The 56,474-nt window shown below is 65.5% G+C and carries 52 protein-coding genes (2 of these 52 only partly in view); 23 read left to right on the top strand and 29 right to left on the bottom strand.

Annotated features, from left to right (window positions below; genetic code table 11):
- From J5251_RS06080 to J5251_RS06065, 4 genes are all read left to right on the top strand, one after another.
- Positions 1 to 32, top strand: partial view of a CynX/NimT family MFS transporter gene (locus tag J5251_RS06080; protein ID WP_432264420.1) — the 3' portion only. 1,132 nt of this gene lie to the left of the window's left edge; the window shows 32 of its 1,164 coding nt (coding positions 1,133–1,164); its start codon lies beyond the left edge, outside the window; its stop codon occupies positions 30 to 32.
- A 134-nt stretch (positions 33 to 166) separates the two neighbouring features.
- The gene (locus J5251_RS06075; protein WP_244250814.1) at positions 167 to 1,582 is read left to right on the top strand and encodes an MFS transporter; all 1,416 of its coding nucleotides are present in this window, start codon (positions 167 to 169) and stop codon (positions 1,580 to 1,582) included.
- A 183-nt stretch (positions 1,583 to 1,765) separates the two neighbouring features.
- A complete protein-coding gene (locus tag J5251_RS06070) occupies positions 1,766 to 2,545 on the top strand; it encodes a VOC family protein (RefSeq protein WP_208575510.1) in 780 nt (259 codons plus the stop codon).
- A gap of 228 nt (positions 2,546 to 2,773) precedes the next feature.
- Positions 2,774 to 4,144, top strand: coding sequence for an FAD-binding oxidoreductase (locus tag J5251_RS06065; protein WP_208575509.1), 1,371 nt, complete (start codon positions 2,774 to 2,776; stop codon positions 4,142 to 4,144).
- Positions 4,145 to 4,220: 76 nt separating this feature from the next.
- Here J5251_RS06065 and J5251_RS06060 read toward each other — a convergent pair whose 3' ends face one another.
- On the bottom strand, positions 4,221 to 5,384 hold the full coding sequence (locus J5251_RS06060; RefSeq protein WP_208575508.1) for a cytochrome P450: 1,164 nt from the start codon (positions 5,382 to 5,384) through the stop codon (positions 4,221 to 4,223).
- A 162-nt stretch (positions 5,385 to 5,546) separates the two neighbouring features.
- Complete coding sequence (locus tag J5251_RS06055; protein WP_208575507.1) at positions 5,547 to 6,194, bottom strand: DNA alkylation repair protein; 648 nt, start codon at positions 6,192 to 6,194, stop codon at positions 5,547 to 5,549.
- 79 nt (positions 6,195 to 6,273) lie between these two features.
- Here J5251_RS06055 and J5251_RS06050 point away from each other — a divergent pair, with 79 nt between their 5' ends.
- Entirely contained in the window at positions 6,274 to 7,029 is a 756-nt protein-coding gene (locus J5251_RS06050; RefSeq protein ID WP_208575506.1) for a DUF429 domain-containing protein, read from the top strand.
- An 88-nt stretch (positions 7,030 to 7,117) separates the two neighbouring features.
- Here J5251_RS06050 and J5251_RS06045 read toward each other — a convergent pair whose 3' ends face one another.
- The 3 genes from J5251_RS06045 to J5251_RS06035 are packed head-to-tail and all read right to left on the bottom strand — an operon-like array spanning position 7,118 to position 10,072.
- Positions 7,118 to 7,444 carry a 2Fe-2S iron-sulfur cluster-binding protein gene (locus tag J5251_RS06045; RefSeq protein ID WP_208575505.1) on the bottom strand — a complete coding sequence of 109 codons (327 nt, stop codon included), beginning with the start codon at positions 7,442 to 7,444 and terminating at the stop codon, positions 7,118 to 7,120.
- Between the two features lie 18 nt (positions 7,445 to 7,462).
- Positions 7,463 to 8,845 (bottom strand): MFS transporter, encoded by a 1,383-nt coding sequence (locus J5251_RS06040; RefSeq protein WP_208575504.1) that lies wholly within the window; start codon positions 8,843 to 8,845, stop codon positions 7,463 to 7,465.
- A 27-nt stretch (positions 8,846 to 8,872) separates the two neighbouring features.
- On the bottom strand, positions 8,873 to 10,072 hold the full coding sequence (locus J5251_RS06035; protein WP_208575503.1) for a cytochrome P450: 1,200 nt from the start codon (positions 10,070 to 10,072) through the stop codon (positions 8,873 to 8,875).
- A 99-nt stretch (positions 10,073 to 10,171) separates the two neighbouring features.
- Here J5251_RS06035 and J5251_RS06030 point away from each other — a divergent pair, with 99 nt between their 5' ends.
- Together J5251_RS06030 and J5251_RS06025 are read left to right on the top strand one after the other, a co-directional pair.
- The gene (locus J5251_RS06030) at positions 10,172 to 10,930 is read left to right on the top strand and encodes an IclR family transcriptional regulator (RefSeq protein WP_208575502.1); all 759 of its coding nucleotides are present in this window, start codon (positions 10,172 to 10,174) and stop codon (positions 10,928 to 10,930) included.
- A 56-nt stretch (positions 10,931 to 10,986) separates the two neighbouring features.
- Complete coding sequence (locus J5251_RS06025) at positions 10,987 to 11,565, top strand: dihydrofolate reductase family protein (protein WP_208575501.1); 579 nt, start codon at positions 10,987 to 10,989, stop codon at positions 11,563 to 11,565.
- Positions 11,566 to 11,624: 59 nt separating this feature from the next.
- On the opposite strand, the gene J5251_RS06020 is transcribed toward J5251_RS06025, so the two are convergent.
- A complete protein-coding gene (locus tag J5251_RS06020; protein WP_208575500.1) occupies positions 11,625 to 13,544 on the bottom strand; it encodes an FAD-binding monooxygenase in 1,920 nt (639 codons plus the stop codon).
- Between the two features lie 293 nt (positions 13,545 to 13,837).
- On the opposite strand from J5251_RS06020, the gene J5251_RS06015 reads away from it, so the two are divergent.
- Complete coding sequence (locus J5251_RS06015) at positions 13,838 to 15,739, top strand: FAD-binding monooxygenase (RefSeq protein ID WP_208575499.1); 1,902 nt, start codon at positions 13,838 to 13,840, stop codon at positions 15,737 to 15,739.
- A gap of 92 nt (positions 15,740 to 15,831) precedes the next feature.
- Here the strand turns inward: J5251_RS06015 and J5251_RS06010 are convergent, their stop codons facing one another.
- The 3 genes from J5251_RS06010 to J5251_RS06000 are packed head-to-tail and all read right to left on the bottom strand — an operon-like array spanning position 15,832 to position 19,255.
- Positions 15,832 to 16,791, bottom strand: coding sequence for a ribokinase (locus J5251_RS06010; RefSeq protein WP_208575498.1), 960 nt, complete (start codon positions 16,789 to 16,791; stop codon positions 15,832 to 15,834).
- Entirely contained in the window at positions 16,788 to 18,212 is a 1,425-nt protein-coding gene (locus tag J5251_RS06005) for an MFS transporter (protein ID WP_208575497.1), read from the bottom strand. Before J5251_RS06005 ends, J5251_RS06010 begins: the two co-directional genes overlap by 4 nt.
- Positions 18,209 to 19,255, bottom strand: coding sequence for a nucleoside hydrolase (locus tag J5251_RS06000; protein WP_208575496.1), 1,047 nt, complete (start codon positions 19,253 to 19,255; stop codon positions 18,209 to 18,211). The genes J5251_RS06005 and J5251_RS06000 overlap by 4 nt, the downstream gene beginning before the upstream one ends.
- A gap of 229 nt (positions 19,256 to 19,484) precedes the next feature.
- Here J5251_RS06000 and J5251_RS05995 point away from each other — a divergent pair, with 229 nt between their 5' ends.
- Complete coding sequence (locus J5251_RS05995) at positions 19,485 to 20,477, top strand: LacI family DNA-binding transcriptional regulator (RefSeq protein WP_208576060.1); 993 nt, start codon at positions 19,485 to 19,487, stop codon at positions 20,475 to 20,477.
- 39 nt (positions 20,478 to 20,516) lie between these two features.
- Here J5251_RS05995 and J5251_RS05990 read toward each other — a convergent pair whose 3' ends face one another.
- From J5251_RS05990 to J5251_RS05975, 4 genes are all read right to left on the bottom strand, one after another.
- Positions 20,517 to 21,188: a DNA alkylation repair protein gene (locus tag J5251_RS05990; protein WP_208575495.1), complete on the bottom strand. Its 672-nt coding sequence runs from the start codon at positions 21,186 to 21,188 to the stop codon at positions 20,517 to 20,519.
- Between the two features lie 86 nt (positions 21,189 to 21,274).
- Positions 21,275 to 22,159 carry a DNA-formamidopyrimidine glycosylase family protein gene (locus J5251_RS05985; RefSeq protein WP_208575494.1) on the bottom strand — a complete coding sequence of 295 codons (885 nt, stop codon included), beginning with the start codon at positions 22,157 to 22,159 and terminating at the stop codon, positions 21,275 to 21,277.
- Positions 22,160 to 22,168: 9 nt separating this feature from the next.
- Complete coding sequence (locus J5251_RS05980) at positions 22,169 to 22,618, bottom strand: SRPBCC family protein (RefSeq protein ID WP_208575493.1); 450 nt, start codon at positions 22,616 to 22,618, stop codon at positions 22,169 to 22,171.
- A gap of 98 nt (positions 22,619 to 22,716) precedes the next feature.
- A complete protein-coding gene (locus tag J5251_RS05975; protein WP_208575492.1) occupies positions 22,717 to 22,923 on the bottom strand; it encodes a hypothetical protein in 207 nt (68 codons plus the stop codon).
- A gap of 281 nt (positions 22,924 to 23,204) precedes the next feature.
- On the opposite strand from J5251_RS05975, the gene J5251_RS05970 reads away from it, so the two are divergent.
- Entirely contained in the window at positions 23,205 to 23,777 is a 573-nt protein-coding gene (locus J5251_RS05970; protein ID WP_208575491.1) for an MOSC domain-containing protein, read from the top strand.
- Between the two features lie 25 nt (positions 23,778 to 23,802).
- Here the strand turns inward: J5251_RS05970 and J5251_RS05965 are convergent, their stop codons facing one another.
- Positions 23,803 to 24,561: an SDR family NAD(P)-dependent oxidoreductase gene (locus J5251_RS05965; RefSeq protein ID WP_208575490.1), complete on the bottom strand. Its 759-nt coding sequence runs from the start codon at positions 24,559 to 24,561 to the stop codon at positions 23,803 to 23,805.
- Between the two features lie 185 nt (positions 24,562 to 24,746).
- Between J5251_RS05965 and J5251_RS05960 the strand changes: the two genes are divergently transcribed.
- Entirely contained in the window at positions 24,747 to 25,580 is an 834-nt protein-coding gene (locus J5251_RS05960) for an SDR family NAD(P)-dependent oxidoreductase (protein ID WP_208575489.1), read from the top strand.
- Positions 25,581 to 25,640: 60 nt separating this feature from the next.
- Here J5251_RS05960 and J5251_RS05955 read toward each other — a convergent pair whose 3' ends face one another.
- Together J5251_RS05955 and J5251_RS05950 are read right to left on the bottom strand one after the other, a co-directional pair.
- Positions 25,641 to 26,045 (bottom strand): VOC family protein, encoded by a 405-nt coding sequence (locus J5251_RS05955; protein WP_208575488.1) that lies wholly within the window; start codon positions 26,043 to 26,045, stop codon positions 25,641 to 25,643.
- Positions 26,046 to 26,054: 9 nt separating this feature from the next.
- Entirely contained in the window at positions 26,055 to 26,495 is a 441-nt protein-coding gene (locus J5251_RS05950; RefSeq protein WP_208575487.1) for a helix-turn-helix transcriptional regulator, read from the bottom strand.
- 186 nt (positions 26,496 to 26,681) lie between these two features.
- Here J5251_RS05950 and J5251_RS05945 point away from each other — a divergent pair, with 186 nt between their 5' ends.
- Positions 26,682 to 27,890: an MFS transporter gene (locus J5251_RS05945; protein WP_208576059.1), complete on the top strand. Its 1,209-nt coding sequence runs from the start codon at positions 26,682 to 26,684 to the stop codon at positions 27,888 to 27,890.
- Between the two features lie 68 nt (positions 27,891 to 27,958).
- Here J5251_RS05945 and J5251_RS05940 read toward each other — a convergent pair whose 3' ends face one another.
- From J5251_RS05940 to J5251_RS05915, 6 genes are read right to left on the bottom strand one after another with little or no spacing between them, the layout of a single operon-like run.
- Positions 27,959 to 29,182: an acyl-CoA dehydrogenase family protein gene (locus tag J5251_RS05940; RefSeq protein ID WP_208575486.1), complete on the bottom strand. Its 1,224-nt coding sequence runs from the start codon at positions 29,180 to 29,182 to the stop codon at positions 27,959 to 27,961.
- Positions 29,183 to 29,203: 21 nt separating this feature from the next.
- Complete coding sequence (locus tag J5251_RS05935; protein WP_208575485.1) at positions 29,204 to 30,640, bottom strand: LLM class flavin-dependent oxidoreductase; 1,437 nt, start codon at positions 30,638 to 30,640, stop codon at positions 29,204 to 29,206.
- A 2-nt stretch (positions 30,641 to 30,642) separates the two neighbouring features.
- Positions 30,643 to 31,737: an ABC transporter permease gene (locus tag J5251_RS05930; protein ID WP_208575484.1), complete on the bottom strand. Its 1,095-nt coding sequence runs from the start codon at positions 31,735 to 31,737 to the stop codon at positions 30,643 to 30,645.
- A complete protein-coding gene (locus J5251_RS05925) occupies positions 31,734 to 32,741 on the bottom strand; it encodes an ABC transporter permease (RefSeq protein WP_208575483.1) in 1,008 nt (335 codons plus the stop codon). Before J5251_RS05925 ends, J5251_RS05930 begins: the two co-directional genes overlap by 4 nt.
- On the bottom strand, positions 32,738 to 34,273 hold the full coding sequence (locus J5251_RS05920; RefSeq protein ID WP_208575482.1) for a sugar ABC transporter ATP-binding protein: 1,536 nt from the start codon (positions 34,271 to 34,273) through the stop codon (positions 32,738 to 32,740). The genes J5251_RS05925 and J5251_RS05920 overlap by 4 nt, the downstream gene beginning before the upstream one ends.
- Positions 34,257 to 35,363, bottom strand: coding sequence for a substrate-binding domain-containing protein (locus tag J5251_RS05915; RefSeq protein WP_208575481.1), 1,107 nt, complete (start codon positions 35,361 to 35,363; stop codon positions 34,257 to 34,259). The genes J5251_RS05920 and J5251_RS05915 overlap by 17 nt, the downstream gene beginning before the upstream one ends.
- 416 nt (positions 35,364 to 35,779) lie before the next feature.
- On the opposite strand from J5251_RS05915, the gene J5251_RS05910 reads away from it, so the two are divergent.
- Positions 35,780 to 36,367, top strand: coding sequence for a sunset domain-containing protein (locus J5251_RS05910; RefSeq protein WP_208575480.1), 588 nt, complete (start codon positions 35,780 to 35,782; stop codon positions 36,365 to 36,367).
- 83 nt (positions 36,368 to 36,450) lie between these two features.
- On the opposite strand, the gene J5251_RS05905 is transcribed toward J5251_RS05910, so the two are convergent.
- Positions 36,451 to 38,145 carry a ribonuclease J gene (locus J5251_RS05905; protein ID WP_431188533.1) on the bottom strand — a complete coding sequence of 565 codons (1,695 nt, stop codon included), beginning with the start codon at positions 38,143 to 38,145 and terminating at the stop codon, positions 36,451 to 36,453.
- 690 nt (positions 38,146 to 38,835) lie between these two features.
- On the opposite strand from J5251_RS05905, the gene J5251_RS05900 reads away from it, so the two are divergent.
- The 5 genes from J5251_RS05900 to J5251_RS05880 all read left to right on the top strand — a co-directional run bounded on the left by J5251_RS05900 (position 38,836) and on the right by J5251_RS05880 (position 41,696).
- Positions 38,836 to 39,108 carry a hypothetical protein gene (locus tag J5251_RS05900; protein WP_139004043.1) on the top strand — a complete coding sequence of 91 codons (273 nt, stop codon included), beginning with the start codon at positions 38,836 to 38,838 and terminating at the stop codon, positions 39,106 to 39,108.
- A 23-nt stretch (positions 39,109 to 39,131) separates the two neighbouring features.
- Positions 39,132 to 39,788 carry a dihydrofolate reductase family protein gene (locus J5251_RS05895; RefSeq protein WP_139004042.1) on the top strand — a complete coding sequence of 219 codons (657 nt, stop codon included), beginning with the start codon at positions 39,132 to 39,134 and terminating at the stop codon, positions 39,786 to 39,788.
- A gap of 81 nt (positions 39,789 to 39,869) precedes the next feature.
- A complete protein-coding gene (locus J5251_RS05890; RefSeq protein ID WP_139004041.1) occupies positions 39,870 to 40,142 on the top strand; it encodes a hypothetical protein in 273 nt (90 codons plus the stop codon).
- Positions 40,143 to 40,390: 248 nt separating this feature from the next.
- Positions 40,391 to 40,696: an ArsR/SmtB family transcription factor gene (locus J5251_RS05885; RefSeq protein ID WP_208575479.1), complete on the top strand. Its 306-nt coding sequence runs from the start codon at positions 40,391 to 40,393 to the stop codon at positions 40,694 to 40,696.
- Between the two features lie 19 nt (positions 40,697 to 40,715).
- Positions 40,716 to 41,696, top strand: a complete 981-nt coding sequence (locus tag J5251_RS05880; protein ID WP_208575478.1) for a TIGR03086 family metal-binding protein — start codon at positions 40,716 to 40,718, stop codon at positions 41,694 to 41,696.
- Positions 41,697 to 41,871: 175 nt separating this feature from the next.
- Here J5251_RS05880 and fdhA read toward each other — a convergent pair whose 3' ends face one another.
- A complete protein-coding gene (gene fdhA / locus J5251_RS05875) occupies positions 41,872 to 43,086 on the bottom strand; it encodes a formaldehyde dehydrogenase, glutathione-independent (protein WP_139004038.1) in 1,215 nt (404 codons plus the stop codon).
- A gap of 88 nt (positions 43,087 to 43,174) precedes the next feature.
- Positions 43,175 to 43,960: an MIP/aquaporin family protein gene (locus J5251_RS05870; protein WP_208575477.1), complete on the bottom strand. Its 786-nt coding sequence runs from the start codon at positions 43,958 to 43,960 to the stop codon at positions 43,175 to 43,177.
- A 259-nt stretch (positions 43,961 to 44,219) separates the two neighbouring features.
- Here J5251_RS05870 and J5251_RS05865 point away from each other — a divergent pair, with 259 nt between their 5' ends.
- Entirely contained in the window at positions 44,220 to 44,588 is a 369-nt protein-coding gene (locus J5251_RS05865) for a VOC family protein (protein WP_240792933.1), read from the top strand.
- Between the two features lie 104 nt (positions 44,589 to 44,692).
- Here the strand turns inward: J5251_RS05865 and J5251_RS05860 are convergent, their stop codons facing one another.
- The gene (locus J5251_RS05860) at positions 44,693 to 44,881 is read right to left on the bottom strand and encodes a hypothetical protein (protein ID WP_208575476.1); all 189 of its coding nucleotides are present in this window, start codon (positions 44,879 to 44,881) and stop codon (positions 44,693 to 44,695) included.
- A 104-nt stretch (positions 44,882 to 44,985) separates the two neighbouring features.
- On the opposite strand from J5251_RS05860, the gene J5251_RS05855 reads away from it, so the two are divergent.
- From J5251_RS05855 to J5251_RS05840, 4 genes are all read left to right on the top strand, one after another.
- A complete protein-coding gene (locus J5251_RS05855; protein WP_139004035.1) occupies positions 44,986 to 45,570 on the top strand; it encodes a TetR/AcrR family transcriptional regulator in 585 nt (194 codons plus the stop codon).
- A 511-nt stretch (positions 45,571 to 46,081) separates the two neighbouring features.
- On the top strand, positions 46,082 to 48,289 hold the full coding sequence (gene betT / locus J5251_RS05850; RefSeq protein WP_208575475.1) for a choline BCCT transporter BetT: 2,208 nt from the start codon (positions 46,082 to 46,084) through the stop codon (positions 48,287 to 48,289).
- Positions 48,286 to 49,782: an aldehyde dehydrogenase family protein gene (locus J5251_RS05845; RefSeq protein ID WP_208575474.1), complete on the top strand. Its 1,497-nt coding sequence runs from the start codon at positions 48,286 to 48,288 to the stop codon at positions 49,780 to 49,782. Before betT ends, J5251_RS05845 begins: the two co-directional genes overlap by 4 nt.
- Positions 49,783 to 51,423 carry a GMC family oxidoreductase gene (locus J5251_RS05840; RefSeq protein WP_208575473.1) on the top strand — a complete coding sequence of 547 codons (1,641 nt, stop codon included), beginning with the start codon at positions 49,783 to 49,785 and terminating at the stop codon, positions 51,421 to 51,423.
- A gap of 29 nt (positions 51,424 to 51,452) precedes the next feature.
- Here the strand turns inward: J5251_RS05840 and J5251_RS05835 are convergent, their stop codons facing one another.
- The 3 genes from J5251_RS05835 to J5251_RS05825 all read right to left on the bottom strand — a co-directional run.
- The gene (locus tag J5251_RS05835; RefSeq protein ID WP_208575472.1) at positions 51,453 to 52,436 is read right to left on the bottom strand and encodes a formylglycine-generating enzyme family protein; all 984 of its coding nucleotides are present in this window, start codon (positions 52,434 to 52,436) and stop codon (positions 51,453 to 51,455) included.
- 123 nt (positions 52,437 to 52,559) lie between these two features.
- A complete protein-coding gene (locus tag J5251_RS05830) occupies positions 52,560 to 54,887 on the bottom strand; it encodes an arylsulfatase (RefSeq protein ID WP_208575471.1) in 2,328 nt (775 codons plus the stop codon).
- A 42-nt stretch (positions 54,888 to 54,929) separates the two neighbouring features.
- A protein-coding gene (locus tag J5251_RS05825; RefSeq protein WP_208575470.1) for an amidohydrolase crosses the window boundary here: on the bottom strand, positions 54,930 to 56,474 show its 3' portion. Its footprint extends 123 nt past the window's final position; 1,545 of the gene's 1,668 nt are visible here — the last part of the coding sequence; the start codon falls outside the window, past its right edge; its stop codon occupies positions 54,930 to 54,932.

The following is a 56,474-nucleotide window of genomic DNA, read 5'->3' as shown; positions in this document are numbered from 1 at the left end:
GCCTCAGTAAGTCCCGCACCGCCGGCGCCTGAGCCCAAGACAAGCTCCCAAAAAAAGACTTTCCATCCAACGGAAAGCGACAATGTTAGCCCTGTCACACTTGCCTAAAGTCGGGGAAACGCCGCTGCGAAGGATGCAACGGCCCTCTCCTATCGATTGGCATACCGTGTCTGCACCTACTCTTCCCGACCTGGCCCCGGGCTCCGCGAGTGCCCGCGATCCCCGCCATTGGTCCAGCACAAAGCGCAACCGCTACGGCTGGTTCATCACCGTCAGCTTGCTCTTCCTCATGATGCTCAGCTGGGCCGACAAGGCTGTCCTCGGTATCGCCGCCGTTCCACTGATGAAAGATCTGGGCATCACCCCGGAGCAGTTCGGCCTGGTCGGCAGCGCCATGTTCCTGACCTTCGGCATCGCGCAGCTTGTCGCCGCCCCGATCGCCAACAAGGTCTCCAGCAAGTGGATCCTGCTGGTCCTGTGCCTGTTGTGGTCCATCGCGCAGGCACCGATCCTCCTGTTCGCTTCCCTGCCCGCGCTGTGGGCCAGCCGCCTGCTGCTGGGTGCCGGCGAAGGCCCGCTGGCACCCGTGCTGATGCACGGCATCTATAAGTGGTTCCCGGAGAAGAAGGGCGCTACCCCGGCCGCCCTCGCCTCTTCCGGCGTCACTCTCGGCATCGTGGCCTTCGCCCCGGTCCTGGCCTGGGTCATCGGTCAGTTCGGCTGGCAGACCGCCTTCGCGCTGCTGGCGATTGTTGGCTTGGTCTGGGCCGTTTTCTGGGTCATCGCAGGGAAGGAAGGTCCCTACACCAGCCGGCAGGCCGAGCAGGAAATCGACGGAATAGCTGCCGACGAAGAGCCTGTAATGGAAGAACGCAAGGTGCCCTACTTGCGTACCATCCTCTCCCCCAGCTGGGTTTTCGCGGTCCTCGCTTCCTTCTTCGGCTACTGGACCTTCACCCTGGCTATGTCCTGGGGACCGGCCTACTTTCAGAACGTCCTGGGCTTCACCGGCCAGCAGTCCGGCACCATGATCGCCCTGCCTGCAGCCTGGGGCGCCATCGCCACCGTCGGGCTCAGCGCCCTGACCCAGCGCCTGCACATTAAAGGTGTTCCGACGCAGAAGGCCCGCGGCTGGGTGCTCGGCGGCTCTGCTGCCTTCGCCGGTGCCTGCCTGGTTGCCGCAACGCTGACCGACTCTCCCGTGCTGTCCATCGCCCTCATGGTCTTCGGTTTCGGCACAGCCCCGGCGCTTTTCGCCATCACCTACCTGGTGGTCGCCGAACTGACCACTATCGCGCAGCGCGGCGCCAACCTGTCCATCGCCAACGCAGTCCTGACCACCGGCGGCGTCTTCGCACCAGCAGTCTCCGGTTTCCTGATCGGCGGCGCCGGCACTCCCGCTGATGGTTACAAGGCAGCCTTCGCCCTTGCCGGCGGGCTCATGCTCGCCTTCGGGATCCTGGCCCTGCTGTTCGTCAACCAGCAGCGCGACCGCCGGCGGCTTGGCCTGGACGCCACTCACCCGCTGGCTTCTGCGTATCCTGTCGAGGCCGACACCCCGAGAGCGGCTGTCAACGCCTGACAAGGTCCTACTCACAATGGCGCGGAGTGACGTGCCGGACTGCCAGTCCGGCACGTCACTCCGTTAGTCGGCCCGTCGGGGCGCATACTCGCGCGAACCATCGCTAGCATCCATTGCCGCTTGTCAGCGTCGCGCATAGACTCCACCTGTTGCCATCTCCACACCATCGATAGGAGAACCGCTATGCCCAAGCCCGATATCACCCTCGGAGCGCCGTGCTGGATCGACCTGATGACCTCGGAGCCGGAAAAGGCCAAAAATTTCTACACCGAACTCTTCGGCTGGACCTATGAGACCGGTGATGAGGAAAAGTACGGCGGCTACATCACGGCCTTCAAGAACGGCCAGTCCGTCGCCGGCCTGATGAAGAACGACGGTCAGTCCGGCTACCCGGATGTCTGGACAACCTACCTGCGCGTGGACAACGTCGACGCCACCACCCAGGCCGCAGCCAGCAACGGCGGCCAGATCTTCGTGCCGCCGATGGAGGTTCCCGAGCAGGGCAAAATGGCGATGATTAGCGATGCTGGAGGCGCCGCCGTCGGTGTTTGGGAATTCGGCGGCCACACCGGCTTCCAGCTCGCGGCCGAACCGGGTTCGCCGGCCTGGCACGAAATCTTCACGCGCGACTACCCCGCCACCGTGAAGTTCTACCAGGACGTCTTCGGCTGGGACACGGACGTCATGAGCGACACCGACGAGTTCAAATACACCACCCTCGGCGCGGGCGAAAACGCCAAGGCGGGCATCATGGATGTCAGCGCGTTCCTCCCCGAAAGCATCCCGGCCCACTGGCGCATCTACTTCGCCGTGGAAAACACCGACGCCGCGATCGAGAAGACAACCGCACTCGGCGGCCAGGTGGTCCAACCGGCAGCAGACACCCCCTTCGGCCGCGTCGCCACCCTGACCGACCCCACCGGTGCCATGTTCCTCATTGTCCAGGAACTGCCGCAGCAGTAGCGCTCAGGACCCAAGCAGCCGGGCACCGTTTTCCGTCAAATAACGACGGCGGTGCCCGGCTGTTGCTTTTGGCCCACTTTGGTGTGCTCCCGTCGTAGGATTTTGCATCATTCGTGCCCATATTGACAGTAGGAGTAGAGAGCGTACCCTCAAGGCATCTAGAGATATCACGGGTGTGCTGAGCTCTCAATGAGGCGCCGACGTCCGGATCACGGAAGGTGCGGTAATATGCCCATCCAGACCCCTTCGCCGCTCAATCCGGCGGCAGTTAACAAGCTGAATTCGGCTCTCCATGGTCAGCTATTCCGTTCCGGAGAAAACGGTTACGACGTCGCACGTAAGGTCTTCAACGCGATGGTCGACCGCCGACCAGCCTTGATCGTCCGCCCAGCTGACGCCGACGATATTCGCCTTGCGGTGTCCTTCGCCCGGGAAAACGACCTCCCTGTCTCCGTTAAAGGAGGCGGCCACAATGTAGCAGGGAGCGCAGTCCTGGACGGCGGGGTGATGCTGGATTGCTCTGGCATGAGGAGCATCCGAGTCGATGCAGATAAGCGGACCGCGCAAGCAGCTGCCGGAGCCCTCCTGGCCGAACTCGACCGCGCCACTCAGGTATATGGACTGGCCACGCCGCTAGGGGTCGTTTCCGTAACTGGCATCGCTGGATTGACTCTCGGCGGCGGCATCGGCTGGATCAACGGTTGCTACGGTCTCGCGTGTGACAACGTGCTCTCCGCCGACATCGTGACTTCGGACGGCGGGTTCCTGACGGCAAGCCCCGATAATCATGCAGACCTCCACTGGGCCATTCGCGGAGGAGGCGGCAACTTCGGCGTGGTGACCTCCTTTACGTACAGTCTGCATCCAGTCGGACAAGTCATGGCCGGAGGGCTCTCATTTCCAGCCGAGCGGACGAAGGAGGTTCTGCAGTTCTATCCCGAATTCGCAGCCTCTTGCCCCGACGAACTCTCGATGTCGGCCAGTCTTGGTCGTGACGATTTGGGCCGCCCCGTCTTTGGAGTGGGCCTCTGCTGGTGCGGCGAGCCCGACGAGGTTAATTCCGCGCTCCGGCCGCTGCGCAGTCTCGGCCCGAACACTGATGCGGTCATGCCGATGGACTATTGCACGCTGCAGAGCTCTCACGATGCAGGTTTTCCGCCGGAACGGTACCACTATTGGAAATCGAGCTTCTTCACCGGACTCACCGACGAGGCCGTCGATGTTCTGCTCCACTTTGCGGCCGAGATGCCGTCACCTGCAAGTGGCATCGGTATGCAGCAACTCCATGGTGCAGCCGCGCGGGTCGATCCCTCGGCCACCGCGTTCCCGCACCGCAAGTCGCAGAGCGAGCTACTCATCCTTTCCCAATGGGCCGATCCTGCGGAAACGGAGAGCAACGTCGCATGGACCCGCGCGCTCTTCAATGCGATGGAACCTTTTGCATCACACGGCGTCTACGTTAACGATCTGGGCGAAGAAGGAGACGATCGGGTGAGGGCCGCCTACGGGGCGAACTACGATCGTCTGGCCGCGGTCAAAGCCATTTACGATCCAGCCAACACATTCCAATCCAACCAGAACATCCGGCCGACGGCGTAGAGCAGCATCTCATGGCAGGCACTGCGCTAGGACTAGGACATGACCGGCCGGCCTGCTCGCGACAGCGGGCGGTAAATCACGCCTGCTGCCAGGAGATCGAGAGCTGCTTCGGGCCAAAGACAATGGTGCTGTCCACCCGTTCCAGCGGCGGCTCAGGCAACACTGTGAGCCCGGGCAGGCGGGAGAGCATCGCCTGCAGCGCGATTCTGGCCTCCAACCGGGCAAGCGGTGCGCCGAGGCAAAAATGGACCCCCTGCCCGAAGGCGAGGTGGTGGAATGGCGGGCGGTCGACGTCGTACTCTTCAGCCCTTTCGAACTGCCGCGGGTCGCGGTTGGCCGAACCGATCCAGGCGATGAGCACGGATCCGGCCGGAATGCGCTGGTCCCCCAGCAGGGTGTCAGCGGCAGCTGCCCGGTACATGGCCTGGACCGGGGAGCGGTAGCGCAGCACCTCCTCGATCGCGTGCGGCAGCAGTTCCGGTTCGGCCAGCAGCCGCTCCACGGTGCCGGGATGTTCGGTGAAGGTCAGGACGGCGTTGCCGATCAGGTTGGTAGTCGTTTCGTTGCCGGCCACGAGGAGCAGGGCGCAGAAGCCGAGCAGTTCGGGGACGGTCAGTTGCTGCCCGTCGATTTCGGCCGCCAGCAAGGCGCTGATCAGGTCGTGCCCCGGGGTACGCCGTCGCTGTTCGATCATGCTCAGGAAATACTCGACCATCTCCCCGTGGAGTGCATGCCCGGATTCCCCCTCATCGCCCGTGACTGTGCTGACGATCGCATCTGACCACAGCTTGAAGCGGTCCCGGTCTTCGGCCGGTATGCCCATCAGTTCGGCGATCACGATCACCGGCAGCGGATAGGCGAACTCCTTGACCAGATCGGCCGTGCCAGCCGAGGCGAAACCGTCCAGCAACTCCTCGGTAATCTCCGCGATGCGCGGGGCCAGCGCTTCCACCGCCTTGGGCGTGAACGCCTGACTGACCAGCGAGCGCAACTTCCGGTGCCGCGGCGGATCCGTGTTGATCAGGCTGGCCGCAAACAGGCGGCCCGTTTCCGACTGATCGTCGTCGGGCCGCTGGGAAGAAAACGTGGCGTGCTCGGACAGGACGCGGTGCACGTCGTCGTACTTGAAAACTTGCCAGATGCCGGTCCGCTCATCATGGAAGACCGGCGCGGTTTCACGCATCGCTTCGTAGTGGGGGTAGGGGTTCATCGACTGCTCGAGGGCCCGAACGTGATCCATGGCTGGCCTTCCTGCTCAGCCCGGCAAACTTCGGCCTGCCCCGGCCGAAGCGCCGGGACGGACCGGCCTTCCGGCCCGATGAGGCCTGATCTTATACCCGCTGCCGCTTCGGTTCCATCAAAAATGTGACCCGGCCAAGGCGGGGAGCACCGCGGCCAGCGGTTACGGCGGCAGCTGAAGCTCCGGCCTGGTTTCCGCCACCTCGGCCAGCACCAGGGCGACGGCTTCGCGAACAACTTCGCCTTCCACGCCAGCGCCCCGGGACTGTTCAAGCAGGACCTTCGCGCGTCGGGCGAACCTGTTCCAGTCCCCTCCGCCCTTCCGGAGAGCCCGCAACGGCGAGAGCACGACAGCGCGACGCAGCCACACGTCGTCGTCCTCCGCCCAGCGGTCCAGCACCGCATCCGCACGGACACGTCGCGGTGCCTCCAGCCCCTCGATCATCGGGCCGATGACGTCCATGGCGAGCGGATCGACCAGAGCAGGTATCCGGGCTGAGCGCACAAAGCCCTCCAGCCGGGTGAGGTCCGAATTGTCCAGCAGCCGGAGGTTGGATTGCAACAAAACGACGACGGCGAGGCGGCGCTCGAACACGGGCACCGCCCACAGCTCGGAGCTCAGGGCGGTGATCTCGTCGTGCGACAGCTTCGGGTAACGCCGTCCGGCGTCGCGGATCGTTCCGCGCACCGCACCTACCGACGCCCCGTAGTAACTCAGGCTGTCGCCGAACCGCCGCTCCCAGTACTCGGCCCGTTCCCACGATGATTCACGCTGGAGAGCAGCGTCCACGAAGTCAGCGGCGTCACTCACTCAAGCGTCCTCCCCTGGTTGTGGATCCATCACTTGCCCGGCCAGCACTGCTTCTACGGGCCACCAATAGAGTAGGCGCATGAAGACCCTCGGTATCGACCTTGCCGCAGATCCGAAGAAAACCGCTGCGGCCGTCCTCGACTGGGTACCGGATGCCGCGCGGCTGACCCACCTGCAGCTCGGCGTCACCGACGAGGATGTCGTTGACCTCTTTACCGAAGCCGATGCCACCGGCGTTGACTGCCCGGTGGGCTGGCCGCAAGCGCTGCTGCCTTTTCTCACAGGCCATCTGCACCGTGACGCGGGTTCCGTGCTCCAGCACGATGGCATTGCTGGCCGCCGCCTCCTCGCCTATCGGGACTGCGACCGGTTCGTCACGAGCATCACCGGCTTGATTCCGCTAAGTGTTTCGGCAGATCGGCTGGCCCATCCCGCCATGCGCTGCGCGGTCATCCAAGCCAAGATTGCCAAGGAACACGGATACCAACCTCTTGATGGATCGGGCCGGCTCATGGAGGTCTATCCGGCGGCTTCCCTCAAACTGTGGCGCGTCGAAGCACGCAAGTACAAAGGTAAGGGAACACCCGAATCAAAGATCCGCCACCTCATTCTGGAGCAACTGGAAGAAGCTGCGCCCTGGCTCAAGCTCGGACCGCATCGGGATGCCTTGATTGCGTCGGATGACCTGCTGGATTCCCTCATCGCATCCCTGACGACCCGCGCCACACTCATTGGAGCAACACTTCGACCGGGCGACGAACACCTCGAAGCAGCACGCCACGAAGGCTGGATCCATCTTCCCAACGGCCCGCTCGGGGAGCTGCTTACCCGCTGAAGGACGATGGCAGCGAAAATACGACGGCGAGCGCTCACCTGAGCGGGCCCTCGCCGTCGTCGTTCGCTCTCTTTACTTATTCGAAGGGTCAGGTCTGGTTGTCCGGCACGTCGACGGCAATTTCTTCCAGCTCCGGCCCTACCTGGATCTGGCAGCCCAGCCGGGACCGGGGGTCGTCACGCGGCTCCGCGGTGCACTCCAGCATCTCGTCCTCGTCGGCGCTGACTTCCGGTAGACCCTCGAGGTATTCGGGGCGGACATAGACGTGGCAGGTGGCGCACATCGCCTGGCCGCCGCATTCACCGACGATCCCGGCGACGCCGTTGGTCACCGCCGCGCGCATCAGCGAGGTTCCCGGGTCAACGTCGAGTACATCCACCGAGCCGTCACCGTGGTTGAAGGTAACTTTTGCCATGATCTTCTCCTCGTATTTTCAGCGCTGCGCGGGCTCTACGGTGTCGGAATGAACCGGGCTGCCCGCCTCGTCCTCGGACAGGCTCCGCTGGTTCGACTCTGGCATGAAGGCCACGGTAACCAGGCTGACCAGGGCAATGACGGACAGGTAGATGATGACCGGAAGCGTGGATTCCCCGCCCACGTACAGGTTCGCCAGCACGATCGGGGTGAAGCCTGCGCCCAGGAGCGTGGCGATCTGGTAGCCCATGGAAGCGCCGGTGTAGCGCGACGAGGTGCCGAACCGCTCCGCGATGAAGGCGGCCATCGGTCCGTAAAGGACGGTCTGCGTCACGATGCCCAGGGTGAAGGCGAGGAAGATCAGTCCGAGGCTTCCGCTGGACAGCAGTCCGAAAACGGCGGGCAGGACGAGAATGAACAGGATGTTTCCCGCGATCATCAGCGGTTTGCGTCCCAGCCGGTCGGAGAGCTTACCCATCAGCAAGGTGGTGGCGATGCTGATGATGCCGGCGCCGGCGAAGGCCAGCATAACTTCGGAGCGTGGCACGCCGGTTGACACTGTGTAGGAGATCGCGAAGGTGGACAGCAGGGTCTGCAACGCGAACGCGGACGTGGCGGCAAGAATGACCGTCACGAGCAGGCCTGGACGGCGCAGCACCTGCAGCAGCGGGACGGTCCGCCGCGTGTCCTTGGTGAGGGCGGCTTTCTCATCAAGCTTGGCCATTGCCTGTTCGAAGACCGGGCTCTCGGAGACCCGGGAGCGGACATAGAGCCCAACGAGCAGCAGTACGAAGGAGAGCAGGAAAGGCACCCGCCAGCCCCAGGACAGGAATGCTTCCTGCGGCAGGGACGAGAAGGCGCTCATAACCAGCAGTCCGAGGACGGAGCCTGTCGGCGCCCCGGCGTTGGTGAACGACGCCGCAAAGCCGCGGGTCTTCGGGTCAGCATGCTCCAATGCCATCAGCGCGGCGCCGCCCCACTCGCCGCCGATGGCGATTCCCTGGATCACGCGCAGCAGCACCAGCAGCACGGCAGCCCAGGCACCGATCAGGTCCGGGCTCGGCACTAGGCCGATGGCCGTGGAGGCCAGTCCCATGATGAGCATGGACAGGACCAGCAGCTTCTTGCGACCCACGCGGTCGCCGAAGTGCCCGAACACAATCCCGCCCAGCGGGCGGGCGACGTAGCCGGCCGCGAATGTTCCGTAGGCAGCGACGACGCCGGCCCACGGTTCAAGCCCGGAGAAGAAGACCGGCCCGAAGACAACGGCAGAAGCTGTGGCGTAGAGCAGGAAGTCGTAGAACTCGATCGTGGTGCCCAGATAGCTGGAAAAGATGACACGACGACGGTCACGGATGGTGGACCGGTCGGTTTGGATGGGAGTGGAACTTGGTGAAGACATCATCGTCCTTCGGATAGGGAGGGTTGATTACCAAATGACAGGGAGGCTGGTCATGCCGCGGAAAACCCAGCCGCCCCAGGTCTCTGCGCGCTCCGGGTCCTGGCGGAGCCCCGGCAGCTCCCGGTACAACATCGGCACCGCGATCTCACCGATGGCTTTCTGCGCGGCCCATTTTCCGGCGCACTGATGCACTCCGCTACCGAAAGCCAGATTGGTTCCGCCGTCCCGGTGGATGTCGAAGGCATCGGGGTTCCGGAACCGGTCGGCATCGCGGTTGGCGGAGGCCAGAATCATGCCGATCTGTGTACCGCCCGGAATGGTGACACCGTGGAGTTCGACGTCGGACGTTGTCTGGCGGGTGATCATCCCGATAGGCGAGAAGTAGCGCACGGCCTCGGTGAAGACCTGCTTCCACAGCTCGGGCCGCGCCAGCACCTCCGCTTTCTGCTCCGGGGCACGCTCAAGCAGCCACACCATGTTGGTGATCATGTGCTGCGGTTCATTCATGCCGCCGGAGATGGTGAGCTTGACGTTGTTGCGGACCTGATCCTCGGCCATCCCGCCTTCAAGCAGCATGGAGGTGATCGAGGGATCCGGCTGACGGCGGAGGCGGGCAATGGTCTCGTCCAGCGCAGCGTCGCATTCCTGGCGGGAACGCTCGCACCGGTCCCAGATTTCCTGCCGGTCCAGCACGTTTCCGGTTCCGGCAATGAAGTCAGTGGACCAACGCGCCAGCTCCAGCGGGTCCACCTGGGGCATGCCCACCATGTCGCACAGGTTCTTCGCGGCCGCGGGGACGGCGTAGTCGGTGTTCAGATCCGCGGCCCCGTTGGCGGAAGAGATCATACGCTCGAGGTACTCCCGGGCGTTGGTTTCAAACCGCTCCGTCCAGACCTCCATGATCTGTTTGGGCCGCAGCGTCCGGTTCATCGGCGAGCGCTCCGCCGCGTGCTCCGGATCGTCCTTGCGGATCAGTGGCCGGCCGCCCATGGCCCGGACCAGGGTTCCGCCGGAGACACTGGAGGAGAAAATCTCGGGATGCTGCTCGCCGAAGGAACACCCCTCAAAACTCGAGATGAGGACCTTCTTGACCGCGGGCGACCAGGCAACCGGCGCCTCCCGCCGCAAACGCTCGTAACTGGGGTACGGATCGCGAGCCAGCTCGGCCGGATCCAGCCAATCAGCGGTGGGCAGGTCCAGCGACGTCGTCGCAGAGGTGATGGTCATGTCCGGCCTTTCGGAAGGGAACGATCTCTTCCGAAAGTATGATGTGAGTCACGTCAGTCGCGACGAGAATTTCGCATCAAACGAAAAATAAGGAATAGCATGGCCAGATCTTCGGGCGGGAAGTCTGCGCTCTCCCGCGCGGTCCGCGTGCTGGAAGCGTTCGACCCGTCCCGCAATGAACTCACGCTGACGCAGGTTGCGGCGCGCGCCGAGCTGCCGATGGCTACCGCACACGGGATCGTCGCCGAACTTGTGGAGCTGGGCCTGCTTGAGCGCCGCGGCCGTGAACTCATCCTGGGTGTCAGGTTGTGGGAGGTCGCTGTCCGTGCGCCCGGGGTTTTCGGCTTGCGCGAAACAGCATTTCCCTATTTGGAGCAGGTGCGGGACCGGCTGCAACAGCACGCCCAACTGGGTATCCTTCAGGGCGGCGAAGTGCTCTACCTCGAACGGTTGTCGGCGCCTGAGTCGGCCATCAACTTCACTGCCGTTGGCGGCCGCATCCCTTGGTACGCGACGTCCAGCGGGCTGGTCCTCGCGGCCAGCGCCAGCCCCGAGGAACTCAGCCAGCTCCTGGCCCTCCCCCGGCAGCACTTCGCCCTTGAACCGCAGGTCAGCAACGCAGACTTCAAGAACCGGCTGGCCAGAGTCAGGCAGGAAGGCCACGCGGTCACCCGCGGTTACATCCACGAGGATTCGACGGCGGTCGCCGTGCCTGTACTGGGCCCGTACGGCCAAGCGGTAGCATCCCTCGCCGTCGTCGTTCCCTCCGAAGGTTTCGCCGTGGAACCTGTCTTGTCAGTGTTGGCTCCGGCTGCGCGTGCCGTGAGCGTGAAGCTGAGGGAAGCGTTCGCTGGCTAAGCATGATTCTGGATCACAATAAGAAGCAGATCGTTGACCGATTCGAGGAGAACATCATGACCGCTACCTACACCTTCGACGTCTTTTCCAGCGTCGACGGCTTCGGCGCCGCCAGCGGCAACTGGACCGGCTACTGGGGCAAGCAAGGCCCGGAGCTGCTCGGTCACCGCCTCGACGTGTATGACGCGGAGCAGCGGATGGTCTTCGGAGCCAACACGTACCGGGCGTTCGCGCGGATGCTGGCCTCGAGCACCGAGGAGTCCGAGGTGCGTGATCCATGGGTCACACGGATGAGGAGCCTGCCGGCAACCGTGGTGTCGACCACGCTGGCGGATCCCCTCGACTGGCCGGACGCTACCGTCGTGAGCGGTGACGCCGTCGACGTCGTGGCCCGGCTCAAGGAGGAATCCAAGGTGCCGTTGCGCTCCCACGGCAGCTTGTCGATGAACCGGGCGCTAATGGCCGCCGGCCTGGTCGACCGTGTCCAGGTGACGCTCTTCCCTGTGATCACCGGTCAGACCGGGCTGGAGCCGATCTTCCAAGGTGCGGCCGACTTCGACCTCGAACTGATCGAGAGCCGGACACTCGACGGCAACATCCAGGAGCTCATCTACCGGCCCACCCTGCATGTCTAAGTCTGCCCTGCACGCTCGTTCCACATCCGTCGGTTCAAGCGATAGGCCCGTCGCCTACGTTATCCGCGCATAACCCCCGCGAAGAAGGACGCCAGTTCCTGGTGTGCGTCCAGCGGCAGGACGTGCGCCACGTACTGGTCCGGGCGGACCACCACCAAGGCCCCCTGCTGGCGGTCGATGCCGCGCAGATCGAAGATATCTTCGCCGGACTTCAGGTCCGGGGTGAAGACCTTTTCGTAGTCGGCCAGGCCGAACGGGCCCTTCTTCGGGAGCAGCAGCTCCGGCACCACGCTGACGTCTAGGTCCCGGTGGCCCTGCTGGAAGACCGCGCGGATATCGAATATGGCATCCGGGTCGGCTCCCTTAGGTGTGAAGCGGCGGACCGGTGAGTCCTCCGACTCGGCGAGGAACCGGAACAGCCGGGCGAAGCGGGAATTCTTGGCCTGCGGAGCGGCGCTGTCCGCGAAGGCGTAGATCCGCCAGCGGCCGTCGGCCTGCGCCACGTGTCCCAGCCCCAGCGGTTTGGCGTCGGCCAAGCGGATGACCGGAGCCGAATGGAACCGCTCGCCGACCGGGAAGCCCTTGGCCAGGTACTCGTAGGAGTCCTCGCCGGTGATCATGGACGGCTGGTAGTCGGTGGCGAAGCCGGCAGTGAAGCGGCCGCCCTCGGTGAAGATCCGCTGCACCTCGGCCGGGTCCATCCCCTGGTCGTCCGGGTTGTCCGGATCCTTCGGCTTGGCCCCCATGGCCGAGGACCACAGCAGGTCGAAGTCAATGAGTTCCCGCGCCACGGCCTGGCGCTCCTCGGTATAGGTGTCCAGCAGCGACTCCGGGCTGCGCCCCTCGAGCACCGCGGCAAGCTTCCAGCCCAGGTTGAAGCCGTCCTGCATGGAGACGTTCATGCCCTGGCCGGCCTTGGCGCTATGCGTGTGGCAGGCGTCGCCGGCGATGAAGACCCGCGGGCTGCGGGTGCCGCGCTCCTCCGGCAGCACGTCGTCGAACCGGTCGGCGATCCGCTGGCCCACTTCGTAGACGGACCACCAAGCGGTGTCCTTCACCTCCAGCGAGTAGGGGTGCAGGACGTTCTGCGCGGTCTCGATGACCTTCTCCTGCGTGAAGCGCTTGCGGGCGTCACGGTCCCCCGGCTCCAGATCGCCCAGGTCCACATACAGCCGGACCAGGTAGCCGCCCTCGCGCGGGATCAGCAGGATGTTGCCGCCGCTGGCGGACTGGATGGCGGCCTTGAACCGGACATCCGGGAAGTCCGTGACCGCGAGGACGTCCATGACGCCCCACGCGTGGTTCCGTGCATCGCCCTTGAGCTCCACGCCGATCGACTTCCGCACGGCACTGCGCGCGCCGTCGCAGCCGACCACATATTTGGCGCGGACCGTGACCTCCCGGGTCCCGCCGTCGTTATTGGTCTGCAGCATCGTCGCCTGCACCGGGTACTCACCGTCAGGATGAACGACGACGTCGGTCACCTCCAGGCCGTAGTGCGGTTCCAGCCGGCTCGGCGACTTGGCCATGTGCTCGAGCAGGTAGTCCTGCATGCGGGCCTGGTTGACGATGACGTGCGGGTACTCGGAGAGCCCGTCGGCCACATCCTGCACCCGGCCGCTGCGGACAATCCCGCTGCGGTCCTGCTCGCCGGGCCGCCAGAACACTGTTTCGTTGACCCAGTACGCCTCGCGTACCAGCTTCTCGGCCAGACCGAACGCGTTGAACATTTCCACCGTGCGGCAAGCAACGCCGTCGGCCTGCCCGAGCTCAAGCGGACCGCCGCGGCGCTCTACCACCATGGTCTTGACACCCGGGAACTCCGACAGCTGGGCGGCCAGCACGGCTCCGGCCGGACCGGTTCCAACAACCAGGACGTCCACTTCCTCCGGAAGCTGGTCGCTGCGGCGTTCCATGCCTGAGGCAGCTGGCCGGAATTCGGGGTCGCCGGGACGGTAGCCGTCTAGGTAAAACTGCATGGTGCTCCTGCTTCGTCGTCAAGGTATTGCCTCCCCTGAACCTAAGACGCGCGCCATTGCCGGGCCCAGCTATTTCTGCCCTGCAGAATGACGCGGCCGGTCTCCCCGGCCTACGCACCGAGTAGCGAGTCGCGGACACTACCCCGCATTCGCCCTTTGGACGAAACAGTAGTTGTTACCTACGTCATGTTTGCCTTACAGTATTTAGACCAAAAGCTATTCGATTATCGAGCGCAACGTTCTAATATCGAACACGACAGGCCGGCAACGGCACAACGAAGTGAGGAAAGCCCGTGCAGTTTCACCACCACGGTTACGTTTCAGGTGACCCGAAAGTCCAGCCGGCTGCCGGCGTCGGCATCGATCGCCCCGCCGAACTGCCGGACGAGGTCGACGTCCTCATTGTGGGCTCCGGGCCGGCAGGCATGCTCGCCGCCGCCCAGCTCGCCCAGTTCCCGAACATCAACACGCGCCTGGTCGAACGTCGCGGCGGACGGCTGGAACTCGGCCAGGCGGACGGTATCCAGGCCCGCAGCGTCGAGACTTTCCAGGCCTTCGGCTTCGCCGAGGAGATCACCGCCGAGGCTTACTGGCTCACGGAGATGAACTTCTGGCGCCCGGACACGGAGAACCCCAAGCACATCGTCCGCGGCGGCCGCGCGCTCGACGACGAGCATGGCGTCAGCGAATTCCGGCACCTGATCGTCAACCAGGCCCGCGTGCTGGACTACTTCGCCGAGTTTGCCCACAACTCCCCGGCACGCCTGAAGCCCGATTACGGCTGGGAGTTCAGCACCTTGGAGGTCACCGACGAGGGCGACTACCCCGTTAAGGTCACCCTGGTACGCAGCGCGGGCCCGGACGAAGGCCAGGAGCGCGTTGTACACGCCAAGTACGTTGTCGGCTGCGACGGCGCCCGCAGCAAGGTCCGTGCCTCCATCGGTTGCACCGTCGCCGGAGACGCGGCCAACCATGCGTGGGGCGTCATGGATGTCCTGGCCAACACCGACTTCCCGGACATCCGCACCAAGTGCGCCATCCAGTCGCATGACGGCGGTTCCATCCTGCTGATCCCCCGCGAAGGCGGCTACCTCTTCCGGATGTACGTCGATCTCGGCGTGGTGCCCGAGAACGACAAGGGTGCGGTGCGCAAGACCTCCATCGAGCAGATCATCGCGAAGGCCAACGAGATCCTGACTCCCTACACCCTCGACGTGAAGAACGTCGCCTGGCACAGTGTTTACGAGGTGGGCCACCGCCTCACCGACAGGTTCGACGACGTGCGCCTTGAGGACCTCGGCACCCGGACCCCGCGCGTCTTCATCACCGGCGACGCCTGCCACACCCACAGCGCCAAGGCCGGCCAGGGCATGAACGTGTCCATGCAGGACGGCTTCAACCTCGCGTGGAAGCTCGGGCATGTGCTGGAAGGCCGCGCTCCGGAGAGCCTGCTGTCCACCTACTCGGCCGAGCGCCAGGTTGTGGCGAAGAACCTCATCGACTTCGACAAGGAATGGTCGACGTTGATGGCGAAGAAGCCCGAAGAGTTCAACTCCCCCTCCGAGCTTGAGGACTTCTACGTCCGCACCGCCGAGTTCCCTGCGGGCTTCATGACCGAGTACGCGCCCTCGATCCTCACCGGCGAGCGGGTCCACCAGGACCTCGCCACCGGGTTCCCCGTCGGCAAGCGTTTCAAGTCCGCCAGGGTCTCACGCGTCTGCGACACGAACCCGCTCCACCTCGGACACTTGGCCACCGCCGACGGCCGCTGGCGCATCTATGTCTTCGCCGACCAGGCGCAGGCCGGAGCAGCCTCGCCGGTCGCCGACTTTGCCGAGTGGCTGAAGAACGCCCCGGACTCGCCGCTCGCGGCTACCCCGGAGGGCGCGGACCTCGACGCGTGGTTCGATGTGAAGGTGGTCTACCAGCAGAAGCACGAAAACGTCGACATCAGTGCGGTGCCCGACGTGTTCAAGCCCCAGGTCGGACCGTTCCAGCTGACCAACCTCGAGAAGGTCTTCGGCGTTGCCAAGGATGAGGACATCTTCGAAGCGCGCGGCCTCGACCGCGGCGGCGTGGTCGTGGTGGTCCGTCCGGATCAGTACGTGGCCAACATCCTGCCGCTGACGGCGACCGCGGAGCTGGCCGAGTTCTTCGCCCCGCTCCTGCGGGCCCGCCAGCTCAAGAAGGCCTAGGCCAGGGATCCTTCCCGGTTGAACAACGACGGCGGGGCGCACCATTCGGTGCGCCCCGCCGTTCGTTGTGGTTCAGTTCCCGAACCCCTGCTTCAGGATGCTGACCGCATCCGCTCCACTTCTTCGAGCCGCGGATACGCGGCCTGGGTTCCCTTTTTCGTCGCGGCGAGGGCCGCGGCGACTGAGGCGAAGGCGGCAGCCTCGGCCAGTGTCTCCCCCGCGGCAAGCCGTGCGGCGAGGGATCCGGTGAAGGCATCGCCGGCGCCGGTGGTGTCCACGGCGTCGACCTTGGTGGGGGCGATCCGTGTGATCCGCCGGCCATCGTCGGCCTGCGAGTCCAGCACCACGGAGCCGTGGGCACCAAGCGTGACCACGGCCCGCTCCAGCCCATGCTCCGCAAACTTCAGCCGCACCCGCTCCCAGGCGGCGGCGTCCGCAACAGGTCCGGGCATGTCCGCGCCGTCAAGGAACTGCGACGCTTCGTGTGCGTTCACCAGCAGCACGTCGCTGGCGTCGGCCAGGCTCTGCGGCACCGGCGCATAAGGCGAGAGGTTGAGCAGCACTGTTGCTCCGGCGTCGTGCCCTGCTTTTGCTGCCGCTTCCACGGCCCCCAAACCGACCTCGAGACACAGGCAGACCACGGCCGCGCCGTCGAAAACATTCTTCGCGGCCGTGACGTCGACCGGAGCCACAGTGCCATTGGCACCCGCAGAAATGACGATGCTGTTCTCACCCGCGGCGTCCACGGTAATGACGGCGACGCCGGTTGCCACATCGGCAGCGCGTCGCACCCGGGAAACGTCCACGCCAGCCCCCGCCGCGGAAGCCAGCAACATGTCCCCGTTGGCGTCCTGGCCCACGGCGCCGATCAGGGCGACGTCTGCGCCCAGCCGGCCCGCGGCCACCGCCTGGTTGGCGCTCTTGCCACCCGGATTCACGGCGAAACCTTCGCCGTGCAGGGTCTCGCCCGGGTTGGGCAACCGCTCGGTGTAGATGGTCAGGTCCGCATTCAGCGAACCAACGACGACGATGCGTCCGGGCTGCTGATTCACTTTGCCACCTCGGCGTCGACGGGTTTGGGGATCAGCAGCGAGGCGGCGAAGGCCGCGACCGTGATGACCAGGCCGACCACCACCACCGTGAGGTAGGAGCCGCGGTCGCCCAGGGCCGAGGTGCCCACGAGCACCGCAGGCAGCACCAGGAAGCTCAGCCCGGCGCCGAGGTTGAAGGCGCCCGCGTTCATGCCGGGCAGGAAGCCGGGGTTGCCCGGGGGCGAGAGCACCACGCCGAGCCCGTTGAGCATGATGTTCGCGGTGCCGGCGTACATGATGCCGAGCAGCGCGGTGCCGGCGACCATCAGCGGCAGGCTGTCCAGGCCGAACAGCACGATGATGAGCAGCGAGACGATGCTGCCGATCATGCCGATGCGCAGCACGTTGGTGTAGCCAAGGACCGGCGCGAGGCGGCCGCTGATCGGGCCGAAGACCCAGCCCAGCAGCGCGTACGGGGTCAGGATGAGCAACGCCGTTTCGGTGGGGCCGATGCCGAAGCCGGGGGCGGCGGCCTGCACGTAGGCGGGGACAATCCCGTTGATGACGGCGAAGATGCCGGTCATGGTCAGGACCGTGGTCAGCAGCGGGGCCCAGGTGGAGCGCTGGCGCAGGTGGACAATCTCGACCATCGGCTGCTTGGTGCGCTTTTCGGTGGCCCAGAAGGCGGCGAAGGCGGCGGCGGCCACGGCGATCAGGACCAGCGAGAGGAATAGCGTGCCCATGGAGAACGCGCCCACCAGCTTGGCGGCCTCATTCAGGGCGGTGAGCAGGGCGCCGACGGCGACCACGATAAAGACGACGCCGGTCCAGTCCATCCGGGTTCCGGCCTGCGGCTTGCTCTCGGGCGTCAGCACAGCGACGAGGACCGCGGCGATCACACCGAGGACCACCATGAACCAGAAGATGCTGCGGAAGCCGTAGTGCTCGGCCATGTAGCCGCCGAGGAAGGAATCGACGCCGGCCACGCCGCCGTTGACCGCGAGGATGACGCCCATCAACGTGCCGTAAGTCTTCAGGTTGGGCACGGCGGTGCGCAGCATGATCAGGCACAGCGGCACGGTGGGGCCGCTGACGCCCTGGATGATTCGGCCCACGAAGAGCCAGGTGACGTCCGGAGCCAGCGCGGCGATCACGGAGCCGGCAGCGGTCAGCAACATCATGCCGACGAGGATCCGCTTGCGTCCGACGATGTCGCTCAGCCGGGGCAGGAACAGCGAGAACAGCGCGGCGGTGGTGAAGAACCAGGTCTGGGACAGGCCGATGGAGGCCTGGTCGGTCTGCAGTTCCTCGCCCATGGTGACCAAGGCGGGGCTGAGCATGGAGGCGTTCAGCTGGAAGGCCACGCAGGCCGTCAGCAGGGCGACCATCAGGGCGGTGGTACCGCCGCGGGTGGTCTTGGTTTCGTCGAGAACGGCGCTCATTTCGCGGCCACCCCCATGGTGACGGGCGCCGCGGAGGCGGGGGCCGCCGTCGTACTGGTGTTGACGGGTGTGCCGAGGTCCACCTCGCCGATCCGGACCAGCGCATCGGTAACCAGGTTCCAGAACTTGGTGCGGTCCAGGTCAACTGCCACGGATGTGTGGCAGTCCGCCGGTGCGGGGGCGCGGAAGTCCGCGACGGTCATGCCGAGGGTCAGCTTGCCCTGCAGCTCGATGTCCACGGGCACCTTGCGGGTGGTCATGACGCTGGGGTCGATGACATATGCGACGGCGCACGGATCGTGGACCGGCGGGAAGTCGAAGCCCTGCGCGTCCTTGTAGGTCTGCGCGAAGAAGTCCATCAGCTCGCGGACAAAACGGGCCGGGCCGGTGCCGACGGCTTCGATCTGCGCGACGACCTCCGGGGTGGCCAGCGCCTGGTGCGTGAGGTCCAGCCCTACCATGACCACGGGCCACTTCTCGTTGAAGACGATGTGCGCGGCCTCGGGGTCGATGATGATGTTGAATTCGGCCACGGCGGACCAGTTGCCCACGTGGTAGCCGCCGCCCATCAGGACAACCTCCTTGACCCGCTCGACGATGCGCGGCTCCTTGCGTGCTGCCATCGCGATGTTGGTCAGGCCGCCGGTCGGGACCAGGGTCACCGTGCCCGGCTCGTGCGCCATGACCGTGTCGATGATGAGATCGACGGCGTGGCGCGGGTCCAGTTCAATGGTGGACTCCGGCTGGGCTGGGCCGTCCATGCCGGACTCGCCGTGGATGTCCGGCGCGGTTTCGATGGTGCGCACCAGCGGGCGGTCGCAGCCGGCGGCGAACGGGACACCGGTGATGCCGGCGATGGTGCCCACGGCCAGGGCGTTCTTGGTGACCTTGGCCAGGGTCTGGTTGCCGACCACCGTGGTCACGGCGAGCAGCTCGATTTCCGGATTGCCGTGGGCCAGGAGCAGCGCCACGGCGTCGTCGTGCCCGGGATCGCAGTCCAGGATGATCTTTTTCGGTCCAGGGGTCACGGAAGTGGCGTCCATGTTTTCTCTCCACGTCATCGGGGCCCGCCGCGGCGGGATTCAGTCACAGGAAGTGTGACACTTCACCGGCGTTAACGTCAAACGCTTGACGTGATACACCGTCAAGCGCTTGATGCCTTGCAGTGCTTGGACGTGCTTGGCTGTGCTTGGACGTGCTTATCATGGGCACATGGATTCCGCCCGCCCTTTGAAGCAGCCGTTGCCTCCCGGTCGGCGGGTGACCGCGGCGATGGTGGCGGCACGCGCCGGCGTCTCCACGGCGACAGTTTCCCTGGTGGCCAACGGCAAGACGCGCGGCAGGGTCTCCGAAGACAACATCTCCCGGGTCCGGCAGGCGATCGCCGAGCTCGGCTATGTAGTGGACAGCGTCGGCAGTTCGCTGGCGAGGGGCGTGAGTTCCATCGTGGTCCTGGTGGCGCCGGACATTTCCAACCCGTTCTTCGCCAAGGTCATCGCCGGCGTCCGCGAGTCGCTCGGCGCGGACTTCCAGCTGCTGCTCTCCGTCACCGAGGCCGGTGAATTCCCGCGCGCCGATGACATCCGGCGGATCCTCGCCCTGCGCCCGGCCGGCCTGCTGGTGGACGCCCCCGATGCCGCGTTCCTCGAAGACCTCTCTACCACCGGCCCCATGGTGCTGCTCGACGCGCCCGGACTGGAGGCCTACGCGCCGGCAGTCAACCTCGACGTCGCCCACGGCGCGCGCGAACTAGCGGCGCATCTGGCCGCTTCCGGTCACCAGCGCGTGGCCTATCTGGACAGCGTCACCGGAACGGCCACGTTCGCTATCCGCCGGAGCGCCTTCCTGGAGGCGGCGGCCGAGCGGGGGATGACCGTGAATCCGACACACCGAATCAGCACCACGATCGACGTCGGCGCCTCAGCCGAGGCGTTTGCCGCCGCCTGGCCGCAGTGGCAGCAGGCGGGCGTCACCGCCGTCGTCTGCGCCACCGACACCCACGCGTACGGCGTGCTGCAAGAAGCCCGCGTTGCCGGCGTGCGGATCCCTGACGAGCTCGCCGTCGCCGGCTTCGACGACCTGCCCTACTCCGCCACCAGCAACCCAGGCCTCACCAGCGTCCACCTGCCCGCGGCACGCCTGGGCCTCAAGGCCGGCGAACAGTTGCGCGGCCTGATCGAAGGCCGCGACTTGGAGCAGCCCCAGCTCACTTTGGAGAGCTCGCTGATCGTCCGCGGCTCCACCGAACGGGCGACCGCCAGCTGACCAACGACGGCGGTGCCCGCCTTGCAGGCGTCCGTCACCTCAGGCGGAGGTTTGCCGACGCACCATCTCGTTGATCCAGCTCGGCGCGAAGGGCGAGGTGCAATTCGGCGGCGTCGGGTAGTCCTTGAGCACTTCCAGGCGTTCGCCGATGTCCAGCGCGCGGGCACGGTGTTCCGGATGCTCGATCCCGATCTGCGCCAGGCAGTGATTCATCGCCCACTGCAGGCGGTCCGGCGCGTCCTTCATCTCCGCCTCGATCGTGTCGAGCAGCCCGGGAAGGTCGAGCCCCTCGGGCTTCTTCGCTACCCGCTCGGTGGTCAGCGCCCAGCCGGCACTCGCGGCCACCGGATCCGCATCCGCGGTCCACTTCACGCGCAGCTCCTCGGCGTGCGGACTCTTCTTGACCACGTAGTTCACCAGCCAGTCGTGCACCTTGGGTGCGCGTGACTCGCGCAGCATGGTGTCCAACTCGTCCTGCTCGAAGGCCTTTGGCCGGCAGATCAGCAGGGCCAACAGCCGCGCCGCGGTGTTGTCCGTCGCCCAGAGCTCGTGGGCGAGGTCCTGCTGCGTCTTCAGCCGCTTCGCGACTGCCCGCAACTTGCTGAGGTTCACGCCGTGGTCGTCGCCGCGCTTCTCGTTTGCCGCGCGCATTTTCGGATCCTCCAGCGCGGCCAGCTCGCCCATCACCTCGGCCACCGTCGTCTCTAACATTCCACCCTCCCCGTTACTCGCCTCTCGGATTCCAGCCTACGGCTACCGCGCGAGCACCTGCGCCGCGACGATGCGCAGACCGCGACTCATTTGAGGAACTTCGACGTCCTTCGGTCCGCCAGCAGCTTCCCCCCGGTCTGGCACGTAGGACAGTACTGCAGCGAGGAATCCGCAAAGGACACTTCCCGGATGGTGTCCCCGCACACCGGACAGGCTTCGCCCGTGCGCGCATGCACCTGCATCGCTTTCCGTTTAGAGTCCTTCAGTTCGGCGGCGGGTCGGCCCGAAGCGCTGGCAATCGCGTGCTCCAGCACAGCGTGCATGGCCTCGAACAGCCTCGTCACCTCGTCGGGATCAAGCTTGGCGGCGTTGGCGAATGGGGACAGGTGCGCTGCGTGCAGGATTTCGTCGCTGTAGGCGTTGCCGATGCCGGCGATCGCGGACTGGTCCCGCAGCAGGCCCTTGATCTGGCCACGGTGCGAGGTGACGATCTCTGCGAAAGTTGCGTAGTCGACGTCGAGCGCGTCCGGCCCCAGCCGCGCGATGCCCGGCACGTCGAGGGGATCTTTGACTACGTAGACAGCCAGGGACTTCTTCGTGCCGGCTTCAGTCAGATCAAACCCCCCCGGCTTCTCTTCACCCTCGGCCGCGAACCGCACGCGCAGCGCCATCGGCCCCTTGCCCGGCCGCAGGGGCCCCGGTTTCAGCGCGTCCGACCAGCGGAGCCACCCGGCCTTGGCCAGATGCATGACCAGGTGCACGCCTCCGGCAGTCAGGACAATGAACTTGCCGCGCCGCTCGACGCCGGACAGCGGCTCGGCGCTGAGGGCGTCCAGCGGGACGTCCGCGGTTTTCAGCACCGAGAAGGAAAGCACCTCCACCTGCGCGATCGTGGCCGGCGGGGCGCCGGGCGGGATGAGTTTCAGCCGCAGGAAGTCAACGAGTCCCTGCACTTCGGGCATCTCGGGCATGCACTCACCTTATTGCAGAGAGGAAAGAAGTTCGCGCAATTTCGCGAAAGACTCCGTCCAGCCCGCCCGGTGCAGCTCGAGGCGTTCCTCAGTCGCAAAAGAACGTTGTTCAAGAAAGATGCGCGTGGCGTTCGCCTCCTCCTCCAACAAAAGTACGACGACGGTCTGCCTGTCGTCAGGTGCGGGCTCCTCCCAACGAAAGGTGTAGACGAGGCGGACCGGAGGCTCGATCTCAAGAAACTCGCCTGCCAGGTGGAACAACTCCCCCTCGGGCGGCTGCATCGAGAAGCGGTAGCTTCCGCCCACCCGAAAGTCCGTCGTTGCCGCCGGCAGGGTGAAGCCGGCAGGCCCCCACCATTTCGCCAGCCATTCCGGTTCGGACAGGAGGCTAAAGACCTGTGGGCGCGGCGCCTCGACAAGGCATTCCAATGCCAGGGCCAGGCCTTTATGCTCATTCATACCTGGCTCCGGAACACCATCGGAGCCCAGTCACGCACCAAAGGTGCGGTACCGGATCCACTCTGCCGAAGGGCTTCCAACGTTTATCAGACCTATTGTCAAAGGCAGCGTTCCATGGTGGTGCGGAACGGCACTTCGTGGCTCGTCCCCACCGTAAAGCGGGTGTAACTGTGCCGCGTGACCAGGATGCCCTGCCTCCTGCTGGTCGCCTCGGCCTGGACAGTGGCGACAGCCGCTTCAAGTTCGTCGTGGAACGTGGCCGGGTTGCCAATATTGATTTCGATGAGTGACTGTTCTGATTGCATGGTGCACCTCGTAAAGAAACTTGGGAGTGTACCGAGAGTGGCAATCCGGTAGGGCACGGCACTCTGACGGAAGCAGGAAATTCGGAGGCACTTGTGAGTGCTTTCCCGGGTCGCTTTGGTGCGTTAATCCTCGAACGGGAAGGCCCCCGTGTCAATGGTTTGTTCTAACATACTTCCAAATCCCAAACCGCAGGCCACTGGCCGTGCGGTGGCTGAGGATCAGCCCTCCCACTTGCGCCAAAGAATATGCTGGCGGTAGCAGCTAGGGAGAGCGTGATGGCGTGACGGCAATTTACAAGTACCCGGTAGAGGTCCTGCATCTTCTCGTATCACCGGAACATGCCTACTTTGGCCGGGCCAGGGACGGCGCCGCGGACGTCCTGACGGAAGATGCCGGCCGGATCGAGCTGGTGGCCGGCAAGGGCATCGTCGGGGACAGGTTTTTCGGCAAGGCTGCGCATATGGACGCGGCCGTCACCCTCATGGCCGTCGAATCCCTCGAAAGCATCGCCACGGACCTCGGCGTCCCGCCCTTCGACCCGCTCCTGACCCGCCGCAACGTGGTCCTCAGGGGCGCCCAGTTGGCCCCGCTGGTCGGTGAGGAATTCGCGCTCGAGTCACGCGGCGACGTCGTACGCCTCCGCGGCGGCCGCCCTGCCCACCCCTGTGTTTGGATGGACCGGATGCTGGCGCCCGGCGCGCACGCCGCTATGCGTGGTCGAGGAGGAATCCGCTGCCAGGCGCTGTCGGACGGTATCCTCCACCGCGGACCGGCCGTGCTGCTCAGCCCTGTGCCGCTCGAACCCGAGCAGGCCGGCGAGGCCGTGCGGCCACGGCCCAACCGGCTGCCGTAGGACTTCGTCCGGCGCGAGCTACGCCCTAGACCGCGGTGTAGCCGCCGTCGACCAGGTAGTACCCTCCGGTCATGAACGAGGCATCCTCCGAGAGGAGGAAGCTCACCAGGTGGGCGACCTCCTCGGACGTGCCCAGACGGCCGAGAGCGTGCTTGCCTTCGAGTGCCTTGCGGATGTCTTCACTCAGGCTGTTCCGAACCAGCGGAGTGTTGATGTAGCCGGGACCGACGGAGTTGATGCGCAGGCCCTGCGGTCCGTATTCGGCCGCCGCGTTTTTGGTGAGGCCGACTACCCCGTGCTTCGCGGCGGTGTACGCACCATTGCCGAGGGCCGCGACCGAGCCGTGGATGGAGGCCATGTTGACGATCGCGGAGTTCTCGCCGCCGGCCTTAAGCATCTCGGGGATCTGGTAGCGCATGCCATAGAGCACGCCGTTGAGGTTGATGTCGATGACCTTGTCCCACTCCTCCAGGTCGGTCTCGCCCGCCGGAGCCTGCTTGCCGCCGATGCCCGCGTTGTTGACCGCGTAGTGCAGCGCCCCGTAGGTGTCCACAGCGTGACGGACCACCTTTTCGGAGTCCTCCTTGCGCGCAGTGTCCTGCTGTACTGCGGAAGCCGTGCCGCCGCCGTCGGAAATCTCCTTCACAACCCGTTCTGCTGCGTCCAGGTTGATGTCAGTGACCACCACGCTGGCGCCCTTGGCGGCGAGTTCCTTGCTGATTGCCTCACCGATTCCGGAACCGCCGCCGGTAACAAGAGCGACCTTGCCGTCGAACTGTGCCATACCTATCGTTCCTTTCTGCTGCACGCCGCAGGGATCCGCAGCGCCCGAGCACCCGGAAGGGCGCCTGACACGCTCAACCTACCAACGTTGCGCCGGCCACGGTTCCAAAACCGGATAACGACGGCGGCGCTTGGCTTTACGGTTAAGGAGAGAAGTCCCTGCCACCTCTGCCAAGGAGAACGCGCATGACCGCACCGAAGACCATCGTTATCACCGGCGCGAGCGACGGCATCGGCGCAGCCGCCGCCCAGATCCTGCATGCCCAGGGCGACAAGGTAGTCCTCGTCGGGCGGTCCCCGGAGAAGACCGAACACGTCGCCAAGCCGCTGGGCGCGGACTGGTTCACCGCCGACTTCCAGGACCTCCATCAGGTCCGCACCCTCGCCAAAACACTGAAGGCAAACTACCCGCGCATCGATGTCCTGGCCAACAACGCCGGCGGGCTTTTCACCGGCCCCGAACGCACCGGCGACGGGTTCGAGAAGACGTTCCAGGTCAACCACCTGGCGCCATTCCTGCTCACGCACGAACTGCTCGACGTCCTGCTCGACAGCCGCGCCAGCATTGTCAACACCTCAAGCATCGCGGCCAAGCTCTTCGGCCGGATCAACATTGACGACCCGAACACTTGGAACGGTTTCACGCCGAACAAGGCCTACGGCAACAGCAAGCTCGCCAACATCCTCTTCACCCGCGGCCTGCATCAGCGCTACAGCGCCCAAGGCCTTTCCACGGTCGCGTTCCATCCCGGAAATGTCGCCACCAACTTCGCCGCGGAGACCACCAGCTACCTCCGCCACGTCTATCGGACCGCGCTCAGCCGCTTCCTCATCACGCCCGAGCGCGGCGGCGCCAACCTCGCCTACTTCTGCACCGGCATGCCCGGCACGGACTGGGAATCCGGCCGCTACTACAGCGACCGCCGCCGGATCAGCCGGACCAATCCGCAGGCCGCCGACAACAACCTCGTCCGGCGGCACTGGGAAGCAAGCGCCCACATGCTCGGCCTCCCCGTCTGATTTACGGCGACGGCGGCCGCCCACCTTTTGTGGACGGCCGCCGCTTTAGGAGGGGGAAGGTTAGGCGTTCTGCGTGATCCGCACGGTGTTGCCGGAGGGGTCCCGGAACGCACAGTCGCGCGGTCCCCACTGCTGCTCCATCGGCTCCTGCAGGACCTCGGCCCCGGCAGCCACCAGCTTCTCGAAGGCGGCGTCCAGGTCGTCGGTCCGGAACACAATGATCGGCAGGACGCCCTTGACCAGCAGTTCCTGGAGGATGTCGCCGTCGGCCTGGGAGCGGCCGGCGTGCGGTGCGGACAGCACAACCTCGGCGGCGGGCGCCTCCCCGCTGCCGAGGGTGACCCAGCGGAAGCCGTTGCCGGACACATCGTTCCGGACTTCCAGTCCCAGACCGTCGCGATAGAACGGAAGGGACTCTTCGGGATCGTTGACGGTGATTTGGCAGTACTGAAGTGAAATAGTCATGTAGCCAAGCTACGTCCGTGCCGCGCCAGCCGCTTCTTCGATCCTGCTCGATCCGAACCGCGGAGGCCGGGTCAGCAGCTTGGCGATGCACTGCGGCATCGCCTCCATCGCGTCGTGCTCGCGGCCGCGGTAGGCGCTCGGGGTCTCCCCCACCATTTCGGTGAAGCGCGTGCTGAACGAGCCCAGCGATGTACATCCCACCGTCATGCATGCATCGGTGACGCTCATGCCGGAGCGCAGCAGCGCCATGGCCCGCTCGATCCGCCGGGTCATCAGGTAGTTGTAGGGCGTCTCGCCGTACGCGGCCTTGAACCGGCGGGAAAAATGGGCCGGCGACATCAGCGCCCTGGCCGCCATAGTCGGCACATCGAGCGGCCGCGCGTAGTCCCGGTCGATCAGGTCCCGCGCACGGCGCAGATGGGCCAGGTTGGCCAGTTCATCAGGGTTCACATCTTGAGGCTAGCGCCACCCGCGGCGGCAGGGAAGGCGTTCCCGGTCCCGCGTGGCATATGGTTTTGATGGACCCGGATAGCCCCGCCCGCGGCGCCGACGCCCACACCCACCAGCGCCAACGCCAACGCCAACGCCAACGCCAAGGAGACTCCTACGCACCGCCCATCTGCCGCTCGCCCCGCCCTGCCCTGGGTGATCACCGGGATTGTGGTCCTGGCCCTGAGCCTGCGCGCCCCGATCATCGCCCCGACGGCGGTGATCAGCGATATCCGGGCCGACACCGGCCTCAACGCCATCGGCGCCGGCCTGCTCACCGGGCTTCCGGTGCTGCTCTTCGCCCTGGCCACCCCGCTGGCCACCCGCACCATCCGCCGCTTCGGCCCGGAGGCAACCGTCGTCCTTTGCCTGGCAGGCGTGCTTGCCGGAACGATCATCCGCTCGGCCGGCCCCGCCGTCGTTGTACTGGCAGGGACAGCGCTCATCGGCATCGCCATGACGCTGGGCAATATCGTGGTGCCGGTCATCATCCGGCGCGACGTGTCATGGCGGCAGGTATCGACGGTCACGGGCGCGTACTCGGCTGCGATGAACGTCGGCTCGATGGCCACCCTGCTCGGCACCGCGCCGCTCGCGGCACTCTTCGGCTGGCGGTGGGCTATCGCTTCGTGGGGCGTGGTCATCGCGGCGGGCTTGGCCTACTGGTTGGTGTGGGGACGGCGGCAGTTCGGCGCCCGGGCAGATGCCGCGAAGTCCGTGTCAGCGGGGACGGCAACCAAGCGAACGACGGCGGGACCCGCTTCGGACGGCCCCGGGGCGGCGACTGCCGGAAACCGCAACCGGCGGATCGTCGGCTTGCTGATCCTGGCGTTCTGCGGTCAGTCCGGCGCCTACTATGCCACCACCGCGTGGCTGCCGCTGTTACTGTCCGAGACGCGGGGGCTCGGCCTGGCCGCCTCAGGTGCCACCGCCTCGCTGTTCCAGGTTGCCGCCATCGCGGGCGCGTTCGGCGTGCCGCTGCTGGCGGCGCGGACCCGCACGTGGATTCCGGTCGCGGTGATCGGGCTCTGCTGGATCACGTTGCCGATCGGGCTGCTCATCGCGCCGGAAGCCTACGCACTCTGGTCGATCATCGGCGGCGTTGCCCAGGGCGGCGGCTTCACCGCCATCTTTTCGCTGATCCCGCGCATCACCCGCAGCGACAAGGAGGCGGCCTCGGCCTCTGCCCGCATCCAGTCCGGCGGTTACCTGGCGGCCACGTGCGCGCCACCCCTGGCTGGCTGGCTCAACTCGGTGACAGGCGGCTGGTCGGCGCCGCTGCTCCTCGTCCTCGCTGCGACCCTGGCCTTCGCCGTCGGCGGGCTGCTGGCAGTGCGCCTGTCCGAACGGCGGTGAGTGGACCGCGAAGGGTGGGAGGGTTGATCGAACCCTCCCACCCTTCAAAGATGTGCCCCCGTCTACGGCTACGTATAGAGGGACAGCGGCTGAAGTTCGCCGTGCAGGTAGTAGGCGGCAACCTCGATCTTCTTGTAGTCCACGGGATCATGCAGTGAATGTGTCCGCACATTGCGCCAGAACAGGTCCAGGCCAACGGAGCTCTTGGTCGAGCTGGCCCCGGTCACCTCGTAGATCCGGTTGGAGACCTCGATGCCGATCTCCGTGGCCACCACCTTGAGCTCCGCAATGGCGACGGCGAATTCGCCACGCTGCTGCACACTCAGGCTGGCGGAGCGGGCGACCTCGCGGTCGTAGCGCCGGTTGAGCTTCTCGGCGAGAGCTTCGACGGCAGCCGTGCGGGCCTTCAGTTCGCCGAGGACACGCTGGAATACCGGGTCGTGAGCGTAGGTTTCGGCGCCCGAGAGGAACCAGGAGTTCTTGCGGGCAAGCAGGATCTCGCGGCCCTGCCGCAACGCACCCTGGGCTACCCCGAGGTAGAAGTTGGCGAAGCCGAGCTGGACGCCGGGCGTGAGAAGCGTGGAGATGGGCTCGTCTGTGACCTCACCGAGGATGTCCGACGGGTGAACCGGCACGTTGGTGTACTTCACGGAGCCGGAACCAGTCAGCCGCTGGCCGAGGTTGTCCCAGTCATCCACGAGCTCGAGGCCTTCCCGGGACGTTTCCAGAACGAAGGCGAGGACCTTGCTGTGATCGGCGCCGCCCTCGATCGCGGCGTTGATGATGATCACGTCGCCTACACCGGAGCCGGTGGAGAACCGCTTGAGGCCGTTGAGCCGGTAGCCTTCGCCCTCCGGGCTCAGGATCAGGGTCGGGTCCACGGGGTTGACCGAGTCGCCCCAGAGCCAGCCGCCCTCCACGGTACGGCGCCACCAGGCGGCCTGCCTGGCCGGGTCGGCGTAGAACCCGATGCAGGCCTGGTTGAAGTAGTGGTAGGCCAGCAGCTGCGAGATGGAGCCGTCCACCGTGGCGAGGACGCGGACGGTTTCGAACGCAGCCTCGAAGTGTCCCCCTCCCCCGCCGAATTCGGCAGGAACCAGCAAGTTAAGCAGGCCCGAAGAGCGCAGCAGCTGTGCTTCAGCGACCGGCTGCAGGTTGGCCCGGTCCCGCTCCAGGACGTCGACAGCCAGCTGGTCGGCCACGGATTGTGCAACGCCCCGCCAGTGCTCGAGTTCGGCGTCGTCGGCCGTTCCGGCCCAGGGTGTGCGGGTCAAGGTATCAGTCGTGTTCATAGTTCTTCCTTCGTGTCCTGGTCAGCGGGCGCCGAGAATGGCTTCGGGTGTACTGGTGGCAGCCGAATCGGCCGCGCTCGGCGACCCGGCGTAGGCTCCGCGGTATGCCGCTGCCGGATGGTTGTCAGCGACCCGGGCGTTGCCCGGCCCGGCAAGGTATTCGCGCAGGGTCGAGCCTTCGTAGTCTTCCCAGACGCGGCCACGCTTGCGGAGCTCCGGAACCACCAGGTCGACGAACTGCTCGAACGAGCCCGGGGTGATGGCGTAGGCCAGGTTGATGCCGTCCAGTCCCGCCACGTCCACCCAGCGTTCGATCTCGTCGGCAACCGTTTCCGGTGAACCGACCAGCACGGGCCCGATTCCGCCGACACCCAGGTAGTCGGCAACCGAATTCGGCGTCCAGGAACGCTCAGGATCCGCCGTCGTGAAGATGGAAAGGGCGGAGCGTGCGGCGTTGGTGTCCAGGTATTTCAGTTCCTCCTCGCCGGCGTAGCGCGACAGGTCGAGGCCGGACCAACCGCCGTAGAAGGTCATGGCGCCCTCGCGGGAGGAGTAGGACTGGTACTCGCGGTGCAGTTTCTCCGCCTCTGCGTCCGAATCGGCGACGACGGCCGTCACCAGCGCGTAGAACTTCCCGGCATTCCGTGGTCGGCCGGCGGCCTCGAACGCGTCCCGGGTGGCGTCCGTGGCCTTGCGGGTGATCTCCGGCCGGATCGAGTTCAGGAAAATGCCCTCGGCATGCTTCGCTCCGAAGGCCCGGCCGCGCGGCGAAGCGCCGGCCTGGAAGATCGCGGGTGTCCGCTGCAGGGACGGCTCGGAGAGGTGGATGCCCGGCACGTCGAAGTATTCGCCGTGGTGGTTGATCGGGTGGACCTTGGACGGGTCGGTGTAGATACCCCGCTCCCGGTCCAGAAGCACGGCGCCTTCTTCCCAGGAGCCCTCCCACAGCTTGTACACCACGTCCATGAACTCTTCGGCCAGGTCATAGCGGTCGTCGTGTCCGAGCTGGCGGGTCATGCCGAGGTTGCGCGCCGCCGACTCGAGGTAGCTGGTCACCACGTTCCAGCCGATGCGCCCGCGGGTGAGGTGGTCCAGCGATGAGAACTTACGGGCCAGCGCGTAGGGCTGCTCGTAGGTCAGTGCGCTGGTGACCGCGAAGCCGAGGTTCTTCGTGACCGTGGCCATCGCGGAGATCTGCATGAACGGATCGTTCAAGGGAACCTGGTCGGCGTCGAGCAGCGCGGGTGCCGACGAGTTTTTGTAGACATCGTAGATCCCCAGCACGTCGGCCAGGAACAGGGCGTCGAACGTGCCGCGTTCCAGCGTCTGCGCCAGGTCCGTCCAGTACTCCAGGGTGTTGTACGTATGGGCGCGGTTCTCCGGATGCTGCCACAGCCCGGGGCTCTGGTGCGTGGGAGTGGTCATGTCGAAGGCGTTGAGGCTGATGCGTTGTGCCATGGCTAGTCGGCTTTCTGTCGAGGTGCGGCGGCCGGAGTGAGGAGGCGTCCGAACGGGCCGGGCCGGCCGGAATTTCGGGCCAGCAGAACGCCGAGGAGCAGGATGGCCAGCAGGACGATTCCACGTCCCAGTCCCTGCCAGAAGAAGGACAGGCCGATGAGGTTCATGCCGTTGCTGAGCAGGCCGAAGATCAGCACACCCACCAGCGTGCCAGGCACCGACACACGGCCGAACCTGCTCAACGTCGCGCCGATGAAGACGGCGCCGATGGCGTCCATCAGATAGGCCTGTCCACTGCCGGGCACGAACCCGTTGGTCCGCGCGGCGAGGATGACGCCGGCGAAGGCTGCCACCAGGGAGCAAAGCAGGTAGGCGCTGACGCTCAACCGGTTGACCCGCAGGCCGGAGATGCGTGCCGCGGTCGGCTGCTCGCCCGCCAGGGTGACCGCACGCCCCCACCGGGTCAGGCCCAGGAGCACAGCAACGACGACGGCCACGATGGCCACTGTCAGCACCACGCCGTCCAGGTCCAGCACGTAGCCGCGGCCCAGCAGCGCGAACTCGATCGGCACGCGGGGCGTGGACAGATAGATCGGGGCGCCGCCGCCCGTCAGCAACTGCTGGACGCTGGTGCCGATGAACCAGACACTGAGCGTGGCCAGGAACGGCGGGATCTTCAGGCCTACGATGAGGGCCGCGTTCACGGCGCCGACGAGCAGCCCGAAGAATAGTCCGACGGCGATGGCCACCCAGGCGCGGTAGCCATCGGCGATGAGTGCCGCGGCCCCCAGCGCCGCCAGGTCCAGGGCAACGCCGATCGACAGGTCGATGCCGCCGGCCCGCACGACGACGGTCAGGCCGACCGCCACCAGGGCCAGGATGGCCATCTGGCTGAGCACGCTCAGGAGGTTTCCGGGAACCAGGAAGTTGGGCGAGAGGAGGCTGAAGGTCAGCAGGATGCCGGCCAGGGCCACCGGGGCGATAAGGCGCGGCAGGACCTGCGATGCCCGGGCGGCGGCGCCGTCGTAATTCTTCGAGCCTTCGGAACCGGGCGCCTTGCGCGGATTCCGGACAGGTTGATGCTGGGTCAGCGTCATTTGTCGGCGCTCCTTCCTCGGACGACCACAACTGCGAGTACAAGCAGGATCAGCACGCCCTTCGCGGCGCCGATCCACTGGCTGGCGACCCCCAGGAGGGTCAGGCCGTTGGCCAGTCCGGCCACGAAGACCGCCGCAACGACGGTTCCCGGGATGTTGACCACCAGCCGGCGGGAGAACACGGTGGACATGTAGGCGACCAGGATGATGTCCAGCAGGATCTGCGCGCCGATCCCCGGCACGGCGGCCGAGAGCCTCGAGGCGAGCAGCACGCCCGCGATGCCGCCGAGCAGGCTGCTGATGACGTAGCTGAAGAAGCGGTAGCGTGCGGGATCGAGTCCGGCGACGGACGCTGCGGTGGCGTTCTGCCCGACCGCGTAGCTGTTCACGCCCCACGCCGTCCTGCCAAGAGCCCACCAGGCTGCGGCTGCCACGAGCACCAGCAGCACGACCGCGGCGGGCAGGCCGAGCACGCTGCCTTGCCGCAGCCACAGGAAGAGGCTCCCCTCCAATGCGACCTTGAGGTTCTCGCTCACGACGAGTTCCAGCGACGTGGCGATGCCCATGGTCGCCAAGGTGGCCAGCAGGGGCCGGAGACCGAGGACGACGGCAGCACCGTTCGCCGCTCCGATCGCGGCGGCGACCGCCAGTCCCCCCAGGACGGCAACCGGAACTCCGGCCCCGGCACCGACGGCGACCGCGGTCACGGTTCCGGCCAGGCCCGCGACGGCGCCAAGGGAGAGGTCGATGCCTCCCTCGAGGACGTCGTCCCCGCCGGTGATGATGACAATGGCCAGTCCGATTCCCGCGACGGCGAAGACCGCGGCCTGGTTCAGCACCGAGGCCAGGTTGGACCATTGCAGGAAATGCGGTGAGCCGATGGCGAAGAGGGCCAGGACCAGCAGCACCATGCCGTAGCCCGCCCAGGTGATCAATGCGGGACGCGTCCGTCGAGGGGTGTCGGGTCCTGCCTGTGCGGATTCTTCCAGCGTGGCGGCGCTCATGCGGCCTCCCTCGTATTCTCGGTGGCGGCCGCCCCGGAGGCGATCTCCAGGATGCGGTCGGTGGTGACGTCGGAACCCGCGAGCTCGGCCGCGACCTTGCCGCGGTAAAGGACCAGGGTCCGGTCCGCGATCCCGACCAGTTCTTCCAGGTCCACGGTCACCACCAGCACGGCGGCGCCGGCATCAACCAGTTCGTTGATCTGTGCGTAGATCTGCGAGCGGCTGCCGACGTCGACCCCCGAGGTTGGCTGGTCGAGGACCAGAACCGAGGGATTTGTGGCGAGCCATTTGGCCAGCACGACCTTCTGCTGGTTGCCGCCGGATAGGCTTCCCGCGACGGCCGCTCCGTCGGCCGGCCGGACATCAAGCTGCTCGATGAGCCCGGCGGATAGTTTCCGTTCCAGGCCCGGGGAGACGAACCCCAGCCACCGCGAGACGCGCTTCAGGCTGGCCGCCGAGATATTCTCCTGGACCGTGTTGCGCACGAAGACGCCGTCCCGCCGCCGGTTGGACGGGACATAGGCGCCTCCGCGGGCGATGAAGTCCGCAATGGCGCGAACAGGCTTGCCCTTCAACGCCACGTCGCCCCGGCGCTTGGAAATGCCGGTGACGGCGTCGGCCAGCACGTCCACTCCGGAGCCGACAAGGCCGGTCACCGCGACCACCTCGCCGGGCCTGACCTCCAGGTCCACACCTTCCAGCGCACGCGACACACTCAGTCCACGGACGCTCAGAGCGGGTTCATTGCCCTGCGGCTTGCGCGGGGTCCGCGCGTGGTCGAATTCGACCACCTTGCGGCCGACCATCAGCTCCACGACGCCGTCCAGACTGCCGCCGTCGCGGAGGTCGACGTCGCCGGCATTGCGCCCGTTGCGCAGCACGGTGATCCGTGCCGTGATGTCCCTGAGCTCCTGCAGGTAATGGGAAATATAGATGATGCCCACGTCGTGGGACTGCAGCTTCCGGAGCGTACCGAAGAGCTGCTCCACCTCGCGGGCGGCCAGCGGTGCGGTGGGCTCGTCCAGAATCAGCACGCGGGGCTCGGACAGCACGGCCCGCGTAATCTGGATCAACTGCTGCTGGGCCACGGTAAGCTCGTCGACCAGCCGCGACGTGTCGATCCTCTGTCCGGTGGTCCGGAAGATGTCGCTGGCAGCCTGGGCCTCAAGCTTCCGGGATTGGATCCAGCCCCGTCCCAGCGAGGACTGGCCGAGGTACAGCTGTTCGGCGACCGTCAGCCGGCCGGCGAGATGCCGGTCCTGGTGGATGACGTGGATTCCGAGGGCTTCGGCGGCGGCCGGCTTGTCGATGGAAACGGGCTGGCCGTCGATGAGGATGGTGCCGCCGTCGGCCGTGTAGAGTCCCGTGAGGATTTTGATCAGTGTGGACTTGCCGGCGCCGTTCTCGCCCACGAGGCCCAGGATCTCGCCGGAGTCGAGGGACAGGTCCACGTCGCCAAGGACCTGGGCGGCGCCGAAGGACTTGTTGATGGCCCGCATTGCGAGCAGCGGGGTCTTAGATGCCGAGTTCACTGCGCACCTGGTTCACGTTGGACTTGTCGACGAACACCGGGGTCAGGTAGCTGGTGTTGGGTACGTCGGCTTCGCGGCCACCGAGGAACAGCGCCACGTTCTCAGCCGACTTCGCGGCCATGGCCTTGGTCTGTTGGGCCACGGTGAACTGGTAGGAGCTGGAAGGATCTGCGATCAGGTCCAGCGCGCCGGGTTCGGCGTCGACGCCGTAGAGCTTGATGTCGTCCCGGCCAGCTGCATCGATCGCCTGCGCGGCGCCGATCAGCGGAATGTCCCAGCAGCTCCAGACAGCGTCGACTTCGCCCTCGGGCAGCCGGCGCAACTGGTCCTGGATCTGCTTCTTGGCGTCCTCGATGGTTCCCTCGTACTTGTCCTGCAGTTCGGGCTGCAGGATCTCGATCTCGGGATAGTCCTCGAGCACAACCTCCAGTTCGCTGTACCGGATGCGGCACGGGGCCACGCCGGGGAAGCCGTTGAATGCCAGGATCTTGCCTTCGCCGCCGATGTCCTCGGCGAGCGTTCGGGCCAGCGTGGAGCCGATCACCCAGTTGTCGCTGGTGACGTTGTTGGCGCTGTATTCCGATTGGAAGTCCACGGTGAAGAGCGGGATGCCGGCGTCGTCGACCTTCTTGAGGGCGGGGGTGAGGGTCTGCGCGTCGCCCAGGATCACCACGATGGCGTCGGGGCGCTGCGTGACAAGATTTTCGACGTCGGTGACGTGCTTGCCGTCCTTGGCCTCGGCCTGGGTGGCAATCACCTCGCCGCCGCGCTCCTCGATGCTCGCCTGCAGTTCCTCGTAGACCACGCGGCTGAAGTCGTGCACGATGTCCTTCGCTGCAATGCCGATGGTTTTGCCCTCCAGGGAGGGAGCATTGGCAAGATCAACCTCTTCGGCCGGGGCAACGGCGGCCGCCGCTGGGTCTCCGCCTGTACCGCCGGCGGCGCCGCCGGACTGCGGGACCGGCTCCTTCAGCGAGCAGCCGGTGACGAGCAATGCTGCGGCGACTGCAAAGCCGGCGCCTTTGAAGAGCAGGTTGGGGAACCGGCGTTCGGCGCCCCGGGGGGTGGATTCGATGTCTGTATGGACCATGTGTCGCGTTCCTTCAATTTCTAGATAGTGAAGAAATCGACGAACCTGGCCGCTTGGACACGGCGCCATGGTGCGGCCCGAATCGTGAGATCTCCATCGGTCCTGGCGGAAGCACTATTCGTGGAGGGAATCCACGAAATTTGCTGCGGCGTCGACGAGCCAGGTCTCTCGGCCGCTCTGGATGGCTGATCCGATTCAACCAATATGAAGACGCTGGAGGGGATTTAGATGTCGCAATGACGGCTGGCTGCTCAAAGAAAGGACATGCTGCGTCACAGCAGGTCATGTTCCGACGCACACCTCACGGGAGAGCGCGGGATGCATTATGGCTCCCCGATTACTGTCATCACAATTCAGTGCCCGCTGACGCTATCCTTTGATTGTTCGTTACATCAAAACTTTCCGTTGGGGGAAATATGAACAAGTTCAGGCGCCTTTGCGCGCTCTTTTTAGCGGTAGCAGTGACCTTCGGCGGCGCCAGTGTCGCCGCCGCGCCGGCCGAAGCCGCCGCGGCAGCCACACGGGTTGTGAACTTCACGGCGCCGACGTCCGTTTACAAGAGCCAATCCTTCACTCTCAAGGGAACGGTGCAGCGCAAGGCCGGCAGTAAATGGGCCAGCTACGCGAAGCCGAAGGTAGAAATCTATTTCGACCCCGCTGGCGCAGCCAAGGCCTACAAAGTGAAGACCGTGGCGGGAAATACCAAGGGGCAGTTCTCCACGAAGGTGCGGACGTCCCGGTCCGGGCTGTGGTGGGCGAAGGTGGCTCCGACCAGCAAGCAGAAGTCAGTCGTTTCGTACAAGAAATCCGTGCGCGTGAAGCAGCGGACTTCCGTGGTTCCAGCCGGTACCACCTGCCCGTCCTGGGCTCCCATCAAGGGCAACGAATCCAGCGGGATCTATCACGTCCCGGGCGGCGCGTTCTACAACCGGACCAACCCTGAGATCTGCTTCGCTACGACATCAGCGGCACAGAAGGCTGGTTACCGGGCTTCCAAGCGGTAGTCCACAGCGGCAGCCTTCCCCGTCACGCAAAAACGCCCGGCCGAGTTATCCCGGCCGGGCGTTTTCACATGCTCTGATTCGGATCAGGCCTCGACGATCACCACGGTGACCACGGGCTTGCGCCGCAGCTGGCGGTCGGACCAGCGCAGCAGTGCCTCGGCGATCGCCTTCTCGGCACCCGGGCCGGTCCTGTCGCCCTTGAGCCCGGCGAGCGTCTTCTCGATGATGCCGGTGGCCTTCTCCAGCTCGCCGTCCGCCGGGGCAAAGCCGACCGGGAAGAACTCGGGGTCCTCCTCCAGCTTCCCGGTGTCCGGGTTGACGATCGCCAGCACGGTGACCGCGCCGTCTTCGGCCAACCGGATGCGGTCCTGCAGGGATTCCTCGGTCGCGGCGCCGGCAATCATGTTCTCCACGTACACGTAGTCCGCCTTGACCTGGCCGGACACGCGGGCCACGCCGTCCTTCAGGTCAATAGTGGTGCCGTCCTCGACCACCAGGGCCTTCTTCGGGTCCACACCCGTGCGGACAGCCAGCTCGGCATTGGCCTTCAGGTGGCGGTGCTCGCCGTGCACCGGCATCACGTTGCGCGGGCGCACCAGGTTGTAGCAGTAGACCAGCTCGCCGGCGCTGGCGTGGCCGGAGACGTGGACCTTGGCGTTGCCCTTGTGCACCACATTGGCGCCGAGCTTGGTCAGGTCGTTGATCAGCCGGTAGATGGAGGTCTCGTTGCCCGGGATCAAAGAGCTGGCCAGCAGGACGGTGTCGCCCTCGGTCAGGTCGATCATGTGGTCCTGGCTCGCCATGCGTGCCAGTGCCGCCATCGGTTCGCCCTGCGAGCCCGTGCAAATCAGCACGGCCTTCGTGGGTGCCATCTTGTCCAGTTCCTTGAAGTCCACCAGCATGCCGCGCGGCACGTTCAGGTACCCGAGCTCGCGCGCCGTCTTCATGTTGCGGACCATCGAGCGGCCCACAAAGGCCACCTTCCGCCCGTACAGGTGGGCGGCGTCGATAACCTGCTGGATGCGGTGGATGTGGCTGGCGAAGCTGGAGACGATGATCCGGCGCGGCGCCGTGCGGAACACCTCGTCGATCGCGGGAGCCAGGTCCTGCTCGGAGATCTGGAACCCGGGGACGTCGGCGTTGGTGGAGTCGGGCAGGAACAGGTCCACGCCCTCCTCGCCCAGCCGGGCAAAACCGGCGAGGTCGGTGATCCGGCCGTCCAGCGGGAACTGGTCCATCTTGAAGTCGCCCGTTGCCAGCACCAGTCCGGCGCCGGTGCGGATGGCCACGGCGAGACCGTCGGGGATGGAGTGGTTCACGGCGAGGAACTCCAGCTCGAACGGACCGAACTTCTTCCGGTCGCCCTCCTTGACCTGCACGGTCTTGGCGGTGATCCGGTGTTCCTGCAGCTTGGTCTTGATGAACGCCAGCGTCAGCTTCGCCGAGATCAGGGGGATGTCCGAGCGTTCCTTCAGCAGGTACGGCACGCCGCCGATGTGGTCCTCGTGCCCGTGCGTCAGCACAATGCCAACGATGTCGTTCAGCCGGTCGCGCAGGTAGGAGAAGTCGGGCAGGATCAGGTCCACGCCCGGGTGGTGCTCCTCCGGGAACAGCACGCCGCAGTCGACAATCAGCAGCTTGCCGCCGTATTCGAACACGGTCATATTGCGGCCGATCTCCTCCAGCCCGCCCAGCGACACGATGCGCATGGCGCCCTTGTCGAGCTTCGGCGGTGTCTGCTTTCCAGCAGGCGCGGAGTGGCGTGAAGTCCTAGTCATGGGATCCGATCTCTATGTGATTCTGCAATGGCGGGACGGCAACGCCCCAAGCCGGCTTACCGGCAGTGAAATTCCGGGGCCGAGACGCCCTGCGACGGATCGGCGGCCTGCCCCGCAGCGACAACGGCGGGACGGCATACTTGTCTGACTTTATCACCGCACGCCAGAGCCCAACACCGCCAGACAGGGCGGAACTTACGGCTTTGAAAACCAAAGCACAAAAAACGGCGCCGGCCGCGGGACCGCGGCGTTACGAGCGTCGCCTAAACCTGGATGACAATCTGGGCCCCCGAGACCATCGAGTGCGCCGTAGTCCCGGTCCTGGGTGGCCACTGGCAATCCGTTGGCCAATGCAACGGCGGCAATCCAAAGGTCATTGACATTGATCCTCCTGCAGGCTTCCGCCAGCCGATACCGCAACCGGACCCGTATCTTTCGCGGCGTAAACACCCGCATGCAGCTCTGCCAGCGTAACGACGTTGACATACATCTCCTCGGGAATCCCGGCGACATCCAGTTTCCTGCCGGATACCAAAGCGATGAATAGACACGCACACGTTGGGGCAAAAATCCTGTCGACAATGGTTCGACGCAACAAGCAGGGGATAAATTTGCCGGATTCCCTCCACCTTCCGGTGCTGGAGTGGTTAGCTGGAACCGGGCGCACCTTGCCCTGAGCGAAGGAGAACCATGAGTCAGGAACGGAAAGAGAACTCGGACAACGAGGGCCGCGTGTCACGGGACGAAGAAGTGCTTTCGCCCGGCGAAGTCACTCCGGATGCCAAGGGCCTCGCCCAGGTCTACGGCGACGCGGACCGCACCAACATCGACGACCCCGTCACGCCTCCGGGTCCGGTTGATGCCGCGGCCATGGAGTACATGGAAGAGAACTTCACTGTGCGCGAGGCCGGCCACGGCGAGCGATACCTGGAAGAGACGCCTAAGCCCGAAGCGACCGAATAGCGGGCTGCAACGAAAGAAACAGGATGGCGAAATTACGAGTAGCCCCCTTCTGCATATCCTTGGACGGCTACGGTGCGGGTCCGGACCAGAGCCTGGAAAACCCGCTTGGGGTGGGCGGCGAACGTCTGCACGAATGGGTGTTGCCCACCCGGGCGTTCCGGGCCAAGCACGGCATGGGCGACGACGGCGAAACGGGTGTGGATAACGATATCGCCGAGCGCTCGGACGTCGGAATCGGGGCCACCATCATGGGCCGGAACATGTTCGGCCCGGTGCGGGGTCCGTGGGAGGGTAGCGAGGATTGGACCGGCTGGTGGGGCGACAATCCACCCTTCCACCACCCCGTGTTCGTCCTCACCCATCACGAACGCGCCCCGCTTGAGATGGACGGAGGAACCACGTTCCACTTCGTCACCGGCGGAATTCATGCCGCCCGTGAGCGGGCGATCGACGCCGCCGGCGGCCTCGACGTGAAGCTCGGCGGCGGAGTATCAACCATCCGGCAGTACCTGCAGGCCGGGCTCGTCGATGAGCTGCAGCTCAGCATTGTGCCGATCCTGCTCGGTTCGGGCGAACGGCTGCTCACTGATCTTGGCGATCAGATACGGCACTACCGGCGCGCAGACATCACCAGTTCGACGTCGGCGGCCCACGTCACACTCGTCCGCGACGAAGCGTAGCCCTCGATCTCGCTCCACGAACACTTCTCTGGCGAAGCACCGCTACCCGAGCTCAAAGGGCTCGTTACTTGAGAGAAGGCCATGATCGCCACCATTGCTAACGTCGCCGACTTCGATCAATTCCTGAAGACTTTCTCGACCAGGGGCGTGGACAAGAGAAGGGAGTACGGGTGCAAGGGCTCCTATGTGTTCCGAGACCCTGATGACCCGAACCGGGTGTGGGTTTTCTTCGACTGGAAGATCGAGGACTACGAGAGGTTCTTGTCCGATCCCGAAGTCCCTGCGATCGCACGGGAGCTCGCCCTCCGAGAGCCTCCAGTGAAGGCTGACCCCGTCGCTCAGTACGACTCCTGACGGTTCATCCGACTTCGATCCGGGGGGTTCTGTGCTGCTTTCCGACGCGGGCTACGAACTGGCGAATAACGGTCTTGAGCTTCCGCCATCTCCAGCACTGTTTCGAAGCACCAGAGCCCTTCGAGCGGCATGACCGAGTAGTCACGGTCCAGTTCGGCCTTGCTGAAAACTTCAACTCGTTGGGTAATCGGCCAGGCATCTTCTCTGCCTCTTGCCAGATACGTTAGCGACGACTAACGTATCTGATGATGGATCCGTTGGAAGTAGCCGCAGAGCCGAGCCGGCGTCGCCTGCTGCACCTCTTGGCAGGCGGCGAACTATCGGTGGGAGAACTGACCGCCCATTTCACGGTGAGCCGGTCGGCCATTTCGCAACATCTACTGGCCTTGGAACGGGCCGGATTGGTGACTGCGCGCAAGGAAGGGCGCAGCAGGTTCTATCGCCTCGACGCAGCAGGCATGGGCCGGCTTCGGGAACTCGTGGATCAATTCTGGACCCGCGAATTGGATCTGCTCGCTTCGGACGCCGAAGCCTTGCCCGATAAAGCAACCTGAACAGGAAAGAGAAGTAGCCATGAAATTCGATAAGACCATCCACCTACCGGTTAGCCCCGATGAGGCCTTCGCCCTCGTGACCGACCCGGAGCGGCTGCGCCGTTGGCAGACCGTCGCGGCCAGAGTTGACCTGCGGGTCGGCGGCGAGTACCGCTGGACCGTCACCCCAGGCCACCACGCCTCCGGAACTTTCCAGGAGATCGAGCCCGGCAAGCGGGTGGTCTTCACCTGGGGCTGGGAATCCGGAATGGATCTTGCCCCCGGCGCATCGACCGTGACGATCACCCTCGAGCCCGACGAGAACGGCACCTCGCTCCGGCTTGAGCACGAGGGACTCACCGATGAACAAGCCGCGGCCCACGCCGAAGGCTGGAACCACTACCTGGACCGGTTGACCGCCGAGACATCCTCCGCCACCGGAGCCGGCCCGGACGACTGGGCTGCCGCACCGGATCCCATCGATCACTTCAGTGCAGCAGACGCCTCGCTGGCAGTGCTGCTCCGCGTGCTACGGAACATTACCAGTGAGGACTATGGCAAGCCCACACCGTGCCAGAACTTTACTATCGGGCAACTGCTGGATCACCTGGCCGGATCGTTGAAAAGCGTTGGCACCGCGCTTGGCGCCGACCCGACCGACCGCACCGATGCGTCAGCAGAGGCGCGCATCGCCGGTCTCGCCCAGCCAACGCTGGAGGCCTTCACCCGCAGGGGCGCCGAGGGCACCGTCGACATGGGCTTCGCCGAACTGCCCGCAACGGTCGTGGCTGGCATCGTAAATCTGGAGCTGCTTGTGCACGCTTGGGACTTTGCAAAGGCCATCGGCCAGGAAATACGCGTGGCCGACGTCGTTAGCGACCACGTGACGCGTCTGGCCGAAGAAACCATCTCCGACCAGGTCCGGGCCAGCGGCAGCTTCGCTGCAGCCCAGCCAGTGGCAGAAACCGCCGGAAGCTTGGAACGGCTCGTAGCCTTCACCGGCCGAACAATTTCAGCCTGAAGCACTACAAATGCCCATGCCGGGCCCACAGCACAAGGACCTCATGCGGGTTTTTCCCGCATGAGGTCCTTGTACGTGGAGGTGATGGCCGACCACTAGGTGCTTCGGGCGGTCTCAGCGAGGTCCGCCGTGGCAGCGCCGAGGCGCAGCATCGCCGTCTTTCCGGACGGGCGCCCTACGCGGCAACCATCCCGTGCGGATCGATCACGTACTTCTTGGCTGCTCCCTGGTCGAATTCCCTGTAACTCTGGGGCGCCTCATCCAGACTGATAGTAGTGGCGTTGACGGCCTTGGAAATGTTGGCCTTACCGGCCAGGATCAGGTCCATTAATCTACGGTTGTACCGCTTGACCGGGCACTGCCCTGTGGTGAAGGAGAGCGACTTCGCCCAACCGGTACCCAGCTGCACGCCGATCTGGCCAACCTTCGCGTTCTCGTCGATGCCGCCCGGGTCTCCGGTGACGTAGAGGCCGGGGATGCCCAAGGCGCCGCCCACCTGCGTCACCGACATAATGTCATTCAGCACCGTAGCAGGAGCCTCAGCGGCATTGGCCCCATGCCCTCGGGCCTCGAACCCGACCGCGTCCACCGCCGCATCGACCACGGGGACGCCCAGGATCTGCTCGATCCTGTCCGGCAGCGAGCCTTCCTGGCTCAGGTCGATGGTCTCGCAGCCGAAGCTTGCGGCCTGCTTCAACCGCTCGGCGTTCATGTCGCCGACGACGACAGCAGAGGCGCCCAGAATGTGTGAGGAGAAGGCCGCGGCCAGTCCCACCGGTCCCGCGCCGGCAACGTAAACCGTGGAACCTGTGGTGACGCCGGCTGTGAACGCACCGTGGTAGCCGGTGGGGAAGATGTCGGACAGCATGGTCAGGTCCAGTATCTTCTCAAGGGCCTGGTCCCGATCCGGGAACTTGAGCAGGTTGAAGTCCGCATAAGGCACCATCACGTACTCGGCCTGGCCGCCGATCCAGCCACCCATGTCCACGTAGCCGTAGGCTGCGCCGGGACGGGCGGGGTTCACGTTGAGACAGACGCCGGTTTTGCCTTCGTTGCACATCCGGCAGCGGCCGCATGCAATGTTAAAGGGCACCGAGCATATATCGCCTTCCTTGACGAAGAGCACGTCGTCACCGGTCTCGACCACCTCCCCGGTAATCTCGTGGCCGAGCGACTGACCGGCCGGCGCGGTGGTGCGCCCGCGTACCATGTGCTGGTCGCTTCCACAGATATTGGTCGCGACCAGTTTGAGAATCGCGGCGTGCGGTGCGTTCTGCTGAATTCCCATTTTGCTGGCAACCTCGGAAGGCAGTTCCAGCTTAGGGTAGTCGATGGTTTCTACCGCAACTTCCCCTGGGCCTTTATACACGACTACACGGTTTCCCGTCATGGTTTTTCCTCTCGATAATCCAAGCCGACCGCGCAAAGCCGACGCTACGCAGCCGCATTTTTCTTTCACACGGGTTATTTATTCTTTTTTATTCTTTGTCGGAATCGGGTTTCTTATCCTTCTCCGCCGACGTCGAAGGATCGTCGGCACGTGGCTCGGCTTCAATTACCTCGCGCGGACGGACAACCAGATCGTAGGCAACGGCGGCGGCAAAGCTGCCGATGAAGGGTCCGATGATGTATAGCGGGAACTGGGACCATTCGACGTCGCCGCCGAAGATGGACTGCACGAGGTTCGGGCCAAAGGTCCGGGCCGGGTTGAGCGAACCGCCTGTCAGTGGACCGACGACTAGGATGGCGCCGGCGACGGCCAGCCCGATGATCAGACCCGCCCAGCCCTTGGGAGCCCGCTTATCCACCGCGACCGCCATGACCGCGAGCATGAGCAGGAAGGTCCCCACTGCCTCCGCAATAATGCCTTGGCCGTAGGAGACGCCAGCGCCCAAGGCGGTCGCGCCCCCGCCCAAGTCCACGGAACTCGTCCCGAACGACGCCACCAGCAGGAGGCTGCCGACTGCGGCGCCGACGAACTGGGCGATGAAATAGGGAACCACCTCCACCCATGGAAAGCGTCTGGTCATCGCAAGCGCGATGGTCACCGCCGGATTAATGTGGGCGCCCGAAACCGCCAGGAACGCGTAAATGGCCACAGCGACGGCAATGGCAAATCCCAGGGCAATGAACCCAACCCCCGGATAGGTCAGTTCCCCCCTGCCCGCAGTCAGCGCTGCCAGCACCGACCCGACTCCAAAAATCACCAGTACTGCCGTGCCGAGCACTTCAGCCGCAAGCCGCCGCATCAGGGTGGGGGTCATTTTGCACCATTTCATGTGACAACGAGGAAATAGCTACGAAAATGGAACGGGGTGAAATGCTGCGAGTCTAGGCCGGACCTTGGAAGGGAGTCAATAGGGCGCAGATTTTAACATCATTTCACCAGCCCGATATTGGACGAACGAATCTATTTCCCCGGACGGTTCCGGCAGCCTGTAAATTGACGTCCACTGGTTCCATCCGCGGGGCCCAGTGCGTGGTCTTCAGAACTTTTCAGGAGTACGGTGCCGGAAAGTATTGTTGTCCAACCCGACCGTGGAGGAAGCCATGGACCTGGATCTGTTCGCCGGCATCCCAGTCCGCGATTACGCCGAAGCGACAGCCTGGTATGAGCGGCTGCTGGGAGCCCCGCCGTCATTCCTGCCGAACGATACCGAGGCCGTGTGGGAGCTCGCCGAGCATCGGTACCTGTTCATCGAAGTGCGGCCCGAGCATGCCGGGCACGCCATGCACACAGTCTTCCTCGGTGACTTTGATGTCCGCATCTCGCAGATCGCCGAACGGGGACTCGAGCCGGCTGTGCGCGAAACCTACGAAAACGGTGTGCGAAAGGCGACCTTCCATGACCCGGACGGCAACGAGATCGGCTTCGGCGGCGCACCGGCCTGATGGAGCGGTGCTGGTGCGCCGCTCCCGCCTAAGGGAACGTGATCATGAGCCAAGTGAAGCCTCGCAGAACCCTGCGAGGCTTCAATGCTCTGTGCGGTATTCGATTATGTGGCCCGGTCGCTGGTCGGCTCTCCCACTTCGGACTTGTCGAGGAACGCCTTCATTTCGGAATCATCGGACTTCGTCCAGGTTTCGCCTCCGGTGTCCTGGTCTCCCTTGCGGGTTTCCGGCGTGCGCGCGGTTTCCTTTCTGAAGCCCCAACCGAAATCCTTGTTCGAGGCGTAGCACATCACGAACCTCCTTCATCTCGGTCCTTTAATCCTCCTCCGGTCAACGGCGGAAGCCAAGTGTCGGACATGCAATTCACTCCGCGCGAGTTGCCCAATAGTCTAGTCAAATGAACCCAAGCACCGTGAACTCCGACCAGCAGGTTGATAGGCAGTCCCGCATTCTGGAAGCGGCGCTGGACCTGCTGTCGCGGCATGGCATCTCTGGGGTCAACATGCGTGCAGTTGCGCGCGAAGCCGGCGTCGCCTTGGGGCTCGTGAACTATTACTACGAGGACAAGTCGAGTCTGATCCGTGCGGCTTTGCACCGGATCGACGAGGACGACCTCATGCTGGTCGCACCCGACCCGGCGATGACGCCGGACGACCAACTGCGCAAAGCCCTCAGACGCGTTGCCGGCCCGGAATTCCTGAACACACCATACCTGTCCCTGCGTCTCCACCTTTGGGCGCTCGCGAAAGCCGATGAAGAGTTTGCGCTGATCAATGCCGCGGCCTTTGACCGCTATATCGATGGGCTCGCGACGTTGATTGCGAACGCCAAGCCAGAGCTTTCGCCGGATAAATGCAGGGAGCGGGCAGCGGACATTGTCGTCATACAGAATGGCATGTGGCTAACCGCGCTCCTTGCCCTGGACGAGGCATCCATCCGAAGGAGTCTCGCCCGCACCGAGGAGATTGCCTTCGCCGCCTAACAGGGCCGCCTTCCTCAGGCGTCTGCTTTTACTCGCCCAATATCTGGTTGTCATGGTTGTTTCGCGCCATTATGCACCTTGAACATCTGTTCAAACAAGGTCTTGAACAGATGTTCAACCTCGACTACTGTGCTGCGTATGAGTTGGATCACACCGCAAGAAGCAATCGAAGAAGATGTGGCCCCTACCGCCGGCCCGGGAACTTCGCGGCAGGGACGCATCACGGTATGGAACTCCGCAAGCACGCGTGCAGCGCTCTCGAGCCAGCGGTAAGTAGCACGCCGTCGTGCTTCGGATTCTCGGTCCAGAGCGAGAACTCCACCTTTGCAGAAACGCACATACAAGTGATGCCGCTCTATCAAACAGGTATATTGACCCCTTTTTGGACGTGCTAGAGGCGCGCCGGAGCTGATTCCCACTGTTGCCAGCGTCAGGGTTCCAACCCTGGTGGGCGATAGCTATCGGCGTGACGCGACCAGCACCAGCTACCGATGCGAGGTACGAGACCAATATGAGCACGCCTCCCGAAATTATCGAGTCCCAGCAGGATGACGCAGACAGCAAGCGCCCAGCGCAGGATAATGCCCTGCCTTCGTACAAAACCCCGCCCGATCCTGCAGCGCGGACGCGGGTGAATAAGTCCGTCTTTATTGGCTCGGCGGCAGGTGTCCTCGGCATCGCGCTGTGGGCCATCCTGGACCGAGAATCGGCAGACGCCGTGATCGGCACGGCCGTAACATGGGTGGGCGAGACGTTCGGCTGGTGGTATTCGCTGATCGTCGTCGCGGTGCTCGCGTTCGTCCTCTTTGTGGCCGTATCCCGAGTAGGAAAGACCCGCCTAGGGCCGGACCACTCGCGCCCGACGTTCAACATGTTCACGTGGACGGCGATGCTCTTCGCCGCCGGCATCGGGATTGACCTCATGTTCTTCTCGGTGTCGGAGCCCGTGACACAGTATTTGGCCCCGCCGGGAGGCGAAGCTTCCACTATTGAAGCCGCCCGGCAGGCCATGGTCTGGACCTTGTTCCACTACGGCATCCTGGGCTGGGGGCTCTATGCCCTGATGGGACTGGCCCTGGGCTACTTCGCTTTCCGGCACAACCTGCCGCTCAGCATCCGTTCCGCGCTCTATCCCATCCTCGGCAAGCGGATCCACGGGCCGCTGGGCCACGCCGTCGATATTGCTGCCTTGCTGGGCGCGATCTTCGGCATCGCTACGAGCCTGGGCATCGGCGTCGCACAGCTCAACTATGGCCTGAGCTTCCAGTTCGGCATCCCCGAGAACACCCTCGTGCAGATCGCACTGATCGCCGTGGCCGTGGTGATGGCGACGGTCTCGGTGCTCACTGGAGTCGAGAAGGGCATCCGCCGGCTGTCGGAGCTCAACATCATCCTGGCCATCGCGCTGATGATCTTCATCCTCGTCACCGGGTCCACCCGCTTTCTCTTCGACGGCATTGTAAACAACATCGGCGATACGCTGTCCCGCTTCCCGTCGATGGCGCTGAACACCTTCGCCTACGACCGGCCGGACGAGTGGCTCAACGGCTGGACGCTGTTCTTCTGGGCCTGGTGGATCGCCTGGGCTCCTTTTGTGGGGTTGTTCCTGGCGCGCATTTCCCGCGGCCGCACGCTCCGCGAGTTCGTCTTCGGGGTGCTGGTGGTACCGTTCGGCTTCATCCTGCTGTGGATCTCCATCTTCGGCAACAGCGCCCTGGAGATCGTGATGGGCGGCAACGCCGAGTTCGGCGAAATGGCGATGAGCAACCCGGAACGCGCCTTCTACGGACTGCTCGAGCAGTACCCGATGGCTCCGCTCAGCGCGGCCGTGGCCACCTTCACCGGGCTGCTGTTCTACGTCACGAGTGCAGATTCCGGCGCCCTCGTGATGGCAAACTTCAGCTCGCACCTGAAGGACGCGGACTCGGACAGCCCCAAGTGGCTGCGTGTCTTCTGGGCCGTGGCCACCGGCCTCCTGACGCTGGGGATGCTCCTGGTGGGCGGGGTACCCACGCTGCAAAGCGCCACCGTGATCATGGGGCTGCCGTTCTCCGTGGTTCTGGTCTTCATCATGTTGGGCCTCTACAAGGCGCTGCGGCTGGAAACCGCACTGGTGGACAGCTACCAGACAAGCCTGCACTCCGTGCTCAATTCGCGCACGAACGTCCCGGGCGGCGCGGACAGCCGCCGAGGTTGGCGCCAGCGTCTGGCCCGCGCCATGAACTATCCCCGGCACCCGCAGGTCCAGAACTTCGTCTCCACGGTGGCGGTTCCCGCGCTGAACGAGGTGTGCGACGACCTGCGTGCCCGCGGGCTGAAGGCAACACTGGAGACCAGTACCGTGGAGGCTTTCGGAATCGATACCGCGGACCTGTGCGTGGAGCTCGACGGCGAGCGCACCTTCAAGTACCAGATCTACCCGGTCCAGCGGAACGTCCCGTCCCATGCCCTGTCCAGTGCCGCGGGCGGGAGGTACTACCGGATCGAAGTGTTCTCCCTCGAGGGCAGCCACGGCTACGACCTTATGGGCTACAGCAAGGACGAGGTCATCGCCGACGTACTGGACCACTACGAAGTGCACCTTGAGTTCCTGCACCAGCACTGCGACACCCTCACATACAGCACCGTCGCCGAGAATGTCCCGCCCAAGGCGGACTGGGAAACCGACTACAACACGGTCGACGAATCCGTCGCCGCACCTACAAAGGAGACAACATGACCGATACCGCCTCCACCTTGTTCATCAACGGCGCTTGGGAGCCGGCCGCTTCCGGTGCCGTGCGGGAAATCCGCAACCCGGCCGACGGCGAACTGGTCGCCACGGTCTCCGAGGCCGGCCGGGAAGACGCCGAGCGCGCCATCGCCGCGGCCCGTGCCGCCTTCGATTCGGGTGTCTGGGCCTCCGTCCCGGCGCCGGAGCGCGGCGCGTTCCTGCTCAAGGTCGCCGCCGGCCTGCGCGAAAGCCGCGAGAAGTTCGCCCGCGCAGAGTCGCTGGACACCGGCAAGCGCATGGCCGAGAGCCACATCGACATGGACGACATCGCCGCCTGCTTCGAGTATTTCGGCAAGCTCGCCGGGCAGGACGCTGGCCGAGTGGTCGACGCCGGGGATCCCGCCGTCGTTAGCCGTATTGTCCACGAGCCGGTGGGCGTTTGCGGCATGATCACGCCGTGGAACTACCCGCTGCTGCAGGCCGCGTGGAAGATCGCGCCCGCGCTGGCCGCCGGCTGCACGTTTGTGCTCAAGCCCTCCGAGCTCACCCCGTCCACTGCCATCCTGGCCATGCAGTTGCTCCAGGACCTCGGCCTGCCGGACGGCGTGGCCAACCTCGTCACCGGCCCCGGCGCGGAGGCGGGCGCACCGCTTTCGGAACACCCCGACGTCGACCTTGTCTCCTTCACGGGCGGACTCGAGACCGGTAAGCGCATCGCCGCGGCCGCGGCCGGCACGGTCAAGAAGGTGGCCCTGGAACTCGGCGGCAAGAACCCCAACGTGGTGTTCGCCGACGCGGACTTCGATGCCGCCGTCGATAATGCGCTGAACGGCGCGTTCGTGCACTCCGGGCAGGTGTGCTCCGCCGGGGCGCGCCTGGTGGTCGAGGAATCGATCGCCGAGCGCTTCATCGACGAACTGGTCCGCCGGGCCGAGGGCATCCGCCTTGGCGGCCCCTTCGACGAGGCCGCGGAAACGGGGCCGCTGATTTCCGCTGCGCACCGCGAGAAGGTGGATGCGTACGTCCAGCGCGGAGTGCAGGAGGGCGCGCGGCTGCGCTGCGGCGGCGCTGCCCCGGCGGGTGAAAAGTACGACGCCGGGTTCTACTACCAACCGACCGTCCTGGACCGCGTGAGGCGGGGAATGTCCGTCGTCGTCGATGAGGCCTTCGGCCCGGTGGTGACCGTCGAGACCTTCCGCACCGAGGACGAGGCCGTCGCCACCGCCAACGACACGATCTACGGCCTGGCCGGCGCTGTCTGGACGCAAGACGCCGGCAAGGCGCAGCGCGTGGCCGGCCGGCTGCGCCACGGCACCGTCTGGATCAACGACTTCCACCCCTACCTCCCGCAGGCCGAGTGGGGCGGTTTCGGCCAGTCCGGCGTCGGCCGCGAACTGGGTCCCACCGGCCTGGCCGAGTACCAGGAAGCCAAGCACATTTACCAGAACACCAGCCCGCAGGTGACCGGCTGGTTCGCTGACCACGGCAAGGAGAACTAAATGCACCTCGACAACATCGACAACCTGATGGACCGGGAGTTCGACTACATCGTGATCGGCGGCGGATCCGCCGGCGCCGCCGTCGCCGCACGGCTGAGCGAAGACCCGGAAGTGACCGTGGCGCTGGTTGAGGCCGGCCCCGACGACCGGAACATCCCCGAGGTCCTGCAACTGGACCGCTGGATGGAGCTGCTCGAATCCGGCTACGACTGGGACTACCCCATCGAGCCGCAGGAGAACGGCAACTCCTTCATGCGGCACTCCCGCGCGAAGGTCATGGGCGGCTGCTCCAGCCACAATTCCTGCATCGCCTTCTGGGCCCCGAGGGAGGATATGGACGAATGGGAAGCCAAGTACGGCGCCACGGGCTGGAACGCGGAAAACGCCTGGCCGCTGTACAAGAGGCTGGAGACCAACGAGGACGCGGGCCCGGCTGCCCCGCACCACGGCGACTCAGGCCCGGTCCACGTCATGAACGTGCCGCCGGCTGACCCGGCCGGGGTCGCCCTGCTGGACGCCTGCGAACAGGCCGGCATTCCGCGGGCCAAGTTCAACAACGGCACCACCGTGGTCAACGGCGCCAACTTCTTCCAGATTAACCGCCGCGCGGACGGCACCCGCTCCTCCAGCTCCGTCTCCTATATCCACCCGATCATGGAACGCGAAAACTTCACCCTGCTGACCGGCCTGCGCGCCCGCCAGCTGGTGTTAGACGCCGAGAAGCGCTGCACCGGCGTCGATGTTGTGGATTCAGCCTTCGGCCGTACACACCGGCTGACTGCCCGGCAGGAAGTGGTCGTCTCCACCGGCGCCATCGACACGCCGAAACTGCTGATGCTCTCCGGCATCGGCCCCGCCGCCCACCTCGCCGAGCACGGCATCGAGGTGCTGGTGGACTCCCCCGGCGTCGGCGAGCACCTGCAGGACCACCCCGAAGGCGTCGTCCAGTTCGAGGCCAAGCAGCCGATGGTGGAAACGTCCACGCAGTGGTGGGAGATCGGCATCTTCACGCCCACCGAGGAGGGCCTGGACCGCCCGGACCTGATGATGCACTACGGCAGCGTGCCCTTCGACATGAACACCCTGCGGCACGGCTACCCCACCACCGAGAACGGCTTCAGCCTCACCCCGAACGTCACGCACGCCCGCTCCCGCGGCACTGTCCGGCTGCGCAGCCGCGACTTCCGTGACAAGCCCATGGTGGACCCGCGCTACTTCACCGACCCCGAAGGCCACGACATGCGCGTCATGGTCGCCGGGATCCGCAAGGCCCGCGAAATCGCCGCCCAGCCCGCCATGGCCGGATGGGCCGGCCGCGAGCTGTCCCCTGGCATCGAAGCGCAGACGGACGAGGAACTGCAGGACTACATCCGCAAAACGCACAACACGGTCTATCACCCTGTCGGCACTGTGCGCATGGGCCCGGCCGAGGACGCGATGTCGCCGCTCGACCCCGAGCTGCGCGTCAAAGGCGTCACCGGCCTGCGCGTCGCCGACGCCTCGGTCATGCCCGAGCATGTGACGGTCAACCCCAACCTCACCGTCATGATGATCGGCGAGCGCTGCGCCGACCTCATCCGCGCCAGTCAAACCATTCAAACAACGACGGCGGACGCGAACCTCAGCCCGTCACTCGTCTGATTCGTTGGTGGCGGAAGCCTGATTGCGGATTAGAAAGAGACTGTGCGGAAGCCGGTGTTGCTTGTGGCCGAGTCCGGGGTGTTTTTTGAGCGGGCCGCAACGCGGTACCGGTTGCAGTAGGAGTCGTGACAGAGGAATGACCCACCGCGGATGACGCGCCCGCTGCCTATGGTCGGTCCAGCGGGATCGTCAGCGGGCGCGTTGCGGTAGTACTTGGGCAGGAACCAGTCGGCGCACCATTCCCACACGTTCCCGGAAACCTCATAAAGGCCGAACCCGTTCGGCGGAAAGGACCTCACCTCAGCCGGGCCAAGATGGCCGTCTTCCAGAGTGTTGCGTGTGGGGAACTCTCCCTGCCAGATGTTGCAACGGTGTTCGCCGTCCGGGCCCAGCAGTTCATCACCCCAAGGGAAGCGCTTGGACTCCAGCCCGCCACGGGCGGCGTACTCCCACTGCGCCTCGGTGGGCAGTGTCCGGCCCGCCCATGCGCAGTAAGCGGCGGCGTCGTTCCAGGACACCTGCACCACCGGGTGGTTCGGAATTTCCTCCCAAGAGGAGCGCGGCCCATGCGGGTGCGCCCAGTCGGCACCCCGCACGGTCATCCACCACGGAACGCCCTCGGCGCGGCCAAGCAGGTCCGCGTCCGCCGCGGCGGCGAGTAGGTGGAACACTGCGGAATAGCCGAAGACTTCAGACTCGGTGCGGTAACCGGTGGCAGCGACGAACCGGTGGAATTCCGCGTTCGTGACTGCTGTCGCGTCGATTGAGAACGGCGACAGCAGTACCTCGTGTACCGGGCCTTCGCCGTCCTGTGCGTAGCCCTCACCGAACGCGTCTCCCATTAAGAAGGATCCGCCGGCTAGCCGCACCTGCTTGACGAGGCGGCCGCCGGAGTCGTTCCCCGGCTGGGGAGTGCTAGCTTCACGCTCTGATATGCGGCCGCCCTCCTGAGCGGGTTCGTACGTAGCCGCGGCGGCGAGTCGGGACCGCTCCGAACTGTGGCAACAGGACATGGTTCGCCTTTCGAGGACATGGTGCCACCAGCGTAGCCCGGTCAGGCGATAGTCAGACGCCGCTTGGACCTGACCCAGTACTCGGACCGAGGGAGCCAAGCGGCGCCGCGTCGAGGATGCTTGCTAATCGAACTGAAGGGCGGTCTGCTGCTCGATGTCGACTAGCTCCTCGTCGTGATAGTCGGCCTTGGTTCCCGGCGTGTATCGGACATGCCGGAGGTTCCCCTGGTAGCGGAATGGCCCTCGGCGTTGGTACAGGTCCCAGTCGACCGGTCCGCCCCGATCCGCTCCTACGCTGATGCCGGTCAGCGGGCACATCCCAACCAACTGCACGACCGATCCCAATGCGGCCTCCTCCGTGCCGTCGACGCTGAGGGCGAGCCGCCACCGCAGCTGCGGCAGGACCTCGAAACGCAGTCCCACCTCAGTGGTGCCAACTGGCAGAGCGGCGGAGACCCGGCGCATCCGCCCGTACTCGTTGTAGGCACAGTGGACCGCACCGTCCTCGACGTAAAGGAGGTAGCCTCCGCCTTGGTCGCCATGTGCGACAAGGACCCCCTCGTCGCCGGACCGATAGTCGAGCTGGACGTCGATCACGGTGGAGCGAAGCGCCACCAGCTTCGAGGAACGGTAGCGCTCGAGCGTCGGGGTACCCGGGAAGAGCGTCACGGGTTGTTCGAGGACGAGCTCAGTGGATGGGCGGCGTCGGAAGAGGGACCCGTCATCGTTGAGTGGAAACACCTGGTTTGCCCACGCGGTGGCCCTCCAGCGGTCGCCAAGCGCGCGCACCCGCTCGGGGTGCGTGGCGGCCAAGTTCCGGGTCTCTGCGGGGTCTTCCTCGACGTGGTAAAGCTCCCATCCGTGAGGCGACCATCCGGGCCCGTTGGCTGTTGGGGCGACTACCTTCCAGCCGCCTTCATGGAAGGACCGGCGTCCGTTCAGTTCCACATACTGGCTGCCGCGTTCCGACCGTGCCCGTGCTGTGCGTAGCCACGGTGCAAAGGAGCGGCCGTCAGGCGTCTGCGCCGGTCCGCCGGCGCACCGCTGGAGCGGCTCCACGCCCGCAAGGTCCAGGAGCGTGGGCATCACGTCCGTCGCATAGGCGAATTGCTGACGCACGCCGCCGTCCGTGGAGGTGCGGGGCAGGCCGGCGGGCCATGACACGAGCATCGGCACGCGGACTCCCCCGCTGTAGGGGTGGGTCTTATAGAGCCGGAAGGGAGTGTTCGAGGCGTAGGCCCACCCGCGCGGGTAGTGCGCAAAGGACTGCGGGCCGCCGATGAGCTCGGGGTTGCGCGGGACGTCTGCCTGCCACTCGGGCGGCAGTTCTTGACCGACGGTGACGAAGCGGCTGAAGTAGCTGCGCGTTCCCGTCTCGCCTCCTTCCCCGCTGGCGCCGTTGTCGGACGTGAAGAGGATGATCGTGTTCTCATACTCGCCAAGCTCCTTGAGCCGGTCTGTCAGTCGCCGTAGGTTCTGGTCCACGTTGTCAACGGCCGCCGCGTACACCTCCATGTACCGGGAAAACAGAAGGCGCTGGCCGTCATCGAGCGAATCCCAGGGAACGACGTCGAGACCGGGTTCGCTGTTTCGCCCGGCGGGCCGCGTACCCTCGGGAAACAGCCCGTTCCTGACCTCGCGCGCGAAGCGTTCGGAGCGCACGTGGTCCCACCCGGAGTCGTACATCCCGCGGTACTTCGCGATGTCCTCGGGCTTGGCCTGGAGCGGGGCGTGGACGGCGATGTGGGAGAAGTAGAGCAGGAACGGCTTGTCCGGGTCGCTGGCACGCAGCCCACCGATCATGTCCAGGGCCCGGTCGGTGAGGTCGTCCGTGAGATGGTACCCCTCCGGATAAGACTCGCGGTCCATCGGCGTATTGTCCTGGAGGAGCCGGTGCGGGTGAAAGAGGGACGTGAACCCGTCCAGGCACCCATAGAAGCGGTCGAATCCTCGCTGGCAAGGCCACGACGATCGGTCGGCTCCGTCGTGCATCTGCGCCTCCGGTGTGAGATGCCATTTACCGACCATGAACGTTGCGTAGCCCGCGCCCCTCAAGGTCTCGGCAAGCGTGGGCGCGTCATGGGGCAACTCCATGCGGGCGTGCGGGAATCCGGGGTCGATGTGCGGCACGAAGGAGAACCCGGCGCGGTGCGGGTTCAACCCGGTCATCAGCGCCGCCCGCGCCGGCGCGCACATCGGGGGTGTCTGGTAGTTCGCCAGCCGGTATCCGGAGGCGGCAAGCTCCTCGAGCGCGGGAGTGTCAATCTCCGCCCCGAAGGGCGAGATGTCGCTGAAGCCCAAGTCATCCAGGAGCACGACGACGATGTTCGGCGCTCCGGCGTGGGCCCGAGGACGCCTGGGCCAGGCGGGAATGGACTCCGAGGCCAGCTCGGCGATCCGGCCAGGGAAGTCCTGCTGCCCGCGGGTGGGGTGGTCTCCGTCGTGGTTCATAGTTCCCTTTCTACTCGGCTGGGTGGTCAAGGAGCCCTGCGGCTATAGAAGCGCGGACTCCGCGATGTGGACCGGGCTCCCGCCGACCATGGTGAAGGTGGCCGCCATGGTGGAAAGCTCGTGGGCGGGCAGGCCGAACGGGTCGGCGTTGTGGACGACGAGGTCCGCTGCCCGGCCCGGCGCGATCACGCCGCCGTTCTCATGCCGGTTGAGCCACGCCGAGCCGGACGTGTACCCGGCGAGCGCAGTCTCCAGTTCCAGGGCCTCGGCGGCGATGAGCGGCTCCGCGTCGGGGTGGCCGGGCTCGCGGCGTGTGACGGCGACGTGGATCGCCTGCCACGGATCCGGAGAGGAGACGGGCCAGTCGGAGCCCATGGCCAGGCGCGTCCCGGCGGAGACGAGAGATTGGAAGGGATACTGGCGCGCTGCCCGTTCGGCCCCGAGCACGGGGATCGTCAGGGATTGCATCTGAGTGTCGTGGCATGCCCAGAGTGCCTGGGCGTTCGCGGTGACGCCGAGGCCTGCGAACCGGGACAGGTCGGCGGGGTCGATGACCTGGATGTGGGCCATGTGGTGGCGGCTGCCGTTGCGGCCGTTGGCAGCGCGGGCGGCCGCAACGGCATCGAGCCCCTCGCGTACGGCGCGGTCCCCTATAACGTGCATGTGCAGGTCGAAGCCGGCTGCGTCGAGGGCCGTCGCCGCCGCTTGCAGCGACTCGCGATCCAGGTAAGTCAGGCCGCGGTCGTCTGTTTCGCGCGGGGAACAGGCGCAGGACTGGACATACGGCTCGAGCATCGCGGCGGTGCGGTTCTCCGGCACGCCGTCGACCATGATCTTGGCGCTGACGGTGGGGAACCCGGCCAGTGCGTTGGCGTCGCGGCGCGTGGCGAAGCCTTCGACGAGATCGGCCACGGTGTCCGGCTTGACCGTGCGCGGCACCCAAAGCGCCCCCGTGGCCCGCCCGGTGAGCAGGCCCTCGGCTGCCAACCCGTGGTAGATCTCGGCGCCGTCCGGATGGCTGGCGTAGTTGCCGATGATCGCCTCCTGCCAGCCCGTGATCCCCTGGCGGTGCAGGTATCGTTGGGCCTCCAGGAGCCCGGCTGCCATCTCTTCCCGTGTCGGGGCAGGGACCAGATCTCCGACGAGGTCCATAGCCCCCTCGTGGAGCGTCCCGGTCGGCTGCCCCGTCGCATCGCGCTCGATCCTGCCGTCGGCGGGGTCGGGGGTCTGCGCCGTAATGCCGGCCTTACGCAGCGCAGCCGTGTTGGCCCAGCCGCTGTGGTGGTCGCGGTTGACGAGGAAGGCCGGCCGGTCAGGGACCACGTTGTCGAGCAGGTCGGCGTGCGGCGTACCGCCTGGAAAGTCCGCCATGTTCCAGCCGCCACCTGTGACCCAGGGCTTGTCGGAAATTGCCGCGAATTCGGCGATGCGGGCCAGTACGGCGTCGGCCCCGGAGCATTCGGTAAGGTCGCACCCGAGCCTCTCAAGGCCCCCGTAGAGGGCGTGGACGTGTGCGTCGGTGAACCCGGGTGTCAACAGCCGGCCGGCGAGATCGATGTACTCGCGGGCCGGGCCGGCGGCGGCGCG

Origin of the sequence: Arthrobacter crystallopoietes, assembly GCF_017603825.1 — a bacterium.
GTDB lineage: Bacteria > Actinomycetota > Actinomycetes > Actinomycetales > Micrococcaceae > Crystallibacter > Crystallibacter crystallopoietes_B.
The sequence above is the reverse complement of the archived record's forward strand: the minus strand, read 5'-3'. Positions and strand labels throughout refer to the sequence as shown.

What these genes read in the sequence shown, in the direction of transcription:
- J5251_RS06070 (WP_208575510.1), top strand. Translation starts at nt 1,766, where the DNA reads ATGCCCAAGCCCGATATCACCCTCGGAGCGCCGTGCTGGATCGACCTG.
- J5251_RS06065 (WP_208575509.1), top strand. Translation starts at nt 2,774, where the DNA reads ATGCCCATCCAGACCCCTTCGCCGCTCAATCCGGCGGCAGTTAACAAG.
- J5251_RS06060 (WP_208575508.1), bottom strand. Translation starts at nt 5,384, where the DNA reads ATGGATCACGTTCGGGCCCTCGAGCAGTCGATGAACCCCTACCCCCAC.
- J5251_RS06050 (WP_208575506.1), top strand. Translation starts at nt 6,274, where the DNA reads ATGAAGACCCTCGGTATCGACCTTGCCGCAGATCCGAAGAAAACCGCT.
- J5251_RS06045 (WP_208575505.1), bottom strand. Translation starts at nt 7,444, where the DNA reads ATGGCAAAAGTTACCTTCAACCACGGTGACGGCTCGGTGGATGTACTC.
- J5251_RS06040 (WP_208575504.1), bottom strand. Translation starts at nt 8,845, where the DNA reads ATGTCTTCACCAAGTTCCACTCCCATCCAAACCGACCGGTCCACCATC.
- J5251_RS06035 (WP_208575503.1), bottom strand. Translation starts at nt 10,072, where the DNA reads ATGACCATCACCTCTGCGACGACGTCGCTGGACCTGCCCACCGCTGAT.
- J5251_RS06030 (WP_208575502.1), top strand. Translation starts at nt 10,172, where the DNA reads ATGGCCAGATCTTCGGGCGGGAAGTCTGCGCTCTCCCGCGCGGTCCGC.
- J5251_RS06025 (WP_208575501.1), top strand. Translation starts at nt 10,987, where the DNA reads ATGACCGCTACCTACACCTTCGACGTCTTTTCCAGCGTCGACGGCTTC.
- J5251_RS06020 (WP_208575500.1), bottom strand. Translation starts at nt 13,544, where the DNA reads ATGCAGTTTTACCTAGACGGCTACCGTCCCGGCGACCCCGAATTCCGG.
- J5251_RS06005 (WP_208575497.1), bottom strand. Translation starts at nt 18,212, where the DNA reads ATGAGCGCCGTTCTCGACGAAACCAAGACCACCCGCGGCGGTACCACC.
- J5251_RS06000 (WP_208575496.1), bottom strand. Translation starts at nt 19,255, where the DNA reads ATGGACGCCACTTCCGTGACCCCTGGACCGAAAAAGATCATCCTGGAC.
- J5251_RS05995 (WP_208576060.1), top strand. Translation starts at nt 19,485, where the DNA reads ATGGTGGCGGCACGCGCCGGCGTCTCCACGGCGACAGTTTCCCTGGTG.
- J5251_RS05990 (WP_208575495.1), bottom strand. Translation starts at nt 21,188, where the DNA reads ATGTTAGAGACGACGGTGGCCGAGGTGATGGGCGAGCTGGCCGCGCTG.
- J5251_RS05985 (WP_208575494.1), bottom strand. Translation starts at nt 22,159, where the DNA reads ATGCCCGAGATGCCCGAAGTGCAGGGACTCGTTGACTTCCTGCGGCTG.
- J5251_RS05980 (WP_208575493.1), bottom strand. Translation starts at nt 22,618, where the DNA reads ATGAATGAGCATAAAGGCCTGGCCCTGGCATTGGAATGCCTTGTCGAG.
- J5251_RS05975 (WP_208575492.1), bottom strand. Translation starts at nt 22,923, where the DNA reads ATGCAATCAGAACAGTCACTCATCGAAATCAATATTGGCAACCCGGCC.
- J5251_RS05965 (WP_208575490.1), bottom strand. Translation starts at nt 24,561, where the DNA reads ATGGCACAGTTCGACGGCAAGGTCGCTCTTGTTACCGGCGGCGGTTCC.
- J5251_RS05960 (WP_208575489.1), top strand. Translation starts at nt 24,747, where the DNA reads ATGACCGCACCGAAGACCATCGTTATCACCGGCGCGAGCGACGGCATC.
- J5251_RS05955 (WP_208575488.1), bottom strand. Translation starts at nt 26,045, where the DNA reads ATGACTATTTCACTTCAGTACTGCCAAATCACCGTCAACGATCCCGAA.
- J5251_RS05940 (WP_208575486.1), bottom strand. Translation starts at nt 29,182, where the DNA reads ATGAACACGACTGATACCTTGACCCGCACACCCTGGGCCGGAACGGCC.
- J5251_RS05935 (WP_208575485.1), bottom strand. Translation starts at nt 30,640, where the DNA reads ATGGCACAACGCATCAGCCTCAACGCCTTCGACATGACCACTCCCACG.
- J5251_RS05930 (WP_208575484.1), bottom strand. Translation starts at nt 31,737, where the DNA reads ATGACGCTGACCCAGCATCAACCTGTCCGGAATCCGCGCAAGGCGCCC.
- J5251_RS05925 (WP_208575483.1), bottom strand. Translation starts at nt 32,741, where the DNA reads ATGAGCGCCGCCACGCTGGAAGAATCCGCACAGGCAGGACCCGACACC.
- J5251_RS05915 (WP_208575481.1), bottom strand. Translation starts at nt 35,363, where the DNA reads ATGGTCCATACAGACATCGAATCCACCCCCCGGGGCGCCGAACGCCGG.
- J5251_RS05910 (WP_208575480.1), top strand. Translation starts at nt 35,780, where the DNA reads ATGAACAAGTTCAGGCGCCTTTGCGCGCTCTTTTTAGCGGTAGCAGTG.
- J5251_RS05905 (WP_431188533.1), bottom strand. Translation starts at nt 38,145, where the DNA reads ATGACTAGGACTTCACGCCACTCCGCGCCTGCTGGAAAGCAGACACCG.
- J5251_RS05900 (WP_139004043.1), top strand. Translation starts at nt 38,836, where the DNA reads ATGAGTCAGGAACGGAAAGAGAACTCGGACAACGAGGGCCGCGTGTCA.
- J5251_RS05895 (WP_139004042.1), top strand. Translation starts at nt 39,132, where the DNA reads ATGGCGAAATTACGAGTAGCCCCCTTCTGCATATCCTTGGACGGCTAC.
- J5251_RS05890 (WP_139004041.1), top strand. Translation starts at nt 39,870, where the DNA reads ATGATCGCCACCATTGCTAACGTCGCCGACTTCGATCAATTCCTGAAG.
- J5251_RS05885 (WP_208575479.1), top strand. Translation starts at nt 40,391, where the DNA reads ATGGATCCGTTGGAAGTAGCCGCAGAGCCGAGCCGGCGTCGCCTGCTG.
- J5251_RS05880 (WP_208575478.1), top strand. Translation starts at nt 40,716, where the DNA reads ATGAAATTCGATAAGACCATCCACCTACCGGTTAGCCCCGATGAGGCC.
- fdhA (WP_139004038.1), bottom strand. Translation starts at nt 43,086, where the DNA reads ATGACGGGAAACCGTGTAGTCGTGTATAAAGGCCCAGGGGAAGTTGCG.
- J5251_RS05870 (WP_208575477.1), bottom strand. Translation starts at nt 43,960, where the DNA reads ATGACCCCCACCCTGATGCGGCGGCTTGCGGCTGAAGTGCTCGGCACG.
- J5251_RS05855 (WP_139004035.1), top strand. Translation starts at nt 44,986, where the DNA reads ATGAACCCAAGCACCGTGAACTCCGACCAGCAGGTTGATAGGCAGTCC.
- betT (WP_208575475.1), top strand. Translation starts at nt 46,082, where the DNA reads ATGAGCACGCCTCCCGAAATTATCGAGTCCCAGCAGGATGACGCAGAC.
- J5251_RS05845 (WP_208575474.1), top strand. Translation starts at nt 48,286, where the DNA reads ATGACCGATACCGCCTCCACCTTGTTCATCAACGGCGCTTGGGAGCCG.
- J5251_RS05840 (WP_208575473.1), top strand. Translation starts at nt 49,783, where the DNA reads ATGCACCTCGACAACATCGACAACCTGATGGACCGGGAGTTCGACTAC.
- J5251_RS05835 (WP_208575472.1), bottom strand. Translation starts at nt 52,436, where the DNA reads ATGTCCTGTTGCCACAGTTCGGAGCGGTCCCGACTCGCCGCCGCGGCT.
- J5251_RS05830 (WP_208575471.1), bottom strand. Translation starts at nt 54,887, where the DNA reads ATGAACCACGACGGAGACCACCCCACCCGCGGGCAGCAGGACTTCCCT.